58 protein-coding genes and 3 pseudogenes (1 of these 61 running past the window's edge) are annotated in these 57671 nt (G+C 48.9%); 27 read left to right on the top strand and 34 right to left on the bottom strand.

Annotated features, from left to right (window positions below):
• The 5 genes from JW499_RS08750 to dndB form a co-directional block, all read right to left on the bottom strand.
• The coding region (locus tag JW499_RS08750; protein ID WP_205210243.1) for a transposase at window positions 1-351 on the bottom strand (351 nt) is incomplete at its 3' end.
• Between the two features lie 105 nt (window positions 352-456).
• Window positions 457-816, bottom strand: a complete 360-nt coding sequence (gene dndE, locus JW499_RS08755) for a DNA sulfur modification protein DndE (protein ID WP_205210244.1) — start codon at window positions 814-816, stop codon at window positions 457-459.
• Between the two features lie 2 nt (window positions 817-818).
• Window positions 819-2792 carry a DNA sulfur modification protein DndD gene (gene dndD, locus JW499_RS08760; protein ID WP_205210245.1) on the bottom strand — a complete coding sequence of 658 codons (1974 nt, stop codon included), beginning with the start codon at window positions 2790-2792 and terminating at the stop codon, window positions 819-821.
• Complete coding sequence (gene dndC / locus JW499_RS08765) at window positions 2789-4342, bottom strand: DNA phosphorothioation system sulfurtransferase DndC (RefSeq protein ID WP_205210246.1); 1554 nt, start codon at window positions 4340-4342, stop codon at window positions 2789-2791. The genes dndD and dndC overlap by 4 nt, the downstream gene beginning before the upstream one ends.
• On the bottom strand, window positions 4332-5426 hold the full coding sequence (gene dndB / locus JW499_RS08770) for a DNA sulfur modification protein DndB (protein WP_205210247.1): 1095 nt from the start codon (window positions 5424-5426) through the stop codon (window positions 4332-4334). The genes dndC and dndB overlap by 11 nt, the downstream gene beginning before the upstream one ends.
• Window positions 5427-5525: 99 nt before the next feature.
• On the opposite strand from dndB, the gene dndA reads away from it, so the two are divergent.
• Entirely contained in the window at window positions 5526-6653 is a 1128-nt protein-coding gene (gene dndA, locus JW499_RS08775) for a cysteine desulfurase DndA (RefSeq protein WP_205210248.1), read from the top strand.
• 39 nt (window positions 6654-6692) lie between these two features.
• A pseudogene (locus tag JW499_RS08780) lies at window positions 6693-7127 on the top strand (transposase); the annotation flags it as partial.
• Window positions 7128-7349: 222 nt separating this feature from the next.
• Here the strand turns inward: JW499_RS08780 and JW499_RS08785 are convergent.
• The 3 genes and pseudogenes from JW499_RS08785 to JW499_RS23005 all read right to left on the bottom strand — a co-directional run.
• On the bottom strand, window positions 7350-8537 hold the full coding sequence (locus JW499_RS08785) for an FAD-dependent oxidoreductase (RefSeq protein ID WP_205210250.1): 1188 nt from the start codon (window positions 8535-8537) through the stop codon (window positions 7350-7352).
• A gap of 203 nt (window positions 8538-8740) precedes the next feature.
• Entirely contained in the window at window positions 8741-9010 is a 270-nt protein-coding gene (locus tag JW499_RS22415) for a MarC family protein (RefSeq protein WP_269814554.1), read from the bottom strand.
• A gap of 13 nt (window positions 9011-9023) precedes the next feature.
• A pseudogene (locus tag JW499_RS23005) lies at window positions 9024-9374 on the bottom strand (MarC family protein); the annotation flags it as partial.
• Window positions 9375-9642: 268 nt separating this feature from the next.
• Here JW499_RS23005 and JW499_RS08795 point away from each other — a divergent pair.
• From JW499_RS08795 to JW499_RS08845, 11 genes are all read left to right on the top strand, one after another.
• Window positions 9643-10794 carry an iron-containing alcohol dehydrogenase gene (locus JW499_RS08795; RefSeq protein WP_205210252.1) on the top strand — a complete coding sequence of 384 codons (1152 nt, stop codon included), beginning with the start codon at window positions 9643-9645 and terminating at the stop codon, window positions 10792-10794.
• Between the two features lie 321 nt (window positions 10795-11115).
• Complete coding sequence (locus tag JW499_RS08800; protein ID WP_205210253.1) at window positions 11116-12450, top strand: ferredoxin reductase family protein; 1335 nt, start codon at window positions 11116-11118, stop codon at window positions 12448-12450.
• A 304-nt stretch (window positions 12451-12754) separates the two neighbouring features.
• Window positions 12755-14302: an SLC13 family permease gene (locus JW499_RS08805; RefSeq protein WP_205210254.1), complete on the top strand. Its 1548-nt coding sequence runs from the start codon at window positions 12755-12757 to the stop codon at window positions 14300-14302.
• A 137-nt stretch (window positions 14303-14439) separates the two neighbouring features.
• The gene (locus tag JW499_RS08810; RefSeq protein WP_091356061.1) at window positions 14440-14754 is read left to right on the top strand and encodes a hypothetical protein; all 315 of its coding nucleotides are present in this window, start codon (window positions 14440-14442) and stop codon (window positions 14752-14754) included.
• Window positions 14755-14863: 109 nt separating this feature from the next.
• On the top strand, window positions 14864-15460 hold the full coding sequence (locus JW499_RS08815; protein ID WP_205210255.1) for a M15 family metallopeptidase: 597 nt from the start codon (window positions 14864-14866) through the stop codon (window positions 15458-15460).
• 103 nt (window positions 15461-15563) lie between these two features.
• Window positions 15564-16031, top strand: a complete 468-nt coding sequence (locus tag JW499_RS08820) for a hypothetical protein (RefSeq protein ID WP_205210256.1) — start codon at window positions 15564-15566, stop codon at window positions 16029-16031.
• Between the two features lie 79 nt (window positions 16032-16110).
• Window positions 16111-16443, top strand: a complete 333-nt coding sequence (locus JW499_RS08825; RefSeq protein ID WP_205210257.1) for a YnfA family protein — start codon at window positions 16111-16113, stop codon at window positions 16441-16443.
• 28 nt (window positions 16444-16471) lie between these two features.
• On the top strand, window positions 16472-16855 hold the full coding sequence (gene gloA2, locus JW499_RS08830) for an SMU1112c/YaeR family gloxylase I-like metalloprotein (protein ID WP_205210258.1): 384 nt from the start codon (window positions 16472-16474) through the stop codon (window positions 16853-16855).
• A 33-nt stretch (window positions 16856-16888) separates the two neighbouring features.
• Complete coding sequence (locus JW499_RS08835) at window positions 16889-17197, top strand: DUF1272 domain-containing protein (RefSeq protein WP_205210259.1); 309 nt, start codon at window positions 16889-16891, stop codon at window positions 17195-17197.
• A gap of 59 nt (window positions 17198-17256) precedes the next feature.
• A complete protein-coding gene (locus JW499_RS08840; RefSeq protein ID WP_205210260.1) occupies window positions 17257-17808 on the top strand; it encodes a DinB family protein in 552 nt (183 codons plus the stop codon).
• Window positions 17809-17816: 8 nt separating this feature from the next.
• Entirely contained in the window at window positions 17817-18185 is a 369-nt protein-coding gene (locus JW499_RS08845; protein WP_205210261.1) for a DUF2306 domain-containing protein, read from the top strand.
• A gap of 21 nt (window positions 18186-18206) precedes the next feature.
• Here JW499_RS08845 and JW499_RS08850 read toward each other — a convergent pair whose 3' ends face one another.
• The 14 genes and pseudogenes from JW499_RS08850 to JW499_RS08910 all read right to left on the bottom strand — a co-directional run bounded on the left by JW499_RS08850 (window position 18207) and on the right by JW499_RS08910 (window position 30157).
• Window positions 18207-19412: a multidrug effflux MFS transporter gene (locus JW499_RS08850; RefSeq protein WP_205210262.1), complete on the bottom strand. Its 1206-nt coding sequence runs from the start codon at window positions 19410-19412 to the stop codon at window positions 18207-18209.
• Between the two features lie 120 nt (window positions 19413-19532).
• Window positions 19533-20873 carry an aspartate aminotransferase family protein gene (locus tag JW499_RS08855; protein ID WP_205210263.1) on the bottom strand — a complete coding sequence of 447 codons (1341 nt, stop codon included), beginning with the start codon at window positions 20871-20873 and terminating at the stop codon, window positions 19533-19535.
• Between the two features lie 182 nt (window positions 20874-21055).
• Window positions 21056-21766, bottom strand: coding sequence for a helix-turn-helix transcriptional regulator (locus tag JW499_RS08860; protein WP_205210264.1), 711 nt, complete (start codon window positions 21764-21766; stop codon window positions 21056-21058).
• Between the two features lie 159 nt (window positions 21767-21925).
• On the bottom strand, window positions 21926-23401 hold the full coding sequence (locus JW499_RS08865; protein WP_205210265.1) for a tripartite tricarboxylate transporter permease: 1476 nt from the start codon (window positions 23399-23401) through the stop codon (window positions 21926-21928).
• Between the two features lie 14 nt (window positions 23402-23415).
• Window positions 23416-23982, bottom strand: coding sequence for a hypothetical protein (locus tag JW499_RS08870; protein ID WP_232846311.1), 567 nt, complete (start codon window positions 23980-23982; stop codon window positions 23416-23418).
• A gap of 80 nt (window positions 23983-24062) precedes the next feature.
• Window positions 24063-25010, bottom strand: a complete 948-nt coding sequence (locus JW499_RS08875) for a tripartite tricarboxylate transporter substrate binding protein (protein WP_205210266.1) — start codon at window positions 25008-25010, stop codon at window positions 24063-24065.
• A 28-nt stretch (window positions 25011-25038) separates the two neighbouring features.
• Window positions 25039-25521: a universal stress protein gene (locus tag JW499_RS08880; RefSeq protein WP_205210267.1), complete on the bottom strand. Its 483-nt coding sequence runs from the start codon at window positions 25519-25521 to the stop codon at window positions 25039-25041.
• A 518-nt stretch (window positions 25522-26039) separates the two neighbouring features.
• Window positions 26040-26165, bottom strand: a complete 126-nt coding sequence (locus tag JW499_RS23010) for a hypothetical protein (RefSeq protein WP_408627319.1) — start codon at window positions 26163-26165, stop codon at window positions 26040-26042.
• Window positions 26166-26395: 230 nt separating this feature from the next.
• Window positions 26396-26662 (bottom strand): annotated as a pseudogene (locus JW499_RS23015) (tyrosine--tRNA ligase); the annotation flags it as partial.
• A 23-nt stretch (window positions 26663-26685) separates the two neighbouring features.
• Window positions 26686-26781: a hypothetical protein gene (locus tag JW499_RS23020; protein WP_408627320.1), complete on the bottom strand. Its 96-nt coding sequence runs from the start codon at window positions 26779-26781 to the stop codon at window positions 26686-26688.
• Complete coding sequence (locus tag JW499_RS23025; RefSeq protein ID WP_416135404.1) at window positions 26753-27079, bottom strand: tyrosine--tRNA ligase; 327 nt, start codon at window positions 27077-27079, stop codon at window positions 26753-26755. Before JW499_RS23025 ends, JW499_RS23020 begins: the two co-directional genes overlap by 29 nt.
• A complete protein-coding gene (locus JW499_RS23030) occupies window positions 27021-27143 on the bottom strand; it encodes a hypothetical protein (RefSeq protein ID WP_205210269.1) in 123 nt (40 codons plus the stop codon). The genes JW499_RS23025 and JW499_RS23030 overlap by 59 nt, the downstream gene beginning before the upstream one ends.
• 228 nt (window positions 27144-27371) lie before the next feature.
• Entirely contained in the window at window positions 27372-28784 is a 1413-nt protein-coding gene (locus tag JW499_RS08905) for an aldehyde dehydrogenase family protein (RefSeq protein WP_205210270.1), read from the bottom strand.
• A 68-nt stretch (window positions 28785-28852) separates the two neighbouring features.
• Entirely contained in the window at window positions 28853-30157 is a 1305-nt protein-coding gene (locus JW499_RS08910; RefSeq protein WP_205210271.1) for an alginate export family protein, read from the bottom strand.
• A 211-nt stretch (window positions 30158-30368) separates the two neighbouring features.
• Between JW499_RS08910 and JW499_RS08915 the strand changes: the two genes are divergently transcribed.
• The 3 genes from JW499_RS08915 (at window position 30369) to JW499_RS08925 (ending at window position 31998) form a co-directional block, all read left to right on the top strand.
• Complete coding sequence (locus JW499_RS08915) at window positions 30369-30635, top strand: hypothetical protein (RefSeq protein WP_205210272.1); 267 nt, start codon at window positions 30369-30371, stop codon at window positions 30633-30635.
• Window positions 30635-31027, top strand: a complete 393-nt coding sequence (locus JW499_RS08920; protein ID WP_205210273.1) for a helix-turn-helix domain-containing protein — start codon at window positions 30635-30637, stop codon at window positions 31025-31027. Before JW499_RS08915 ends, JW499_RS08920 begins: the two co-directional genes overlap by 1 nt.
• A 254-nt stretch (window positions 31028-31281) precedes the next feature.
• Window positions 31282-31998, top strand: coding sequence for a helix-turn-helix transcriptional regulator (locus JW499_RS08925; RefSeq protein ID WP_205210274.1), 717 nt, complete (start codon window positions 31282-31284; stop codon window positions 31996-31998).
• Between the two features lie 82 nt (window positions 31999-32080).
• On the opposite strand, the gene JW499_RS08930 is transcribed toward JW499_RS08925, so the two are convergent.
• The 3 genes from JW499_RS08930 to JW499_RS08940 form a co-directional block, all read right to left on the bottom strand.
• A complete protein-coding gene (locus JW499_RS08930; RefSeq protein ID WP_205210275.1) occupies window positions 32081-32440 on the bottom strand; it encodes a cupin domain-containing protein in 360 nt (119 codons plus the stop codon).
• Window positions 32441-32511: 71 nt separating this feature from the next.
• Window positions 32512-33792: an NAD(P)/FAD-dependent oxidoreductase gene (locus JW499_RS08935; protein ID WP_205210276.1), complete on the bottom strand. Its 1281-nt coding sequence runs from the start codon at window positions 33790-33792 to the stop codon at window positions 32512-32514.
• A 628-nt stretch (window positions 33793-34420) separates the two neighbouring features.
• Window positions 34421-35245 carry a MoaF C-terminal domain-containing protein gene (locus JW499_RS08940; protein ID WP_205210277.1) on the bottom strand — a complete coding sequence of 275 codons (825 nt, stop codon included), beginning with the start codon at window positions 35243-35245 and terminating at the stop codon, window positions 34421-34423.
• Between the two features lie 875 nt (window positions 35246-36120).
• On the opposite strand from JW499_RS08940, the gene JW499_RS08945 reads away from it, so the two are divergent.
• Complete coding sequence (locus JW499_RS08945; RefSeq protein ID WP_205210278.1) at window positions 36121-37584, top strand: NAD-dependent succinate-semialdehyde dehydrogenase; 1464 nt, start codon at window positions 36121-36123, stop codon at window positions 37582-37584.
• A 90-nt stretch (window positions 37585-37674) separates the two neighbouring features.
• On the opposite strand, the gene hpaR is transcribed toward JW499_RS08945, so the two are convergent.
• The gene (gene hpaR / locus JW499_RS08950; protein ID WP_205210279.1) at window positions 37675-38106 is read right to left on the bottom strand and encodes a homoprotocatechuate degradation operon regulator HpaR; all 432 of its coding nucleotides are present in this window, start codon (window positions 38104-38106) and stop codon (window positions 37675-37677) included.
• An 88-nt stretch (window positions 38107-38194) separates the two neighbouring features.
• Window positions 38195-39037 (bottom strand): DMT family transporter, encoded by an 843-nt coding sequence (locus JW499_RS08955; protein WP_205210280.1) that lies wholly within the window; start codon window positions 39035-39037, stop codon window positions 38195-38197.
• A 177-nt stretch (window positions 39038-39214) separates the two neighbouring features.
• Here JW499_RS08955 and JW499_RS08960 point away from each other — a divergent pair, with 177 nt between their 5' ends.
• The gene (locus JW499_RS08960; RefSeq protein WP_232846312.1) at window positions 39215-39778 is read left to right on the top strand and encodes a hypothetical protein; all 564 of its coding nucleotides are present in this window, start codon (window positions 39215-39217) and stop codon (window positions 39776-39778) included.
• Between the two features lie 65 nt (window positions 39779-39843).
• Window positions 39844-40812: a 23S rRNA (adenine(1618)-N(6))-methyltransferase RlmF gene (gene rlmF, locus JW499_RS08965; RefSeq protein WP_205210281.1), complete on the top strand. Its 969-nt coding sequence runs from the start codon at window positions 39844-39846 to the stop codon at window positions 40810-40812.
• A gap of 451 nt (window positions 40813-41263) precedes the next feature.
• On the opposite strand, the gene JW499_RS08970 is transcribed toward rlmF, so the two are convergent.
• Window positions 41264-42697: an aminotransferase-like domain-containing protein gene (locus JW499_RS08970; protein ID WP_205210282.1), complete on the bottom strand. Its 1434-nt coding sequence runs from the start codon at window positions 42695-42697 to the stop codon at window positions 41264-41266.
• A 164-nt stretch (window positions 42698-42861) separates the two neighbouring features.
• Between JW499_RS08970 and JW499_RS08975 the strand changes: the two genes are divergently transcribed.
• The 4 genes from JW499_RS08975 to JW499_RS08990 all read left to right on the top strand — a co-directional run bounded on the left by JW499_RS08975 (window position 42862) and on the right by JW499_RS08990 (window position 46161).
• Entirely contained in the window at window positions 42862-43119 is a 258-nt protein-coding gene (locus JW499_RS08975) for a DUF1127 domain-containing protein (RefSeq protein WP_205210283.1), read from the top strand.
• 86 nt (window positions 43120-43205) lie between these two features.
• Window positions 43206-43814 carry a CBS domain-containing protein gene (locus JW499_RS08980; RefSeq protein ID WP_205210284.1) on the top strand — a complete coding sequence of 203 codons (609 nt, stop codon included), beginning with the start codon at window positions 43206-43208 and terminating at the stop codon, window positions 43812-43814.
• Window positions 43815-43956: 142 nt separating this feature from the next.
• Window positions 43957-45114: a type III PLP-dependent enzyme gene (locus tag JW499_RS08985; protein WP_205210285.1), complete on the top strand. Its 1158-nt coding sequence runs from the start codon at window positions 43957-43959 to the stop codon at window positions 45112-45114.
• Between the two features lie 141 nt (window positions 45115-45255).
• Window positions 45256-46161 (top strand): sensor domain-containing diguanylate cyclase, encoded by a 906-nt coding sequence (locus JW499_RS08990; RefSeq protein ID WP_205210286.1) that lies wholly within the window; start codon window positions 45256-45258, stop codon window positions 46159-46161.
• A gap of 153 nt (window positions 46162-46314) precedes the next feature.
• Here JW499_RS08990 and JW499_RS08995 read toward each other — a convergent pair whose 3' ends face one another.
• The 6 genes from JW499_RS08995 to JW499_RS09020 all read right to left on the bottom strand — a co-directional run bounded on the left by JW499_RS08995 (window position 46315) and on the right by JW499_RS09020 (window position 53523).
• On the bottom strand, window positions 46315-47754 hold the full coding sequence (locus JW499_RS08995; RefSeq protein ID WP_205210287.1) for an amidase: 1440 nt from the start codon (window positions 47752-47754) through the stop codon (window positions 46315-46317).
• 178 nt (window positions 47755-47932) lie between these two features.
• Complete coding sequence (locus JW499_RS09000; protein ID WP_205210288.1) at window positions 47933-49156, bottom strand: MFS transporter; 1224 nt, start codon at window positions 49154-49156, stop codon at window positions 47933-47935.
• An 11-nt stretch (window positions 49157-49167) separates the two neighbouring features.
• Window positions 49168-50103, bottom strand: a complete 936-nt coding sequence (locus JW499_RS09005) for a SphA family protein (protein ID WP_205210289.1) — start codon at window positions 50101-50103, stop codon at window positions 49168-49170.
• A gap of 93 nt (window positions 50104-50196) precedes the next feature.
• Entirely contained in the window at window positions 50197-51165 is a 969-nt protein-coding gene (locus JW499_RS09010; protein ID WP_205210290.1) for a helix-turn-helix domain-containing protein, read from the bottom strand.
• Window positions 51166-51467: 302 nt separating this feature from the next.
• Entirely contained in the window at window positions 51468-52529 is a 1062-nt protein-coding gene (hisC, locus tag JW499_RS09015; RefSeq protein ID WP_205210291.1) for a histidinol-phosphate transaminase, read from the bottom strand.
• A 559-nt stretch (window positions 52530-53088) separates the two neighbouring features.
• Complete coding sequence (locus tag JW499_RS09020; RefSeq protein ID WP_205210292.1) at window positions 53089-53523, bottom strand: bacteriohemerythrin; 435 nt, start codon at window positions 53521-53523, stop codon at window positions 53089-53091.
• A gap of 371 nt (window positions 53524-53894) precedes the next feature.
• Between JW499_RS09020 and JW499_RS09025 the strand changes: the two genes are divergently transcribed.
• The 4 genes from JW499_RS09025 to JW499_RS09040 all read left to right on the top strand — a co-directional run.
• A complete protein-coding gene (locus JW499_RS09025) occupies window positions 53895-54974 on the top strand; it encodes a hydrogenase small subunit (RefSeq protein ID WP_205210293.1) in 1080 nt (359 codons plus the stop codon).
• Window positions 54974-56782, top strand: a complete 1809-nt coding sequence (locus JW499_RS09030) for a nickel-dependent hydrogenase large subunit (RefSeq protein ID WP_205210294.1) — start codon at window positions 54974-54976, stop codon at window positions 56780-56782. The genes JW499_RS09025 and JW499_RS09030 overlap by 1 nt, the downstream gene beginning before the upstream one ends.
• Before the next feature lie 47 nt (window positions 56783-56829).
• Complete coding sequence (gene cybH, locus JW499_RS09035; protein ID WP_205210295.1) at window positions 56830-57522, top strand: Ni/Fe-hydrogenase, b-type cytochrome subunit; 693 nt, start codon at window positions 56830-56832, stop codon at window positions 57520-57522.
• 82 nt (window positions 57523-57604) lie between these two features.
• On the top strand, window positions 57605-57671 hold the 5' portion of the coding sequence (locus JW499_RS09040) for a HigA family addiction module antitoxin (RefSeq protein WP_205210296.1). 200 nt of this gene lie beyond the right edge of the window; the window shows 67 of its 267 coding nt (coding positions 1-67); its start codon is at window positions 57605-57607; its stop codon lies beyond the right edge, outside the window.

Raw genomic sequence — 57671 nt, forward strand, 5'->3', positions numbered from 1 at the left:
GGTAGTCATGCCCTTGGCGTACAGACTCAGAATCTTGTCGTCCATCGACGTGAAGCGAGTCTGCTGCTTTTTGACTAACTTCGGTTCAAAGCTGCCATCCCGATCCCGTGGCGCATCAATTTCGAATCGCCCATCTTCGGTACGTAAGGTCTTGCTGGAGTAGCCATTGCGGCTGTTATCAGAGGGACGTTTACCATGCCTGTCGTAACCCAGATGCTCATCCAGTTCGGCATTGAGGGCCGTTTCAACAGTGACTTTGGTTAGCATCCGCCGGAAGTCATTGAGATCACTTTCAGTTTTGATGCTTTTAGCCGCTTCGCGAGCGAAGGCTTCGAGTTGTTTCTTGTCCATGTTGCCTATCCTTAGCCATTACTGGCTCTATGATAGGCAGTTACACAATTCTATGTACAGGGTCTATGGAGCCCAAAATTGTCTATCAGGATTCTTGACACCGTTTTACATGTTAAACATTTCTTCGATCGTCTCAATATTTTTGTTTAAGTAAGAAATCCCCCTATGTAGATGAAGCTTGAAATATAGTTTCATATTTTCTTCATTAGCTTCTATGCCATCATTCTGTAATCTTGTTTTCAGTAAAGCCCAATATACTTCATGGTATTCACCAGCAAAAGTCTGCCATGTCATTTCAACACTACTATCAGTCACTATATCTTCATAGGGGGGAATTGAGTTTTCCTTTAAAGATAGGCAATAAGCCCAACGACACAGATGGTTCCATTGTCTAATCCCAGTCTTAACCTTTAATCGAGAAAGTTGACTTCTACCTTTTTCAGAGACGTAAACTGTTTCAATCATTTTTAAAAATAACCTTCGGTAATTATCGACGTCTGTTGGCTTTCGTTATATTGAATGTGGTATTCCTTACCAATATATTCTTTCAAATCATCATGGTATGCTTGGTCGATCTCCTGGTCTGTAGACAGCAAGATAAGTTGGTGACTAGCATTAGGAAAATAATTATTAACAAGCTGCTGCCGGTGCCTGGAATCTAAACGCCCTAATGGTGTATCAATAATAGAAGGTAAAGGGCGCCCTGAAGCTTTAGCAAGCCCCCAAAGAATTGATATAGCAAGTATCTGACGCTCCCCAGCACTGAGGCGGCTAGGAGGGATAACATTCATCTCAGAATCTAGCAATGTTAATTTGAACGTTTCTAGATCAATGGTGATTTTTTTAATTAAATCGCCTTTCCGCAGTAGGCTGATAAAACTCTCTAATATTAACGACTCTAGGTGTTTTATATGCTTTTCAACCATAGCGCGATGGAATCGCGCCAGAATATTTTGAACACTGCCAATATTATTGCCAATACGTTCTTGAAGTTCAGCTTCAAAAATATTGCTATTCGAATTGAGTTTTATATTCGCAAGGCGAATTTCAGCAGTATCAATTTGATTTGTCAATTTGTTGATCTGATCGGTAAAAATACTATGCTTAGCCTTCTCTTGTAACAGCAGCTCTTCATATTCCGCTATCTGTTGCTGATAGCTCTGCAACGTGGCTCCTTCTGGGATTGATGCTATCTGGCGTTCTGCATTTAGTAGCTTTTCTTTGAGTTCTGACGTTTCATTGCAGAGTTTTGTTGTTGCGCTATCCACTTCATCAAAAGCACTGCCAGTTAAGCCATCAAACGCTGACACAGGAATGTTCAAGTAAAAACTATCAGGAATTTTAGCCTGCCGCTGTTCAATATCTGCAGCTAATTTAGCTTTAAGCAAATCTAAAGTTTGCTTTGCAGTACCGGATTGCTGCATGTAGGTTATGAGTTCAGTATCTCTCTGTTGCAGCTTATCCAGAAGTAGCTTTGTTTCAAAACCTTCTTCTTCAGCCATAGCTTGCTGATATGTCTGTTGCAATAAATCGCGCACTAGCCCTAATGGAGCAATTTCTTCAGCACGTTTTCGTAATGAAGATTCTTTTTGTTCTAAATCGCTTTGTATACTGGCTAAGTTATTTTCTAATACTTCTCTCTGGTCATATAAATCACCACCTGCTTGACGGTAGCTGCTTCTGACACCTTTGATGCAAGCATTTAAACTATCAATTTGTGATGATGTGCTACTGATGTCTTGTAGCAACCCCTCATTACGGATTTTAAGCTCAGCCAGTTTATTCTCTTGCTCAGTGACAGCGGCTGCATCATCGTTGTTAGGACGCGCTTTTTCTTTCTTAAGTCCAGCTCGTAACAGGGCACTCAAATCAGTTCCCAGTTTATCCACGATATCTAGACCTAGCAGTGATGTAATACCTGTTCTGATTAGAGCTGCGGAACCTTCAGGGTCGGCCAAAGCTTCTATTTTCTCACCATCAAAGAAGAATAATCCCGAAATACTTAAAGGTAAGAATTCATTGACGTATTCATACCATTGTTCGGTCATAACAGGATCAACTACCTGATTATGGGTCACCTCCATATCTTCTTTGATAGCTTTTCCAGTAGAACGCCAGTAACGTTTTACTTGAAAAGTATTTAGCTCTCCATCGATATAAGTAGAGAATTTTAGCTCTAGTGCGGCTCCCTCTTCTGGTGAAATATGCCTATTGATAGTTTGACCTAAATAATCATGGTACGACAAATTACCTCTGTTCGAGCACCGTGCAAACTTACCATACAGTGTCAACTGTAGCGCATCTAAGAATGTCGTTTTTCCCCCTCCATTGAGGCCGCCAAAAAGTATGATCGGTTTTCTCTCTGACTTTGAATTAAGGTCGATAATATGACGACCTTTGTAGATGCCAAAGTTATGAATAATGAGTTGTTCAAATATCATGATTTGGCTTCTTCAAATAATTCGTCTTGTTCACGATCTGTTGCAAAAATACGGCTATCAAGGCTATCACTATCTAAACTGTCTATCGCATTTTTCCGACGACGAGCATAATCTTCTGCTTGGGATTCAGTGATAAACGCAGCCTTGTTCAGAGCATCACGCATTTCATTAAAAAGTTTTGAGCGACGAACCATCGCCCTGTTTTGATGCTCGATGTGCAATAGCTCACGAGTCAGTTGATATAACACACCTTCATCATCACCTTCTTCTTTGCAAAGATCTTGGAGTAATTTAAGGTCTTCAACTTTAAAGCTCTGACGTTCATCGATTGCTTTTCCAGGATATGGCGAACCAGTGGCCTCTTGATAAATCTTAGGTAATGAATCTTCTATCTCATGTTTTTCTGCGACCCAAATCCGGCGAATTTCTTCTAACTCATCAAGTTCAATCAATCTGAAGTTTTTTGCTTCTTCAGGTGCGAGATCGATAACTGCTTCTTGCGCTTCAAGTAATGCAGCAAGCATATTTTCACGGTGCTGTTGACGATATGGCCCATGCACTAGTTTGTCTTTGTAGAAAGTTAAAGCACCATTCATTCTTCGGAAGTCACGATCTTCACGTTTTTCATTTTTAATGCTTAGCCACTGATTGCGGAAATCCAAGATGGGTAACATCCATTCTTTTTCATCATCATTCTGAATCATGGCTTTCATAGATTTATCTTCATCTACCATGGTACAAACGAAACAGCCAAATCGGCTATCGCCGCAGCTGGGGGTAGACGTATCAACCACTAATGGACATTCGCCATCCTCTGTTGCTCCGCTATACATGCTTAACAAATCAGTATTGCGGTAACCCCAAGGGTTTTTAACTTGGGTAAGATACTGCCATACATCATCATTTTGCCAAGCGGCAATTGGTGTATAGACCCAGGCCCTATCCAGATCTTTATTGCTACTCAATAACTCTCGAGTACTTTTCTCTTGATACTTAGACATATTGGCCGAACGCAGTGAACTTTCAGCTTTACGAGTCCCCAGTACTAATATGGCTTCACCATTTTGTTTGACTACATTGTTGATAAAGTTATTAGAAGGGTTGATCTTTAAACGACTTGTACACCACCGAAACTTCGGTCTTGGGGCCGGATAACCCCGGCCTAACAAATTAACCCAGAACCTATCTTGCAGCTCTGGCGCTAAACGGTGAGGGCGAATTGGGAAACCCTCTTGCTCTGCATCGACAACACTTTTCATCTTGGATAGTGAGTTTTCTACCCATAAGGCAACAATTGGATTTTCTACCAATGTGTCTGTACTAATTACGTGAACAGGCTTATGCCACTGTGAAGACTTTAAACCCAAAAGTGCGTTCCAAACAAGTTGTAAAGTAGCTGTAGAATCTTTACCGCCAGAATAACCAATTACCCATGGGATCTCGTCACTAAGATATAAATCCTGCGTTTGCTTGATAGTTTCCGCGATAGTTTCTTGAAAGCCTTTTTCTTTGAACGCTGTTTTACGCTCTTTGGCATTACTACTTGCCATTCTCGCCTCGTTTAAATGCATCTTCTGCACGCTGCTCATCCGGCGTTAACATAAGACCTAACTCTGTTTTAAATAAATTCGTTGTGAGCAAGACATTAGATGAGGATTTTTGCATGCGTCCACCCAGCATACAGCGACCCTCCCAGGTATGGCTGTTGGAGCGCTTCCAATTAAAGCCTTTAAGTTTTTTGATTGTCGCGCTCTGTTCTTTTTCAGGAAGCTGAACAATCTTATTTCCAAGGTGTCCTAAGGCTTGTAAAACAATGGCTTGACTATGTACGTAGCTCTGCCGAACTTCACCAGAGGTAATTTGCCCCTCTTGAACTTGATTCCATTCCTGGATGCAATTATTAACTTCGTTCCAATATCTAACGCAAATATCAATTGCTTCATCTAAGTCATTTTGTAAACCAGCCAATATAGCCAGGTTTGCTGAGTGAATAGCACTCAATGTGAAAAGCTTTCTAGACCTTGGAGAAAGAGAAGTTTTCTCCATTTCAACAATATCTTTAAAAGCATTTGATTGATTAACAACCTGTTTAGTTATTTGTGCCTTGTCATCCCTGTGGTCATATAAAATGCCTATAGAAGGACTTGTTCTTATAGCGTACCTATTCAGATCAGCGAACATCTGCTGACAACGCTCGAGCCCCCTATCGATAAAAAAAACAACAGAGATTGTTTCATCCCCTAGCTCAGGTCGTTTTTTAAGAGCTTCGTTAATTGCCGCTCGTCGATGTTGGCCATCGTTAATGATGAACTGGGAGCTCATGTCGATTTTTAACCTACCGACTCGGCTCGCATCTCCCCCGTCACCTAGTGGAACAAATTGTACCCGCCCGTCAATGGATGCAGTTAATGAACTGAAAACATAATCCTCTGCATTTTCAGTCAGGTAATTTGCCATTTCAGGCACTCTGGCCTCATTAAGAGTGCGTTGAGCTCTTAGTTCAGGAACCAACTCTTCATCATCGAATATGAATATTTTGGAGATTAGTCGAAGCGGGCACATTGAGACATAATATTCTCGGCCAGCTTGTATACCTCTGATTGCGGGAAATATATATTCGAATGACGCATCCATCTTGTTTGTTCCCCTGCATATATGTTTGTTTGATAACATACAAACATATATGATAACTACTTACACAACCTCTCTCAACACGTATACCGAAATATATCTATGAGCGTTTATTTAGACTGTAATGCAACGACACCACTAGAGCCTCAGGTAATTGATATTATGAGGCAATACACTGAATATGATTTCGCAAATGCAGGCTCTAGAACGCATGAATTTGGCAACATTGCCAAGTCTGCAGTTGAGAAGGCTCGCGAGCAGGTAGGTATGGTAGTAGATACAGACAAGAGTGATGTCATATTCACAAGTGGAGCTACAGAAGCAAACAATTTAGCGATACTTGGTTTAGAGATGTATGCAAATAGCGAAGATCGACGGCATATAATTACTTCTGCCATAGAGCATAAAGCTGTTCTAGAACCTATAGAGGTTCTTGCTAGCAGAGGTTTTGAGATCACTCTATTACAACCTAACGAGAGTGGTGTGATTAGCCCCTACGATCTAGCCAAAACCCTTACTGACAAGACAGTATTAGTTAGCTTAATGCAGGCAAATAACGAAACAGGCGTGATTCAACCCTTGGAGGAGTATGCCTCTGTTCTTGAAGGGCACGAAGCATATTTCCATGTTGATGCAGCGCAAGGCTATGGTAAAGAGATTACGGCTCTTTTAAATAGAAGAATTGATCTGATCAGCTGTTGTGCTCATAAGCTATATGGCCCGAAAGGAATAGGAGCCCTAATTACTCGAAGACGAAAATACAAGCGGCCACCTATTGAGCCTCTAATGTATGGTGGAGGGCAAGAACGAGGATTAAGACCTGGAACTTTACCAGTGCATCAAATAGCAGGTTTTGGTAAAGCAGCAGAACTGGCAATTCAGAATCATACTGAACGTAAAGATGCTTGCCTGAAAATAAAACAAAAAGCTCTACTAGCTTTGGGTAGCCTACCTATTAAGTATCATGGGACTTCCAATGCTTTAGCATCAACCTTAAATTTCTCTATCGATGGAGTAAATTCAGAGGCCGCAATTATTGCATTAAAGGGTATCGCAGCAGTTTCAAATGGGAGTGCTTGTACGTCTTCTTCATACACTCCTAGCCATGTCCTTCAAGCTATGCGGCTGAGTGATAGTGAGATTGAAGGTGCGTTAAGACTCTCTTGGTGCCATATGACAGACTTTATACCATGGGATGACATAGCCAGGGTTTTGGATTCACTGCGCTAAGAAGTAAAGTTCAAACGCACTTTATTTGGTAACCGATTCTTCTTCGGTTATAAGGGTTTCGTGTGTGTTGAAGCCCGTCACGGTTTCATTCGTTCATTGCACGTGACGCCCGCGAATCGGTCAGAGGTGAAGGAGTTTGAAAACGCCATTAATCGGACCGGTTCGGTTGACTGTGTCCTCGCCGATAAAGGGTATGCCTCGAAATCGAATCGAGATTGGTTGAAAGATTGCGGTATCACGGACGGCATTATGATCAAGGTGACCCAGGGGAAACCGCTGGATGACTTAGACAAGCAACTCAACAGGCTGATCAGTAAAGCTCGGTATAAGGTTGAGCGCTGCTTTGGAACGCTCAAACAGCGCTTCGGATTCAGTCGATCACGGTACCGTACTTTGGCAAGGGTTGAATCTGAACTCTACTGGAAAGCGATGTGCTTTAACTTACTCAAAGCAGAGCGGCTGTCACGTGCTTGATATGGCGTTCGTGTCCCCAAAAGGTAGGAAATGGCGTTAAAAACGACGATAAATGGCAGATTTTGAGTCTCTTGGCACATCAATCCGACCACTTTATATCAATTAGTGGCAGCTTTCAGAGATTTACTGAAGTTGTACAGGACCCTTAACACTTAGCGTGCTTTCTGCCTATGCTAAGAAAATACCTGGGCAGGTTAGCAGTCTTTCAATTGCCCACGTGTGTTAATCTGGTTGAAGCTTTCCCTCAACCCGCGTTAGCTTTAACTGAGCCGTATCGGCTATCGCGGTTCGTAAAGGTAAAACCCCCTGCAACTGATCAATTACCCGAGCGGCAGTGAGCCGGTAACCGGTGAGCTTTCCTCCCAGTATCGAGACAAATCGTGGGTTCTTCGGATCATTGACTGAAATAACGGTTTCCCGGGGCCGGTTAAATGGCGAAGAGGAGGCCTGAGGCAAGACCCTCAGCCCTGCCCAGGCGTTCAACACCCTGGCATCATGATCGGGGAAGTAGTGCTGATAAATTGATTGCAGATAATCGATCGATGCCTGGTTGGGAATAAGCTTATCCGGATCGCCTGAGTAGGGCGTTTCGGTAGTGCCAATCAGGGTGCGATCTTTCCAGGGCAGGATAAAAACACCTCTGTGGTCGGTGGCTGATTCGACATAGTAAGCAGCCGTTAAACCGTTATCCGGACACTCTATATGGGTGCCTTCGATACATTCAAAAGGGTAATCGGGCAGGGGAGGCGTAGTCCGGTCGCCCATGCTGATACCCCATGCCCCCATGGCGTTAACGATGGCCAGGCATTTGATATTTTTGACAACGTCACCAACCTGATACCCGACCCTGCAGTGATCCTCGAAGATCTCCGCCGAGGTAAACCTGGCTGGACAGCAAAGCTCGGCACCAAGTTGACAGGCGGAGTGCATCACCGCCCGGGTTAGTGCCGCATCATCGGTCTGGGCATCGGAATAGGAAAACACCGCTTTCAGCCCCCGGGTCTGCAACCCGGGCAGGTTGCTCCAGTCAGAACGGGATAGGCAGGCTGATAAGGGAGCCTTTGAAAAACCGGTTAGCAGATCATAGGTCCATAAACCAAAACGAACACTGAGGGGGTTGCGTGATGAGTTGTGATAGAGGGGGATATAGAAGGTCTGACGATGGATCAGATCGGGTGCCAGTTTCAGTAGCAGTTCCCGTTCCCTGAGGTTTTTGCGCACCAGATGGATCTGTCCACTTTCGATGTAACGCAGTCCTCCATGGATCAGCTTGGTTGAACAGCTCGAGGTACCCGCCGCCAGCGCGGTTTTCTCCAGTAACAGCACCTGGTAACCTGCCGCAGCCGCCGCCTGTGCCACTCCTACACCGTGGATGCCACCTCCGACTATGACCAGTTCAGTCTCTTCCATATGCCCCCCGGTGACCGCCCGCTTTACTTATTGAGTATAGTCGCACCTTCCCTGGTAAAGTCTAACGGTAAGGAGCAAGCATAATTTGAGCCAGGGTTTCAGCAGCGCGGGGCCGCTGCTATCGCAAGATTGTTCCGGAGGGATTGATTACAGACTCAACGCGTCACATCAGGCGGCGCAAGTCATCTTCGTTGGCCTTTTATCTAACCCGCTATTGCACCTCTGATCCCCTCAATCAGCATCTGTACCCCGATCACCGCCAGAATGAGTCCCATCAGACGGGAGATAACCTTGATCGCATTCTGGCCTAAATATAGCGCCAGCCACTGCCCACCTATAAAGGCGATGAAGGTCAGGCAGCACATCGCAGCAAAGGCAATCAATACCCGGGAGATCTCTCCTATCGTGGATTGCGCGGCAAAATTCATCGCGGTGGCAATGGTTCCGGGACCGGCAAGAATCGGGATGCCCAGGGGGGGTTATCGAAATATCCACCGATGAATCGACGCTTTTTTCATTATCACTGCTGCTGGGTGTGTGGATACTGGAGTGCTCTCCCTGCAACATGTGATAACCGATTAATGCGATCATGATACCGCCGGCGATTCTGAAGGCGGGCAGGGTGATACCAAACATAGCGAAGATCTGTCGCCCACCGATGGCAAAAACCGCAACGATCAGAAACGCTACTATGACCGAGCGCAACGCAATTAAACGGCGAGTACGGTTATCAAAATCATCCGTCAGGCCAATAAACAGCGAGGAGTTGGCAACAGGGTTCATAATGGCAAAAAAGGCCATAAAAACGGTTAGAAAATGCACCGTTGTATTGTCCATTCTGATATGTGTCCTTTTAGCAATAGCTACGATTTACCAGAGTGTATGGCAGATTGGATGTTGATTGTAACAATATCGTCGGCAGCAAATAACCACCGGGTGATTTTGTCTTATGTCGGCCGGGTGGAAAATTAATGGTAAATCAATGGCTCAGATCAACATGTGCCGGAGGGTCCTCGGATATAGTGGCCGTCAAAAATAAGAAAGTCACCGGGTCGTCAGTCAGTATCGACAGACCGATTCTTATATTTTTATCGAGGCTAAGATTATGACAACACAAGCGTTTTTTGTACCTAATGTATCGCTGATGGGGGCGGGGTGTTTTAACAGTTTGCCTGAACGTGTCAGGATGCTTGGTGGTAGCAAGCCACTGGTGGTGGCAGATAAGGGGATGACCTCTCTGGGGTATACTGCCCGCCTGACTGAGTTGCTGGGCAGCGAGGGGATCCCGAGTGTCGTTTATGACGATACCGTGCCAAACCCGACCGATGATAACGTTGCTGAGGGGCTTGCCGTTTATCTTGAACAGGGGTGCGATATGCTGATCTCTCTCGGCGGGGGCAGCGCCCATGACTGTTGCAAAGGGATCGGCCTGGTAGCCTCCAGCGGCGGTTCAATCCATGACTATGAAGGGGTGGATCAGGCAAAGGCTCCGCTGCCGCCCTATATTGCGGTGAACACCACTGCGGGAACCGCCAGCGAGATGACCCGCTTTACCATCATCACCAATACCGCCAATCACGTGAAGATGGCGATTGTTGACTGGCGGGTTACTCCGGATGTCGCCATCAATGATCCTGAGCTGATGGTTGATATGCCGCCAGCGCTGACCGCGGCAACCGGAATGGATGCCCTGACCCATGCCGTTGAAGCCTATGTTTCCACAGCGGCTACACCGATTACTGATGCCTGTGCCCTGCAGGCGATCCGTCTGATCGGACAATACCTGCGTAAAGCGGTTGCCCGGGGCGATGATATGGTCGCCCGGGACAAGATGGCTTATGCCGAATACCTGGCGGGGATGGCGTTTAACAATGCCAGCCTGGGGTATGTGCATGCGATGGCTCATCAGTTGGGAGGTTTCTACAACCTGCCGCACGGTGTGTGTAACGCTTTGCTGCTGCCCCATGTCTGCCGGGTCAACATGATCGCCGCGACTGAGCGGTTTGCCGATATTGCCGATGCTCTGGGTGAAGTCACTGAAGGTTTGTCTGAACGTGATGCTGCCTTGCTGGCGATCGATTCGATTGAAACACTGGGCTATGATGTGGGTATTCCGCGTACGCTGTCTGAGCTCGGAGTCAAAGAGGACGATATTGAAACCATGGTGGCAAATGCGCAGAAAGATGTCTGTCGCCTGACCAATCCCCGCACCCTGAAAGATGCAGAAGTTGCCGCGATCTATCGTGCAGCACTATAGGTATTCTGGGCTTTAATCGTTTTTAGTCGCTGACCCGCAAGTCATCCGTCAGCAGCATAAACGCCGGCGCGTAAAGCTCCGGTGTTTTACTTCGCAAATCTTTACACAACATTACATTAGCGGGTCTTTTGCCTGCACAGTGATAGTCGATAAAATAGGTTGTGAGTAGAGCCGTTGTGGTTGATTAAAATAACCCGTTTTTAATGACCTGCCGATAATATGCTGGCCAGCTCACCCGAAAATTCCGGGTGAAAAGGCCGCTGCGTATCTGCCAAATGACAAGCGATGGAATTTTTGATTACACCCTAAAAGGATACCATAATGAAACCGATTAAGACCCTCTTTGCCCTGTTATTGGTGTTACTGACAGGCGTGTGGCTGTTTGCCGATACACTGATTCCGGAGCCGTTCAGTTATTTCGCTTTTCGCGCTGTATTCATACAGTACACGGGTGTCATTGCAATCGGGGTGATGAGTATGGCGATGTTGCTCGCGCTTCGCCTTAAATGGCTGGAACGTTACCTGGACGGTCTGGACAAGAGTTATCGTCTGCACAAATGGTTAGGCATTACAGCGCTGGTGACCTCTGTGGTTCACTGGTGGATGGCACAGGGGAGTAAGTGGATGGTAGGCTGGGGCTGGCTTGAGAAGCCTGTCCGGGGTCCCCGACCTGAGGAAACCCTTGGATTTATTGAGGGGCTGTTGCGTAGCCAGCGGGGCTTTGCTGAGTCGGTGGGGGAGTGGGCGTTTTATGCGGCTGCAGTGCTGATGGTGCTTGCACTGATTAAACGTTTTCCCTATCACCTGTTTGTAAATACCCATCAACTGATCTCTATTGCGTATCTGGTTCTGGCATACCACTCTGTTGTGCTGCTTAAGTTTGAATACTGGTTGCAGCCGGTGGGTATACTGATGGCGGCAATGCTGGCAGGCGGTTCAGTCGCGGCAGTTCTGGCACTGACCGGGCGTATAGGTAAAGGGAGGAAAGTGCAGGGAAGGATTGATCATCTCAGCCACTATGATGGTCTGCGAGTGCTTGAAAGTGAGGTAGTGCTTGACGAAGGCTGGCAGGGGCATGCTGCCGGACAGTTCGCTTTTGTGACCTCAAATCCCCAGGAGGGAGCACATCCCTACACCATTGCTTCGGCCTGGAACCCTGCTGACCCGCGCATCGTTTTTATTACCAAAGCACTGGGAGACCATACCGGACGTTTAAGGGATCAGCTGAAAACCGGTATGCCGGTCACCGTCGAGGGGCCTTATGGCTGTTTCGATTTTACCGATGCGCCACCGCGCCAGATCTGGATTGGTGCAGGCATCGGTATTACCCCCTTTATCGCCCGGATGAAAGAGCTGGCGAAGATACCCGGAGATAAACCGATAGATCTGTTTCATCCGACCGCAGATTTTGATCAGAATGCAATCGACAAACTCACTGCGGATGCGGCAGCAGCCGGAGTGACTCTGCACCTGCTGGTCAGTGGCAAAGAGGGGCGTCTGGACTGTAACCGAATTTGCAGCACAATACCGCAATGGAGTGCTGCAAGCGTCTGGTTCTGCGGGCCTGCGGCGTTTGGTCAGTCACTGCGTAAAGCGTTTATCGCTAAGGGAATGGCCGCCAGACACTTTCATCAGGAGCTGTTTCAGATGCGCTAACCCGGCTAGTTTTCCCCCTGACCGGCGGACAGGGGGAACGCTTACGGCTGCTGCCGGTTGAGCAGGATCAGCGAAGTGATGGATAAACGGTGATATTTTACGCTTCAAGGTTTACTCCCGGCAGACTCTTGATTATCCTGCGCCGCCTGAAGTCACCTCTGGCCCATTAATCTCATTTTGTCCTAAATGATTATTTTTACCGGCAATTACTGAACGCACCTGTTCTTTTCATTAACCCGGCCTAAGCTTACAGACAGTGTAAAAACCTGTTAAATACGTCTGCCACTCAGCGAGATACACCCCGATGACAAACGATGACAAGAGTGTCCATGCTCATGATGAAGATTTTCTATCCCCCGGTGATCGCCGCGATCCTGATTATAAGGATCGTGCAGAACCCGAAGGGGCGCCGGTAACTGGTCTGCGATTGGCTGGCTTGCTAGGCGGACCGGTTGTGGCGGCGATCATTCTGATGATCTCAGCCCCAGCCGGTATGCCGCCGGAGGCCTGGCGTCTGGTAGCGATGGCTTCCTGGATGGTGATCTGGTGGCTGAGTGAGGCGGTGCCTATTCCTGCCACGGCTTTGCTGCCTATCGTGCTGATGCCGTTGCTGGAGATTGATAAGATTAAACCGGTGGCGGCTAATTATGGCCATCCTCTGATCTTCCTGTTTCTCGGTGGGTTTCTGTTGGCGGCGGCGATGCAGCATGTGGGGTTACACCGGCGTATCGCATTGCAAATTGTCAGCCGGGTGGGGACATCGCCTGCCAGAATCATTCTTGGCTTTATGCTGGCAACAGCCTTTCTGTCGATGTGGATCTCTAACACTGCCACCACAATCATGATGTTCGCAGTGGGTCTGTCGGTGATCGACTTTGTTGCTAAGCAGACTGACGATAAGGCTGTGGTGCGTAATTTCGGTGTTGCCCTGATGCTGGCGATCGCTTATAGCGCTTCGATTGGAGGCGTGGGCACATTGATCGGTACACCGCCGAACGCACTGCTGGCGAGCTTTCTGCAAAGCAACTACAACATCGAGATCAGTTTTTTCAACTGGATGCTGCTCGGCGTGCCCGTCGTTGTCATTATGTTGCCGATCACCTGGTTGCTGCTGACGCGGCTGTTGTTCCCCTCTCATCAGATCGCGATTGATGATCCGAGTGTTGTCGTGCAGCGGGAACTGGCTGCGCTGGGAATCATGTCCCGGGGTGAAAAACTGGTTGCGGTTGTGTTCCTGAGCGCGGCTATAGGCTGGATTTTCCGCAAATTTATTGTTGATCTGACGGGCTTACCGCTGGATGACACCATGATTGCACTGCTGGCTGCGCTGGTCTTGTTTGCCGTGCCAATCTCCCGTACGAGAGGGGAGTTTGCACTTGACTGGGAAGCCGCGCGCAACGTGCCCTGGGGCGTACTGTTGCTGTTCGGCGGTGGTCTGGCGCTGGCTGGGGGCTTTAAAGGCACCGGTCTGGCGGAATGGATCGGTAACGCTGTTGCCGGTGTTGATGTCAGTACTCTGGTGCTGATACTGCTGGTGACCGTGGCTATCGTCTATCTGACCGAGATCACCTCAAATACCGCATCAACGGCGACTTTCCTGCCGATACTGGCGGCGGTGGCTGTCGGTCTGGGGTTAGACCCGGTATTGCTCTGTGTCCCGGTGGCGCTGGGGGCTTCGATGGCGTTTATGATGCCGGTTGCCACGCCGCCCAATGCGATAGTGTTCTCCTACGAGTTGATGGAGTTGCGGGATATGGTGCGTGCCGGTTTTCTGCTGAATCTGGTCGCTATCGCCGTCGCTTTCGGGCTCTTCATACTGCTGGCCAATCTGGTTTTTGGCGTCAATATCTGATTCAGTCCCGGCCTGTATTCCCCGCAGGCCGGTGTTTCTCCTCTCTCCGTACTCATCGTCTGCGCTATAGATTTTTTGAACAAATGTTTAAATCCCATCTACACTCAATAAAGTTGAGTCGGTTGAAGGGAAAAAAAATGGACGAGATCTCAGCAGGCGCAGTTCAGTTAAAACCTGAATATATCGTCGGTCTTTCCATTCTGGCAACGGTGGGATTAGTGGCGATGTGGGGGCTGTTCTGGCACTCGGTGGCTAAATCTCAGTCGAATGTGATGGATATTCTCAAGAGTCCGTCATTTTTTAAAACCGTGACGGTCATGGGTGTTATCGCTGCTACTGTGGTGTTGAGCCTGGCAGGCAGACTTGAAGGTAATATTACCGGTGCCATTCTGAGTGGGATTGCGGGCTATGTGTTGGGGCAGCTGTCGGGCAAACATGAAAATGAGAAGTAGGCTGTAATGACCTTTTACTCCCTGGCGGATTGACATCTGCCATAAGGAGCCTCTCAGGTTTATAACGCTGAAGTCAGATTCTATCACTTGAAAAGGAGGAGTCTTTACCATGCGACGATCTGAAATAGTCCGCTTACAGGAACGAGTGGGTACTCTGGGGGATGGCTTCTGGGGGCCGATGAGTATCGCTGCTTGTCAGCAGCACCTGAAGAGTATGATGCCATCTCCCCACCCATTCCCGGTTGAAGGCTCGCCGGAGTTTACCGAGTTCTATGGACCCCATGGTGATAAGGATTACAGCCCTCCCAGTGAGAAAATTACGCTGCCCTTTACGCTCTATTATGGTGATAAGCCGGTGAAATCCCTCTGGGTTCATGCAAAATGTGCCGATAGTCTGTTGCGGGTTTTTCAACGATTGGCAGAGGTCTATCCGGATAAAGCATCCCGGGAAGGCGCGGGTATTCTTTTCTACAATGGGCTTTATAACCCCCGCTTAAAGCGTAACAGTCTGAACTCCTGGTCGATGCACGCCTGGATGAACGCCATCGATATCAATGCTGGTAAAAATGGAAATAAAACCTCATGGCCGGTGAATGCATCAATGCCGATTGAGGTTATGGAGTGTTTTGCTCAGGAGGGCTGGTTGTCTGCCGGGGCGTTCTGGGGGCGCGATGCGATGCATTTTCAGGCGACAGCCCCGCTATAACGAATTGCCTGTTATCCTGTCTCTGGAGAGGGATAGCCTTAATCCGGCTGTTAGTTGATATACTGCAACCTCTGGAAATAATGATGACTGATGGAACGCAAACATGGCAATGATTAAATGTGCAGAGTGTGGCCACACGATATCGGATAAAGCGGAGCTCTGTATCAGTTGTGGGTGCCCCTCAGGTTCCGCCATTGAGGCATCAACAAAACAGACGGGGATGAGTAGCGCATGGTCTGCGGTGACCCGTTCCAGAACACCGATCAATCTGTTTGCTATCGCGATGATGTGCTGTGCATCGATTCTGGGAATGAGTGCGACCCAGATTGACGGTCCTGACTCGCTAAAAGCGTTTACCTATACGCTGCATGTGTTCATGGCGGTGACCGGAATGTTCTTTGTCACCATTCTCTTCTGCCGCAAAGGCGTTTATCATCCGGATGATCTGGCGAAAGCGAAACGTGATGGTCTCAGCGATGAGATGGGCGCGGACCGGCCGGTGATCGCGGCCGTGCTGATTATTATAATGCTGAGCGCTTACGCGGCTTATCAGGCGGTATACGCTGACTGAATACTCCGGGTTTAATCCGGCTTGTTAAAGGGGCGTTGATTGAAGCCTGCTGCATCCTGCCAATGGAATCCCACTGTTTATGTTTGAAATTAAAACCATCACTCTTTTTATGGTCACTGCCGTTGCTGAGATAGCAGGCTGTTATCTGCCATACCTATGGCTTAAACAGGATAAGAGCATCTGGTTGCTGATTCCCGCAGCGATCAGCCTGACGCTGTTTGCCTGGCTGTTATCCCTGCATCCTACCGCCGCCGGGCGGGTTTATGCGGCCTATGGCGGTGTCTATATCTTTGTCGCACTGCTCTGGTTATGGCTGGTGGATGGTATCAGGCCCTCTGCCTGGGATCTGGTCGGGGCGTCGGTGGCACTGATCGGTATGGCGATTATTATGTTTGCACCGAAATCGGTTTAACCGCTTATCAACTACCCCGGGAGATCATATGTTAGCGGGCGTGCACCATGTGGCGATCATCTGTTCAGACTACCCACAGTCGAAACATTTCTATGTTTCCATTCTGGGTTTGGAGGTGATCGCTGAAAATTACCGGGCGGAGAAAGACTCATACAAGCTCGATCTCAGACTGCCTGACGGTGGTCAGATAGAGCTATTTTCTTTCCCTGACCGCCCCGCCAGACCCAGCTATCCGGAAGCTCTGGGGCTGCGTCATCTGGCATTTTCAGTACATTCTATTGACGCAGCAGTGATGCATTTAAAGGCGCATGGGATTACTGCAGAACCTGTTCGTACCGACGAATATACCGGCAAACAGTATACATTTTTCAGTGATCCGGATAATTTACCTCTGGAGCTGTATCAATCCTGATTGTTTACCGATGACGTTGTCCCGAGCGAAAAGATGCTAACGATTCGACCCAATTGTGAATGCTGCGATAAAGATCTGCCAGCGGACTCTACCGAGGCCTGCATCTGCAGCTATGAGTGCACTTTCTGCCGTGATTGTGTGGCAGATAAGCTTAATAATGTCTGCCCCAACTGCGGTGGAGGGTTCAGCCCCAGACCGATTCGCCCAGCCTCAGCGCACCGATCGGGAGTCAGCTTGCACCATCATCCGGCATCCACAGTGCGGGTGCATACCCCCTACAGCCCGGCTGAGATCAGAGCATTTACTGATGCAGTAAAATCGATTAAACCGGAGAATCGTTAATTTACCCGTTTAGGCAACGGTTACTCAACCGGACGACCCTGAACCAAAGGAAAATGATAATGAACATCAGACAGCATTTTATGCTGATGGCGGATTACAACAGGCGTATGAATGGTCAGGTATATGATGCCTGCGCCAGGCTGGATGCGAGTAGTTTAACGGCAGGCTGTGGTGCATTTTTTGGCTCAGTGCTGGGGACGCTGAACCATATTCTGGTGGGGGATCTGCTGTGGCTGTCGCGGTTTGCGCGCCATTCAGATCGATATCATGCGCTGATCAGTTTGGCTGATTTGCCACAGCCAGAACAACTGAATGATACGCTCTTTGCCGATCTTCCATCCCTGAAAAACGCCCGCACCAGAGTTGATAGCGCGATTAAACAGTGGTTATCTGAGGAAACGCTGGACAGCGATTTTAACCGCACTCTGGTCTATGCCAACTCAAAAGGGGTGGTCAGTGAACGGGATTTCGGCGCATTAGTCAGTCACCTGTTTAATCACCAGACCCATCACCGGGGACAGGTTTCTACCCTGCTGAATCAGCACGCTCTCGATGTGGGAGTCACCGATCTGTTGATCGATATACCTGATCTGCTTAAAGACTCTGCATAGGCGAGAAAATGCACACCTATATTCATCTTACTGCGGCATTCTGGGTGTTGCTTGTTGGTCTGGTTCAGTTGTTCCGGAGCAAGGGAACGGCGTTGCATAAAGCGCTGGGATGGTCCTGGATGGCGGCGATGATTATCACCTCCGTATCCTCATTCTGGATCAGCGGATTTATCGACTGGTTTTATGGCTATGGGCCGATTCATCTGCTTTCGCTCTGGGTACTGATCTGTGTGGTTGTGTCTGTCTGTGCTGCCCGACGAGGCAGTATCCGCTACCACCGGTCCTTTGCCGTCGGGGCTTATCTGGGCACGGTTGGCGCCGCATTGGGGGCCGTCTTAATGCCGGGGCGTTTACTGCATGAGCTGTTTTTCGGTTAAATCTCTCTGCGCTTAAGCGGACTAGTGGTGCTGCTCTCCCTGGCTGCCTTTGATCGCAAAAAACGATGCCATCAGTGCCAGGCTCAGCAGCACCGTTGGCAGCATATAGATACTGACAGCGATCAGCAGGGGGGTTATCTGGGCCACCAGTGAACCGATGGTCAGTTGCATGAATCCCAGCATACCGGTGGCCGTGGCGACTGCGCCAGTGGTTGATGACACGGCTGCCGCCTGGGCGTTAGGCTGGATCAGCCCACGGCCGAAGGTAAAGATAGCCATCGGCAGAAACAGCGCAGTAAAGCTGAGGGGGAACAGGTTAAACAGCGCTAACATCAGCACCGCACCGCCAGCCGATAGTGCACAGCCAAACAGCATCATCTTTCGGGTGCCGATGGTGGAAGAAATTTTTCCCGCCACCAGACTTCCTAACCAGAATCCACCGGCAACCATCAGAAACCAGTTACCGTAATCAGCTGAGTTGCCCTGCAGTATGGCATCGACGATAAAGGGTGAACTGTTCATAAAGACAAAAAAGCCGCAAGCGGCCATGGTGGCCGACAGCGAGCAGAAGATATAGCTGCGGGACGCGAGTACGGTTTTATAGCGACTAAAGCTACTTAGCAGAGTGCCGCTGCCGCGTTGATGCCCGGCGGTTTCCGGTAAGCGCAACAGCGCCCCCAGCCAGACAACGCTGCCCAGCAGCATTGAAACCCAGAAAACAGATTGCCAGCCGACCGCCAGGTTAAGATAGCCACCGATAGTGGGTGCTACTGCCTGAGCGGTTGCGATGCCCATGGTGATATAGCCCAGCATGCCTGCGGCTTTATCTTTGCCATGCTGATCGAGAATAATACTGCGGGCCAGCAGCATGCCGGTACAGCCGCCAGCGGCCTGAAGGATACGGGCCAGCAGCAGATGCCAGGCTTCGAAGGCCATAACGCCGATGATGCAACCGAATATATGCAGCAGGAACCCCCAGAAAAACACCGGACGGCGGCCATAACGATCGGCTAAAGGGCCGCTGATCAGTTGTCCGATCGCCAGTGTCAGCAGGTAAAAGGTATAACCGAGCTGAATGGTAAAGGGGGTGGTGTTGAACTGTTCAGCCAGCTCCGGCATGACCGGGGCATAGAGATTAAGCGCCACCGGACTGGCAATCGCCATACCTGCTAGCAGGGCGATAGGGGTTTTTATCTGGACAGTTTGGGCATTACTGGATGTCGGCATATTCTGTAACTAAAAAATACTTAATAAGTTAACAGAATACAGGAAGAGTGACGAGACCGCCAGAATAACCAGCGGTCCCGAAGGGAAGTTCTAATGACAGTAAGTCATTGCAGATAGTGATTAACGGTCTACTTCGCTGAAGCCCTGCAACAGCGCAGCAACCATTTTATCAACTTCCTCTGTGCCGATCGTCAGCGGTGGAGAGATGATAATTTTGGTGCCCACCGGACGGGCAATAACGCCTTCACGCAGGGCGACAGCGGCAATCTGATTGGCAAAGCCTCCCATCGGATCGATCGGGGTACGGGTTTTTTTGTCGCTGACCAGGTCGATAGCCACCATCAGACCTTTACCGCGTACTTCGCCTACGGATGGGAAGTCGCTGAGTGCATTTTTCAGCTTGGCTTTCAGGTCTTCACCCTGAACAGCGGCATTGCCTGGCAGATCTTCATCCTGAACAATCTTCAGAGAGGCCAGCGCAGCGGCGCAGGCGACCGGGTGACCGGAGTAGGTGTAACCGTGCATCACTGCGCCACTGAAGTTTTCACAGCTCTCGATACCTTTAGCAACCCGTTCGTTGATAACGGTGGCACCCAGTGGGATATAGCCGGAGTTAATGCCTTTAGCAAAACACTGAATATCAGCGGCTACGCCCCATCCGCGAACACCAAACATGCTACCGGAACGACCGAAACCGGTCACAACTTCATCGGCAATCAGCAGAACACCGTATTTATCGCAGACTTCACGAATCAGCGGCCAGTAGTTCGCCGGGGGAACGATAACGCCACCAGCACCCTGGACAGGCTCAGCAATAAAGGCGGCAACGGTTTCAGGCCCCTGGAAGATAATCTCAGCTTCGAGTTGCTTAGCACATAGCTGACCAAGCTCTTCAGGATCTTCACAGTTCCACGGGTTACGGTACAGCCATGGCGCATCGATATGAACACAACCTGGCAGGACGGGCTCATAGTTAGTACGGAATACGGTGTTACCATTGACGGAGGCACCACCGAAGTGAACACCGTGGTAGCCTTGTTTCAGCGAGATGAATTTATAGCGTTGTGCCTGGCCGATGGCTTTCCAGTACTGCCGGGAAACCTTGAGTGCGGTTTCGACCGCATCAGAGCCACCGGAGCTGTACATGACCCGCGCCATACCTTCAGGCTTAGTCATCTCAATGATCAGATCGGACAGTTCTTTGACACGGGGATGGGTGACACCGTCAAAGATCTGGAAATATTCCAGTTCATCCAGCTGAGCTTTAATTGCGTCTTTTACTTCAGTCCGGTTATGTCCGACGTTAACGTTCCATAAGCCGCCAACACCGTCAACCAGCCACTGACCTTCGCGATTCTGAACATAGTTGCCGTCACCTTTGACGATTTCAAGCGTGCTGTGCGAACCTGGAACGCCCGGATGTACCATCGGGTTCCATAACGTTTTTGATTTTCCACTCATAACATAACTCCGGATGCTTCTTTTATTAATTCCGTAGCGATACAGGTGAGTGCTGACAATTCCAGCAATGCTACGGGGTTGAGTTAAGTATGAATGGATCAGTTGAACAGGGTATCAACCAGAAGGTTGATAAAGGAGTAATTTGTGGCTGGTCAGCTCATCCCTGAGACTGAAGATTCTGATCAGTGCTGGTTATACAGTTGAGAGGTTATTTCAGCTTTACTGTTAACACCGGTTTTGCAAAAGATATGCTGCAGATGGGTTTTTACCGTTGCCAGACTGCAGTCAAGATTTGCAGCGATGGTTTTGTTAGAGAGTCCCTGTCTGACCAGTTCGACAACCATGCGCTCTTTAGGGGTGAGCTGAAACTGCTCACAAAAGCTTTTAAAGTGACTATGTTTTGGTGCATCCAGGCTTTGTTCCAGTGAAAACTGCATAAACTGATGTAATTGCCGGGCTTTCCGAATATCTTCACTGCGCATCTCAGGTTGTTGTTTTGAGGTGAACAGGGAAAATCCTGCAATCAGTTTGTTATCGACCCGTAAAAAAATCTCAACAATATCCTGTACACCCCAGGGCGAGATAAAGTCCCGGTAGTAAGGGTGGTTATAACGCTCCTGGCTGTTCACCAGATCGTTCATTTTGACCACAGTGGCGTCAGTTTGCTCAACAAACTGGGTCGGGTGCAGGGGATCCACCCTATAGAAGGTATCCATATACTGCCGGTGCATTGCCGGCTGAAGCTGCCATGTTTTATAGCAGATAGGTTTTCTCTGATTGTCGACCAGATAGGTGACAGCCTTGGAGACATTAAGAACCCCGGTCAGGAGCGACAGGCATTCATCCTGAAAACTGTACAGACCAGCAGGGTAAATATTATTGTTTGTTTGCATTACCGGATCTCCTGATTTCAAACCAAGAGAACCAGAATACGTCAATTTGTTACCAAAAAACAACTTAATACATTAAGTTGTTTTTTTGGTTTTTTGGTGATTTGCTACTGTACTGATTTGTTGAGTATCTGATTAATAGGTGGTTTATCATTGATTAATCTAACGTTTTGTTTTCAGGGTGCTCCACAAATAGACCGCAATGGACAGGACAATCATTGAGAACAGTGTCAGGCTGATAGGGCGACTGATAAAAATACTCAGATCACCATCTGCCACCCCCATTGCCTGACGGAAACGTGTCAGGAATACAGGTCCCAGAACCAGACCGAGAATGATCGGCACTGCGGGGATGTCATTTTTACGCAGAATATAGCCGAACACGGCAAAGCCCAGCGCTATCAACGCATCAGAGAACTGATAGTTCTGGCTGTAGCTGCCGACAAACCCCAGCACCAGTATGAAAGCGCCGATAAAACGTCCCCGTATACGGGTGAGGTTAACGATCCACTTAGTTGCGAACGTCAGGTAGACAAAGACTACGATATTCATCAGAAACAATGAGATATAAAGGCCCGAGATAAACTCGGGACGCTCGGCAAACAGAGCAGGGCCTGGTACATAGTTGTGTACCATGAATACAGCCAAAAGCATTGCCATCAGCGCATCTGCTGGGATACCAAATGCCAGCAGCGGAATCATCACGGATGCCGTTACCGCATTGTTGGATGTTTCTGATGCGATAATACCTTCCGGAGCACCATTGCCAAACAGTTCAGGTGTCCGGGAAAACTTTTGCGCCAGGGTATAGGAGAAAAATTGCGAGCCAAACTCACCGACGCCAGGCAACAGCCCCATGACAACCCCTAAAGCAGCAGAGCGAAATACTGTGACTTTGTGTTTCATGAGCACAAAAAAGCCGCCGAACAGACCCTCTCCCTCGAGTTTGGTGACGCTGGAATCGTTGCCGCGGGCAGAGAGCAGGACAAATGCCTGAGACATGGCAAACAACCCGATAACTGCAGGTACCAGTGGAATACCGTTGAGTAGCCACTCCTGATGGAAGGTGTAGACCTGAGTGCTGAATGAGCGGTCGATGCCAATTGTGCCGAGAAAAATACCCAGCCCCAGCATCATCGCCGCTTCGACAACATGCCTGCGGTGAGCCAGTACAACAAAGATCATCCCCAGCGCCGAGAGCATGGCGAATTCGGCAGAGCCGAAGAGGCGGGCAACCTGAGACAGAACCGGAGCCAGCAGGACCAGTGATAACACACTGATAATGCCGCCGACAAAGGATGAAGTGTAAGCGATAGAGAGGGCTTTCTTTCCCTCGCCTTTTAACGTCATTGGATAGCCGTCATAGGTGGTTAACACCGCGACCGGGGTTCCCGGCGTATTCATCAGGATGGCAGGGATTGCGCCGCCATACCAGGCCCCTCCGTATACCCCAAGCAGCAGCGATACGCCGGCCAGTGGTTCCATCGAAAAGCTCAGTGGCAACAGGATTGCAATGACACCGGCAGGCTCAAGGCCGGGTATCGAGCCAATAGTGACGCCGATGAGAGCGCCGATAACAATAGCCAGCATCACATTGAGTGTGCCAACCTCATTCAAACCTAATAGCAGGGTTTCCATAGCAGAATTACGTCTTAAAGGTATTGGTTAGCAAAGTCAGCCCAGCTTTCCGGGAACAGGCTGTATAGCCAGACATCAGGAAGCCAGAGGCTAACGCCAACACGGAAAATCAGCACCATCACGGTCAGGGTAGCCAGGGTTGCCAGGAACCAGGTTCGGTCCAGCAGCCTGCACATCCACAACAGAGTAGTGATGAACAAAAGAGTTGATGGTACAAAGCCAAGCACTGACAGAGTGTTGATATAGAGAAAAAACAGAGCCGCCGAGATCAGCGCTGTACGGTAACTGCTCAGAGTATCAAACACTGATTCAGTAATATTCCACCGCTTGAGGAAACCGGCTTTTAATGACTCGATTACTCTGACGCTGGTGAATATCGTTAATAGCAATAGCCCCACAGATGAACCGAACATCGGCTGTAAAAACCAGCCGCGATTTGTATGGATCAAGGGTGCCTGAAAAGGCAGTAAACACAGTAATATCAGGGTCAGAGCAAGGATAAACCAGTAAATACCGTAGTTTTTTTCCTGAGTCAGCTCATCTGTATCAATCTCTGTGGTGTTTTTTACCTGACTGCTCATGAGTTGTACCATTATTATTATGGGTTAACAGGACGGAATACTGCAGCAGACAGATGTGTCTGCTGCAGAGACTGGAAATATTACTCTTTCATGTACTCCAGCAACGATTTAGACGCTTCGTAGTCGCTTGCAACGACCTCTTCTGCGAATTTACCGCCAAGCCAGTAGATACCAGCACCGGTGGTGTTACTTATCTCTTTAACCCGATCGCTGGAAAGGGCTTTTTCAGCAATCTCACCGATACGCTGCTTAACCTCTTCAGGTGTACCTTTCTTCACGAACAGGCCATTCCAGGTCGTCTGGCTTATACCGGTTTGTTCGTTTAATGTCGGGACGTCAGGCGCAATACTCAGGCGGCTACGGGTCAGTGATGCCAGCAGCTTAACTTCGCCGGATTGAAGACATGAAAGAATCAGCTGTGTCGTGGTGTTAATGACATCAGCATCGCCATTTGCAAGGGTAGAGCAGTCAAGCAAATCGAAAGCCGCATTAGAGGAAAATTTTATACCCTCCTGGGCAGCAGCTTTAAAGGTGACCGCTGTTGGCAGTGCCTGATAGCCAAAGTGCCCCAGAGATACATCGTGAGTCTGGGAGTATTCGGCCAGCTCTTCAATGTTGTTGTACCTGGAGTCAGCCTTTGTGGCCAGCACAAATGGATAATCCAGGAAGATGCCGACAGGTTCAAAGGTATCTTTGTCATAAGGTGCATTACCTGACAGCAGATGTGTCGTCAGAATGTCAATCACAAAAGAACCGATGGTAAGACCATCTGCACGGGCACGGGCGACCTCAGAAGCCCCCACAATACCGGCACCGCCAGGTTTGTTTACGACAGTCGCAGGCTTGCCGGTTTCTTTGGCCATATCTTCCGCAATCATGCGGGTCAGGATATCTTCAAGATCACCAGGAGGCCATGGCACTACGAACTTTACCGGGCGATTAGGATAGTCGGAGGCATCAGCAACTGAACCCATAAATGGAGCGGTCGCAAGCGCAGCGAGAGTACATATCTTTATTATCTTCTTCATGGGCATTCCTCAGGGCTTTATCTTAGTTTTATTTGGTGTTTTTTTTCAATGGAACAATCAATACAGGTATTTCACTGTGATGAATGACTTTCTGAGCGGTTGAGCCCAGAAATACTCTGGACATAGAAGAGACTTCATGATCGCCCATTACAATCATACTGGCATTCAGCCGTGCGGCTGTTTTCAGAATGACCTGATCAGGTTTTCCGGGGGATACCTGAATAGTGGGCTGATAGGGGAGTTCGAAGTCCTCTTCGAGTTCACTTTTCAGAAATTCTTCAATACGCATGCCTATGCGTATTTTGAAACTCTCAATAAGTTGGTTCTTATGTTTGAGCGAGGCGTTTACCGGCAAAAAGTCATCGATAAAATCATCCATTGGCTCAATAGCATGCAGGAAGACTATCTGCGCGTTGTTATTGATTGCTTGCTTGACTGCCATGCGAAACGCGGGCCGGCTGCCTTCACTGATATCACTGGCGTACAGAATTGTGTTGATTTCAGGTAGCATGATTAAATCTTCCCGTTGAATTCTTCTTATCTCTTATTACAGAGGAAAACGTTGCCACTGAGTATCAACCATATGGTTGATCGGCTTATTGAGCTGCTGTTCAAAAAAGCTTGCATCGCAGGCTTGTAAAATGTGCCGCATAATGAAGCACTACGCGTTAACTCGTTTAACAGGATATTTTTTTCTGAAAATATTCCGTGTTCTTAGTATAAGCATAGGATTGATCTATTTGATCAGGTTTTCGCCCCAGGCGACTATCGACCAAAGGGTTGATCTTAGTTTTTGAGGTCAGAGAAATAAAAAAAGAGCTTACCGGGGTAAGCTCTGAAAAACCTTCATGAGAGAAGAGGTGCTCCCCAATACGGTTAACAAGGCGGGTGCTCAGAGCCTCTGTCAGTATTGGCAAAAGTCTGCTATGCCAGTGCAACAGACATCCTTATTAGGCCAGTTTTGTTATCTGACGGGTATCGACCAAAGGGTTGAGCCGGGCAGTGCTTCAGTGGTGAACAGAACGCTTTTTAGCTTTGCTTGATACAGCCCATCGAAAACTGATTTTTCCCCCGGCGCAGCAGCAAAAAACGCTCATGAAGTGCCAGGTCAGCGTTCATCTTCTGGTCCGGATTATTCACCACTGAACCGTTCAGTTGGACTGCGCCAGATGAGACAAAATCCCGTGCCTGACGACGGGAGGTCTCCCCCCTGAACTGACCAGCAGATCGGTCCGGGTCATTGTCTCAGTGACTCCGCAGGTGGGCAGACCATCCTGTTCAAACTTTTGAAACTCTTCCCTGGTGAGTGTATCGACTGAACCGCTGAACAGCGCTTCAGAGATTCGCCGGGCCTGCTCAAGTGAGCGCTCGTCGTGAACCAGGCGGGTCATCTGTTCCGCAAGAATGCGCTGTGCCTGCGGCTTTGATTCACTCGACTGGTCGTTTTGCTCAATCTTTTCAATCACTGTGAGGGGTAAAAAAGTGAAGTACCGCAGGAACCGATAGACATCTGCGTCTGCGAAGTTGATCCAGAATTGGTAAAAGCTGTAGGGTGAGGTTTTTTACGGGGCCAGCCAGACAGCACCGGATTCCGTTTTGCCAAATTTGGTGCCGTCGGCTTTGGTGATCAGTGGCAGGTTCAACCCGAACACCTGAGCACCATTGAGTCGTCAGGTCAGGTCGATACCGGCGTGCTCCACTGATCATTACCGCCGATCTGCAGCGAGCACGCATAGCTGCGGTTAAGCTCGGCAAAATCGTAAGACTGCAGTAAACTGTAGGAAAACTCGGTATGAGGAGATACCCTGGTCCGGGAGTTCAATACGCTGACGCACCGATTCCTTGTTGATCATGGCATTCACTGAGAAATGTTTGCCGATATCATGCAGAAAGCTCATGATGTCCATACAGCTCATCCAGTCACGATTATTCGCGATCATGGCTGATTCGGCGCCGAAGTCGAAGTCGATAAAGTGGGAGAGCTGATCACTGATGCTCTTAATCCATCGATCAATCGTTTCTATCGCATTCAGACTTCGTTCTGTGGCTTTGAAACGGGGATCGCCAATCATCGGTTGCCCCACCAATCAGAGCGATAGGCCGGTGTCCCGCCTGCTGAAACCGCTTGAGCATTAGTAAGGGAGCGAGATGACCAATATGCAGGCTGTCGGGTCAAAACCGCAGTAGAGGGTTCTGGGTTGCTGAAGGTGTTTCTGAAGTGCCTGAGTTTCTCCACTGTTCTGAGCGATAAGACCGCGACCTTGAAGATCATCGATCAGATTGATACTTGCCATAGCGTACTTGTTTTTAGTGACATAAAAAAAGGGGCGATAAGCGCCCCTTTTTCAATATGTGAGAGGCTTATTTATTGATATTGATAACCTGCATGCGGGTATATTCCAACATCCCTTCTTCACCGAATTCGACGCCGAAGCCAGACATTTTACAACCACCGAAAGGTGCATGAGGAAGTACTTCTGCATGTCCGTTGATCCAGGCGGTGCCGCATTCAAGCTGGCTGGCGATCTGTGCAGCTTTCTCAATATCTGCGGACCATACCGATCCACCCAGGCCAACATTGGCAGAGTTCGCCCGGGCAAGAGCATCTTCAATATCGGTATAGCGGATTACCGGTAGCACCGGACCAAACTGCTCTTCATCAACGAGACGGACACCGTCCGTAATATCGGCAACAATGGTTGGCGGATAGAAATAACCATTGCCTTCCAGTGGTTCACCGCCGCAGAGAATGCGTGCACCATTGGCTTTTGCATCGTCTACCAGCTCGCTGACAATTCTGAACTGGTTGGCGTTTTGTATCGGGCCGAATGTGGTTCCTGCTTCAAGACCGTTACCAACAATCTGTGCCTGAGCAATCTCAGCCAGCTTGTTACACAGTGCGTCATAGATGTCGTCGTGGACATAGAGGCGCTTCAGCGCCGCACAGGTCTGTCCCATATTCAGGAACGCAGTCTGGAAGATCCCTTCGGCAATGGCATCAACATCGGCATCCGGCAGGACGATGGCGGCATCGTTGCCACCCAGCTCCAGCGTCAGACGTTTAAGATTGGCTGCGGCACTGCTCATAATCCGCTGTCCGGTAGGGGTCGATCCGGTAAAGACAATTTTGCTGATCCCCGGGTGGCTGCTGATCGCGCCGCCGATTTCGGCCTGACCGGTTACCACGTTAACCACGCCTGCAGGCAGGACTTCGTTGATCAGCTCAACCAGTCGCAGGGTGTTCAATGGGGTGTATTCTGATGGTTTGCACACCACAGTATTGCCGGTGCGCAGTGCTGGCATGATGTGCCAGATTGCGATCATCAGCGGCCAGTTCCACGGAGTGATAGAGGCAACCACCCCCAGCGGCTTATGATGCGCTTCAATCCGTTTGTGCTCGCTGTCCTCGATGATTTTTACAGGAATTTGGAGATCGGCATTGTAGCGGGTCCAGGCGACCGCTCCGCCCACTTCTGCCTGAGCCAGAAACATCGGTTTACCCTGCTCGGTTACGATGATCTCAGCCAGTTCATCGGCATTGGCTTCAATCAGATCAGCTATCTTATGCATCAGTGACTGACGCTCTGTATCGGAGGTGTGTTGCCAGGTTTTAAAGGCGGTAGTGGCTGCGGCAACAGCCTGATCAAGTTGCTCTGCCGAGGCGAGTGGAGCGACAGCAGCTACGGTCTCTGTTGCCGGGTTAATAACATCAAAGCTTCCGGCTGCTCCGGCTACTTTTTCGCCATTGATGGTTAATGAAAATGAGGTCAGCATCTTGAATCTCCTGAAGACAAATGAGCCCTGCATAGACAGGGCCTTATTATAGTTATGGATTTAGCTTTTTAGAAAGGTACAATGGCCAGCACCTGGAAATAGGTATTGGTATTGGTATTACCCTGGGGGTTATTAGCAGACTCTGGAGTATAGAGACCGACAAGGGGGCTGATAATTAAGTGGTCATTAACCACCCATTCTGCCCAAATATCAATTTCATCTGCATCGTTGTCGCCGCTACCTGCCGCAGTATCTTCATACTTGAAGTACATTGCTCCAACGGTGAGTGTTTCAGCTGGGTGTGCCGTTACAGAAAAGTAATGAATATCTGAATCCGTTGCAAATGGGCCTGCATAGCTTGCGGCAACTTCTCCCTGGAACCAGGTGCCGTATCCACGATTGAAGCCGTAAAATAAAGGATCATACCCTGTATCGTAGCTGGTTAAGCGGTAGTTAACGCTTGGTGACCATGGAATATCGGCAAAGGTCCAGCCTGCTTCAGCGTACCATGCATTGGTATCGTTACCGGTCACGCCATTTTCCTGAGATGCATATTCGGAGGACAGAAACAGATTTTCAACACCGGCATTACCCTGGTAACGAATGCTTGTTGTTGTTTGACCATCGCGACCTTCGTGGCCATTAAATGCGGCTTCGTTAGCATTAACACCGAGTCCTTTCACGTGTAGCAGACCGAAAGTACCGTGTTCAGCAGTGTATTCCAGGTTGGCACCTGCAAGCTCCATGCTTGATTGTCCTGGATTGTCTGATTTAAGCCAGAACAGGTCTGCGCGAGGGCCGGTTTCAGAGCCTGCTCTTAATACGACGGTGTTATCGAATGCGCGTCGACCGCCCAGCCAGTATGCACCACCATTATCCAGGCTAGTGCCATAATCATCAAAACCTTCTCCTAAATTCAAGGCGTCGCCATTGATGATAAAACCATCCCCAAAAGAAATATTCTGACGACCTAAGGAGATCTCAAATATATCTGTTCGGAAACCTGCATACAGGTCCTCAATTTCAGTATGGCGTTCTTTACCTGTGGTAAAACCGGCGGCATCACCATCCCCCCAGGTGCCTGTACTCATAGCGTTGATGGCACCAAAAAGTGATCTTCCATTATCAACATCAAAACTTCCAGAAAAACCATATTTAGCATAGGCTTCTGTCCATGCAGGCGACTCTTTAGTTTGTGATCCGATTGGATAATTTTCTTCACTACTAAAATATCCGGCAATTATTTCAATATCCAGATTGAGCTCTTTACCATCATCTTTAACCAGATTGTAGGCAGAGGCAGAACCCGAAGCTAGCGCAATCGCTGAGCCCAGGGCTACAGTAGAAAGCTTTTGTTTAAAGTGTTGTGTCATCGACATGATCCTCCGGGGAATTCTTGGTATTTTTTTTATGGCAGAGGTGGTTACTGAAGGGGTAGATAACCACATATGCTGCAGCTTTATTCGACCTGTTATTTGGTTTAAAAGTAATCAACCATATGGTTGATAAGTGGGGTTGATATTCCTGTTCGTGTTCTGACAGGTTGCTGAAAGGGTTATTAATGCAGGGGGGGCGGGTGAGTGTATGACACAACGTAAGAGTCTATTTCCCAATGAGTTTTTGCGTACAGCCCTGGATCTGATCCCGTTGAGTGAGTCAGTTTTTTCTGAAAGAACCGGATATCTATCACCGGGAGGCAGTGGTACAACTTATTGCTATGGTAAAAAGGCTCGGCTTGGTCTGGTGCGATTCCGTCATACGGATGACCGGGTGGGGACATCCGGATTCACAGATGTCACCGCATATTCTGAAACTGGCTATTTATTATCAGGAGTTTATGGTGCCGGATAATGACCGTTGTGGCGGATATGTTTTTTCACCATTACGGCCGTATTATCGTCGTGTTATCTATGTTGCGTGAGGAGGATATGGGTAACTATAGCGGTGATGAGTTAGCACTATTGTGCAAATTACAACCGTTTATCGAATACAGTCTGAATGTTGTCTATCTGACGCAGCGTCAGCAAGAGCGCACCTCCACTACTGAAAAGGACGGACTAGCTGAGCGTGAGTTGGATGTCATTGAGTTGTTGCTAAGCGGTGCCAGTAATAAAGCGATTGCGGTTGATCTTTGCCCTGGACTGGCAACGGTCAAGACTCACCTGCATCACATATATCAGAAAGTTTCTGTGCAGTCCCGCAGCGAACTTGTTGCTAACGTTCTGTTGAATCTTCAGGGATAGAGTTTCAAGGCGAGTGTGATCTTTTTCCAGAGCTGGATGATGTGTACGTCACGCTGAGACATTATCGTCTATACTTTCGATTGTAGGATTAAAAATTCATAGGCTGTTTCATCTGCGGGCGAGGCGCAAAGCGGACTAGGGGGGGATGGCACGTAGCAGCCAACACATTTTCTTGCCAACTCGTACAACATGGTGTAGAAATATTAATATATTAAGTAATTTATAATAAAAACATATTCTGATGAGGTGCTGTGATGAGAGCCGGACTTAACACAACGCAATCCAGCCTATCGTCTCTCCAGGATGAGAGTCTCAAACTTTTTACCGATCTATTTGGTATTCAAAAGGCGGCCGCCTATATGGTTGATAGCGGCTCGAAAATGTTTTCATTCAAGAACTGTGCTTTACAACCAGCTTTGCAGCGGGAATATCTTGAGTATTTCTACCGCTTAGATCCATTCCATCCCAGCAATGTTGAGGATAAGGATACCTCTGTTCTGCGAGCGAGTGATGCAATTGCGTTGCATAGGCGAAAGGACAACCCTTACTACTCTGAGTTTCTGAGTCGCTGGGGGATTGATGATACGATAGAAATATACCTTCATTCTGAAGGGCGTATTGTCGCCGGTTTATCACTTTTTCTGGATGAGGGGGATAGTGAGCTGTTGAGTGCAGATATGAAACGGATCGAGAGTTTACAAAAATTCTTACAGTTCTCTATAGAGAGCTATCTTGATTCACCTCAGCGGCGTAACTTTGAAGCGGTTTGTGACGAATACCATTTGACTGCCAAAGAGCGCGTAGTGCTGGAGCAGGTTATTCAGGGCTTGCCCCATAAAAGTATTGCAAATTGTTTATGCTGCAGCTTATCTACAGTAAAAACACACCTTCAGAATATCTTTGAGAAAATGTCGGTGCGCAGCAAGGCAGAAATAATTTCATTGCTTTACAGTCAACAGAGCTATCATTGATGATCTGAAAAGAACCCCGCCCTCTTATTCAGGGGCGGGGTTCTTTAAGGCTAAACGAATCAGAAAATTAAGGCTAAACGATTCAGAAAATTGCCAGATAATGTTTTATCATCTCATCTGACTCAATAATCCAGTCCAGATTTTCACCTTTTTCTATATACCAACCCTCACCCGGGCCAAACGTCTTGCGTTCACCACTGATGTTATCAACCAGTGTCACACGCCCTTTAACCAAAGTAGCGTGTTCGGCAAAAGTGTGATCAACCTGGAACTTGCCTTGTGTGCAGGCAAAAATACCCAGGATCTGCGGATCGCCTTCCTGACCCACCAGTGCCGCGCCACTCGCCTGAGGGGCTCCTTCGAGTACTTTGGCCCCAAGATTAGCTACACTGCCAAACGGAGTAAGTTCAGTAGTATTTACTTTATCATTCAATATCAGCATCGTTGTTTCCTCTTTTGCACAATTGTTCAATGAATGGCGCACGGATCTGGCGCAATCCACCAGTGGGTAGTTCAGTGAAACTTCGCTTCAAGCTGGTGCCAGCATTTTCCTGCGGTCACCCAGAGGGCGTTGAGCGGACGCGCAGCGAATATGTTTGGATGTTTAATTCTGGACAAAATATCGAAGTTGCCCGGTTCGCCGCAGGCTGCGCCAGCCAGTGATTTGGCCACCAGGTGAGAGGGCCCAACTCCGAAGCCCGCGTAAGCCTGAGCGAAGTAGATATTCGGATGGTCCTGTAGCTGGCCGACTTGCGGGAACAGGTTTGTGCCCAATGCCATACGGCCACTCCAGCTGTAGTCCACCTTGACATCGCCCAGTTGCGGAAATACTTTGCGAAGATTCTTGCGCAGGTGGCTCTCCAGATCCCTGGGTAGGTACTCCATAAAGTGGGTGGCTCCGCCAAACAACAGTCGGTTATCCTTACTGAGACGGTAATAGTCAATGACTGGGCGATTATCACAGATCGCTGCCCTGGCGGGCATAAATTGTTGAATCACATCTTCAGTGAGAGGCTCTGTGGCGATGCTGAATGCGTTTGTTGTGACGAACCGTTTGTCAAGAACAGTATCAAGACCCTCAAGGTAGGCATTACATGCATAAATCAGCTTGTTCGCGGTGACCTTGCCGCCCGGCGTATGCACAATGACTTTGTTACCTTTTTCGATATGCGTTACGGGGGTCGACTGAAATATATGAGCCCCCAGGGCTTGAGCAGCCTGAGCCTCGCCAAGCACCAGGTTTAGTGGGTGAAGGTAGCCAGACCCCTTGTCCAGCAATCCGCCGATATAACGATTACTGCGAACAACCTGATTCAGCTCCGTGCCTTTTAATAGCTGCGTCTCGAACGGGTATTGCTGCTGCTTCAGGAACGCTTGCAAACCTGCCAATGAATCCAGTCGTTTCTGATCGTAAGCCACGGTGCAGTAGCCCCAGTTGAAATCGCACTGAATATCGTATTGATCAATGCGGTTTTTCAGCGTTTGAATGGCCTCAAGCCCCATGCCGTAGAGCTGTGCAAACTGTTGGTCTGTCAGTTGCTTTTTGATCAGTTCCGGGTCATGGCCTATTCCGCAGATTGCCTGACCACCATTTCGGCCAGAGCCGCCCCAACCGATCTCACGGGCTTCCAATAAAATTACATCGACACCGCGTTCAGCAAGCTCAAGAGCTGTATTGACTCCGGTAAAGCCGCCGCCAATGACACAGACTTCTGCTGTTTGATCGGAGGTTAACGCACTCACGTCCAGGGAATATTGTGTGCTCGCTGTATAGTAGGAGTTGATATCGTTCATTACGTCACCTGAAAAGACGGAAAAGTCACCCAATCCGTATTGTACTGTTTAGTCTGGCTTCTATACTGAGCGCAGGCTCTGTCTCCGGGTATCGACCACATGGACGAGTTTTCGCGAAGCTGTGGCTGCGTTTTCAGAGTCTGCTAGTGAAAATGGTGTCAAGGGAGAGAAATTCTGGTATCGGCTGTGTCGTGGTCAGGTAGTAAGGGTTTTCAATTACAAACAGTCTGAACTCACCATAGTATTTAGAGTGATGAGCCTTCCATGATGTTGCTTTTGGTTAAATCTTCCGCAATGTTAGAGCTGTACATTTTGTTGCTTGGGCGGCTGTTTAAGTCAGACTGTGATTGGGTCGCTACCCAGTTTATAACGTCGTGCCTGCCAGATCAGCAGAATAGGGGCCAGAGGGTGAGGGCTTTGAACGTATATCTACGAATTGATCACTGCTTTACGAACAGGATAAACGCCTATGAGAGTATCAATCGCCACAGCTTATTCCTCCCATGCTTACCAGAGGTATATTTTAAAAACGACTGATCTCTGCGTGGTTTTTGATTTGACATCAATAACCAGAACACATTCAGCCGTTTTGTTTCGGACTTCATGAAAAATTTGGGTTAGCTAGCAGCTATTTTTGAAGACAAGGGTATGCAGTTGCATTCAGCTTCAATGCCTTTGCACCAACTTTAAAATTGCTCAGTTCATTCGTATCCTCACCCTTATAGCCAACAATCTTTCCACATGTACGCATTGCCTGGAAATCGACCAGTAATACTCCAACTGTTGGAATAATCTTCTCCTCCCAGACAAACAGATATAAATCTTCAGCAACTTTTCGGTAAGAGCAATAGTCAGTGTCACATAAACCAACTTCGTTACCTTTTAAGCAGTTCCAGGTATATGCATTCTGTCGTAGATAAATATGTTCATACACTTCATCATCTGTATAAGAATACTCAACTCGCCAGTTCAGTAACTCATCAGTTTCCGGATGAATTGCCTGGTCATCTGCAGTAAATTCTCTATCTACAGTGGCACGTGCAAAGTCTACTTTAACGGCACGAAGATTTTCGCCAGATAACGCCCGGTACAAAATCGGACGTTCGATTTCTTCACGGCTTGGCATTACTGATATCACTGCAGTCGCGACACCTTTATTCAGATCTAACGCAAGAGATACAGTCGTTCCAGCTTCTGATTTTTTCTCGAAGTCAATAAAGTAAATACCAGAGCGTGGATTAACAGCAGTGTAACTTTCTGTGTAAGTTTTTTCATCCCCCTTAATTGTCCATTTCAATTCACTTTCAGTAATAAAGTCATGCTTTATCACCCAGCCATTTTCAAAATTGAAATTGAAACTCTTTCCTGCTAGATCGTTTACGTTATCAAGGTTGTTGGCCCCAAAACCGTGAGACAATTCATCTACTGAAATCCAATTCGCCTTTTCACTCATATTTATCACTCCGATCTTTAATTGGTAATGCATTATTCACTGAACCTGATGGCAATATATATCGACCGTGTGGCCGATGCCGGCTACGTCGACATCAAGAAGAGAGAGGCGTTAAATACAGCGAAATCGAATAGTATATTGCAGAACAATCGGGTTGCATCAGCGATTGGAAAAGCAAACTGTAAACAAAATCAGGAGAGGCTTTGCGAATCAGAGCGAGTATTCACGCTAAGGTCGAGCCCAGGTTCCGGCTGATCAAGTGTTGATCTGGTTTACTAAAGTCCGTTCTCCCGGTTTGGTGAAAGATGATTTTTAGCTTGTCATGCTGTTCGCTTGATCAAGTCTATTCCTAATTAACCATGATCGTCAGTTACGCCTGTATCGTATGAATACAGTCAGATACAGAAGTGATGATGGCTAAGAACAGGGTTCAGTTCCAGAAAGGCATAGCCTTTTTGAGTTCGTCTGTGTTTACGGTAAAGAGGAACAGTGAGCAGGTGGTATTAGTATGGCGATGCCCACGGTTTCTGTGTGATGACAGCGTTAATAACACATACTGCCGTCTGAAAAGTCGCCCAAGAGTGCTGCAATATAATCGATGCCGACATCGAGCTACACTGACGCCAATACCCTGCCTTGTCAGCACTGAAGTTGCCGCTTACCAAGTGGTTTTGAGCGCTTCATCTGGTTATTACAATGTATACTACCCCTCTGATAAGGTGTCTATATGCCGGACCGCAAGCAGAGGTTCACGCATTATGAAATGCACAAAAAAATGCCAGTCTGGAAAAATACTTAACTTGTTAACTAATTATCAATAAAGTATAGTTCACCATATACGGGTATAACCCCACGACAACGTAAAAGAGATCGCTATGAAATTAGAACTGAAAGATTCCTCGTTGCTGAAGACTCAGGCGTTTATAGATGGGCAGTGGACTGATGGTGATGAGGGTATCACGTTTGCTGTGTTGAACCCGGCCACTGGCGATGTAGTGGCCGAAGTGGCCAGTGTCGGACAAGCAGAAACAGCCCGGGCGATTGCTTCAGCCGATATTGCGATGACCGAGTGGAAAGCCCGTCCTGCAGGACAGCGTTCGGAGATACTGGAGCGCTGGCATGCTCTGATTATCGAAAATATTGATGATCTGGCAGCGATCATGACTATCGAGCAGGGCAAGCCGGTTTTCGAATCTAAAGGCGAGGTACTGTATGGAGCTTCCTATCTGAAATGGTTTGCCGAAGAGGGCAAGCGGGTTTACGGCGATGTTCTGCCTTCCGCTAATGACCGGCGCAGTATTGTGATTAAGCAGCCGGTCGGTGTGGTAGCCGCTATTACGCCGTGGAACTTCCCCAATGCGATGATCACCCGTAAGGCCGCACCGGCACTGGCAGCCGGTTGTGCCATCGTCCTGAAACCGGCGGCTGAAACCCCGCTGTCTGCACTGGCTCTGGCAGAACTGGCAAACCGTGCAGGACTGCCTGCGGGTCTGTTCAGTGTGCTGCCGAGTGCGCAGTCTTCGAAGGTGGGGGGGGAGATGACCTCTAACCCGACGGTTAAGAAGCTAACGTTTACCGGTTCTACTCCGGTGGGCAAACTGCTGATGAAGCAGTGTGCTGATACGGTTAAACGCACCTCTATGGAACTGGGTGGCAATGCACCGGTCATTATCTTCGATGATGCAGATCTGGATCTGGCGGTCCAGGGTGCGCTGGCATCGAAATACCGTAATTCCGGACAGACCTGTATCTGTGCCAACCGGCTGCTGGTGCAGGAGGGGATCTATGATGCCTTCGTGGAAAAGTTTGCCGCAGCGGTTAAGGAGTTCCGTCTGGGGTATGGTTTTGATGCGGATACGACTCATGGTCCTGTTGTGTCTAAGAAAGCGTTGGGTGATATCGATGCGATCGTCAAGAATGCGGTCGAGCAGGGGGCTAATGTTGTTACCGGTGGTCAGCCTTCAGCACTGGGTAACTGTTTCTACGAGCCAACCGTACTGACCAACGTAAATGACGCGATGAGTATCTTCTCTGAAGAGATCTTTGGCCCGGTGGCACCGGTGTTTAAGTTCAGCACCGAGGATCAGGCGATTGCGATGGCCAACGATACTGAGTTCGGTCTGGCGGCCTATCTGTATACCGAGAATGTTGGTCGTATCTGGCGGGTGTCAGAGGGAATCGAGTATGGCATGGTGGGCGTCAATGAAACAGCGATCAGTTCCGAAGTGATCCCTTTCGGCGGGGTGAAAGAATCGGGTCAGGGGCGCGAAGGTTCTAAATATGGTCTGGATGACTATCTGGAAACCAAGTATATCTGTATCGGTGGTTTGCAGCGTTGATAGCGCAAGTCTGCCCGTAGGACACTGATTCGGTTGAGGGGGGGCTATGGCGCCACTTTTTTAGCTGAATCAGTTTTATCCCCTCAGGCTTCAGTCCGACATCCCATCGAGTTCAGTGAGTTCCCTGAGCAAGCGGGTCAGTTGCTCGAGTTTCTCCTCTCCATACTGTTCAGTAAAGGCCCGGTAGCGGGAATCAACATCCGGACTAAGACGCTGGAACAGATTCAGAGCCTTGTCTGTGAGACTTAGCAGCGTGCGTCGCTGATCCTCTTCTGATTTTTTCCGTTTGATATAGCCCTGTTGCTCAAGGCGTTTGATAATGCCTGTCAGGCTTGGGCTGAGAATACAGCAATGGTCGGCCAGCTGTTTTGATTCAAGCTCCTCATAGGCTTTGAGTGCTCTGAGAACACGCCACTGCTGTTCAGTAATATTGTTTTCCTGAAGCAGTGGGCGAAAATATGCCATTGTTGCTTCCCGGGCTTTGAGTAGTTGCAGTGGCAGAGAGTCTTCGAATTTACGCATATGAGATTCTTAATATCTAAAGTATTTGTCTTATTCTTACGATTCAGCAGTGCTGATGCAAATGTTTTTTTAGCTGCAAGACACAACCCTATTTTTTCCAGCGGATATAGCCATGAATGAGCAGGGTAATGATAACCAGTGCACCGCCCTGAAGCGCCGCCAGGCTGGGCTCTTCACCGATAAATAACCACACGAGAAGTGGTCCGCAAGCTGTTTCCAGCAACATCAGCATACCCACTTCTGCCGCTGAAATACGCGTAGGACCTAAGGTAATCAGGATAAAAGCGGTGGGTATAACGATAACACACAATAACAGCATCCAGCCCCAATCGGCACCCGTCAGTGCCAGCGGTGAGGCAAAGAACAGGCTGGTCAGGCTCACTAGCAGACCTGAAGTGATCAGTGCAGGGGTCATATTCCGATGCTTTTCGGCGCGGTCGTTAACAAACTTAGCCGCGAGTGCGATGCCACAAAAGAGAGCCATCAGATCACCCTGTAGATTTGGACTGGACCAGGAGTCTTTCATGACCCAGCCGATGCCCAGCATAGAGATCACTATAGCGATCCAGGTAATGGGGGCTGAGCGCTCACCAATAAACAGCCGCGCGATAATCGCCGCAAACAGAGGCTGGGCACTGATGATAACCAGGACATTGGCCACCGAGGTGTGATGAACCGCGGTGACAAAGAGTATTGAACAGATGCTGTAAAACGCTGCTGAGCGGATGCTGGCCCAGTCGCGATTCAAGAGCGGCTTCCCCGGGTATCGGTAGCGACACCAGAGAGCGACCATCAGAGCCAGCAGCAGTCCGCGCCAGAACAGCAGACTAAATGGTTCAGCCTGAATCAGCCTGATCAGCAGGGCATCAAAGCTTAGTACCAGCACGCCCAGAGAGGTGAGCAGGAGTCCTTTCAGGTATTCAGTATTCATCAGAGTCCTTCACCAGGTTAGTGTTGTTTTGTTTATGTCTGGCACCGATAGGGTCAGGCATTGTAACGATATTATTGTTAAAGGTCAGTGTTACTGATGGAGAAAACAGTACGGAAGTACCATAGAGCTTCCGCTTCAGCCTCCTAAACTTGATAGAGAATAATCAGGAGAGTTGTGATGAAAAAAATGACTACAGGATGGGTGCTGTTTATTGCCCTGTGTGTTCCCATGGCACCGACCGTCGCAGCGGGTTTGAGCGAGGGATCCAGGCAGATCTATCTGCTGCAGAAAGATGGTACTGAGCAGTCTATTGGCGAACTGGTGTTCAGTGCTACCCCGACCGGGGCGTTCAGTTATAAGATGACTCTGGACCACCATCTGTTTAAAGATTACTTTCTCTCCATGAAAGAGATGAAGTGCCTGGAAGGGCCGGAGCTCTGGTGTTTTATTCCTTATCCATATGAACAGCCCAGAACGGTCACTGCGGATGATCTCAGATGGCTGGAGCATGACCTGCTATTTATGTTTAAGAAGCCAGAAGCCTTTGGTGCCAATTTCTGGAACGGCATCTACTACAAAATGGAGTTAACCGATGAAGGTATTCGCGGTACTGCAAAGGCACTGGATCTCAATCTGCTGGCTTCGCCTCCCAATGATCTCTCTCAGCCGCCGGTTGGTGAGTATGATATAGACACGGCTGATCTGGAGAAACGCTGGTTGCCTTTTATCGAGATACGCTGACCGCTCTTTTTTGATCTGATATTAAGATACAATGCCCGGAATTCAACGCAGAGTGATTTCGGGTCATGGTTAAAGCGCAGCATCCAGAGGGCAAACAGACGGCCCGGTTCCATCCTGACAACCCCCATCAGGGCCGCTATGATTTTGCCCGGCTTTGTCAGGTTTGCGCAGAGCTCAATCCCTATGTCTCAGTTAACCGGTTTGGCAGCCAGACAATCGATTTTCATGACGCTGATGCGGTTAAGACGCTGAATAAAGCGTTGCTGATGCAGTGTTATGGCATCAGCTTCTGGGATATTCCCGCAGGTTATCTGTGTCCACCCATTCCCGGGCGCGCTGATTATATCCATCATCTTTCAGATCTGTTGGCGACCGATAATGCGGGGGTTGTGCCAAAGGGCCGCAAAATAACCGGACTGGATATCGGTGTAGGCGCTAACGGTATCTATCCCATTATTGGTTGTCGCACCTTTGGCTGGCAGTTTGTCGGTACTGATATTGATCCGATAGCCTTGAATACAGTAAACCTGATGGTTCAGACAAATCCTACCCTGCGGGGGCAGATAGAGTGTCGCTTACAAACAGACTCCCGGAATATCTTCAGACAGGTGATCAAACCGGCGGATCGTTTTGATTTTACCCTTTGCAATCCGCCCTTCCATAGCTCTCCTCAGGCGGCAGAAGCTGGCAACCGGCGCAAACTGCGCAACCTCGGTAAACCCGCCAGCAGTGCAAAACTCAATTTTGGCGGGCAGAGTAATGAGTTGTGGTGTGACGGAGGTGAACTGGCTTTTCTGAAGCGCATGATTACTCAGAGCCGGGAATATTCACAGCAGTGTTATCTGTTCAGTGCCCTGGTTTCCAAACACGAAAATATTATCCAGCTTAAGCGGGTATTAAAAAATAGCGGTGCGCGACGGGTGAGGGTGGTTAATATGTCGCAGGGGATGAAGGTCAGCCGGCTGCTGATCTGGACGTTTCTGTCTGAAGCTGAGCAATTTTCCTGGCGCGAGTTACACTGGGGCGATAAATAGACTATCGCCCTCAGCGGTATGGATATTGGTTGCAGCGATCAGATTCGCGGTTGAAATTTACAGGTTTCAGTTGCAGGTAATAACCCTAGTGCTGTTGCTGTTGAAGTAGTTTTGCCGTGTTTTCTAACTCCTCCATATAATTAAGCAGATCCTCCGTAAGAATATCCGGATGTGCGTTAAGAAGGTGTCTGAGAGTTTCTAAGGGCGCAGGTGAACCCTGTTGTAAATTGTTGGTTATTGCTAGTAGCAGAGAGGTGAGCACCTCGAGACTTTTTACGCGTGACTCCAGGTTATATCCATCCACATTCAATCCCCCTTGGATTGCCATAAAAAACGACAACTACCTTCCCGGTAAGCTGTCTCCTGACGTATGAGTAAAGTCTAGTCAAAAATCCCAGAGTTTGTGGCGTAAATCATGAGATGTTTTCACGTGCAATTTAACTGGAGTAGTCTACTCATGAGGCAGCAGTGTCTGCGCCATCAGCTCTTTGCTGAGTTGCCCTAACGTCACGATCGCTTTTTCCAGTGCCGGATTTGAACTGTTAACGCAACAGATCCGCATAAAGTTGCGGTATTTACCTGAGGCGGAGAACAACGTTCCCGGGGCGATACTGATGCCCCGTGCTTTTGCGCGGGTGTTCAGTTCATTGGAGTCAACCTGCTCAGGCAGTTCAACCCAGAGGAGGTAACCTCCCTGAGGGTAACTGATACGGGTGCCTTCCGGCATCTCCCGCTTTAACCAGCCGATCACCGCATCGCGGTCACGTTGATAATCCCGGCGAACCCGGCGCAGATGTTTTTCGTAATACCCCTGCGCGATGAACTCGGCCACCGCCATCTGGGTCAGCTTAGGGGTAGACAGACTGGAGAGGTATTTAACCATCATTATATGTTCCCGATAGCGTCCGGGGGCGATCCAGCCGACCCGTATGCCGGGTGCGATCGACTTGGAAAACGAGGAACAGAGGATCACCCGTCCCTGAGTATCAAAGGATTTAATGGTTCTCGGCCGGGGCAGAGTGTAACTGAGGTCACCGTACACATCATCCTCAATCAGCGGCACATCATAGCGGTTCAGCAGTTCCAGCAGGCGGATTTTATTCTGGTCCGGCATTGAATAGCCCAGTGGGTTATTGTTGGTCGGCGTCAGCAGGCAGGCTTTTATTGGCCATTGCTCAAACGCCATTTCCAGTGCCTCAAGGGAGATACCGGTTTCAGGATGTGTGGGAATTTCCAGCGCTTTTACGCCGTTGATTTTAATCGCCTGAACCGAACCAAAGAAGCTGGGCGAATCAACCACCACAATATCGCCCGGTTCTGTCACCGCTCTCAGACTGCAGGACAGCGCTTCCTGGCAACCTGAGGTGATAATGATCTCATCCGGGTGGATCCGGCAACCGGAGTCCACCATCACCCGGGCGATCTGATGACGCAGCAGGTCAGAGCCAGCGGCATGCTCATAATCAAGCACATTGCGGTTGGCACTGCGGCTGAGTTCCGCCATGAGTCTTGTTAAGGGTTTCAGGGTGGCGGCATGAGTGTCAGGCAGCGCCAGGCTTAGCTTAGTGGTTTCCTGGCTGCCGTACTCATTGATCATATGTTGTAGTTTCTGCCATTGCGCAACCACCAGGGGTTGCGATGCCGGACTGCTGGTGGCTGGCAGTTCGGGTGGAGCCTGACGTAGTAAAACGTAATAACCCGATTTGGGGCGGGACTCAATAACGCCGTCATCAATGAGCAGTCCATAGGCTTCCTGCACGGTAGAGATACTGACGCCATGTTCCTGACTTAATCCCCTGACAGAGGGCAGTTTGTCTCCCTCGTGGTAATAACCGAGATCGATACGGTCTTTCAGGGTTGTGGCAACTTGTTCATACAGTTTCATCAGAATGGTCTCATACAGTGTAAAAAGCAGTACAGATTATTGCGATTAAACCAATACAGATAAGGAGTTTTTTGATCTGTATTGTATTTAAAAAATTATTATTGAATCTGTAATGGTATCAGAAATATCCATAAACTGAAGCTCTAAATATGGAGGGCTTTACTATGTTTAAAATTCTTCTCCGGTTAAAGCAATACCGGCAAACCTATTACAGCAGGAGCCTCCTCAGGCAACTGGATGACCGGGCGCTCAGTGATATCGGCGTAACCCGCTCGGAAGCCATGAGGGAAGCGCGCAGACCTTTCTGGGATTGTAAAACCGATGAGTTGCAAGACGATAATCCGTCTGTGCTGGTCGCTTACAGCGTTGTATCACTGACGTTGGTCGCCGGGTTGGGGCTGACCTTTTATCTGAGTTTTTAATGGCTTAACGATTAATATACTGGCAGGGCAGCGTAAAACAGAACTATGCTGTAGGGACACCATAAAAATAACAACCGGAGGTGCCCGTGTTCCAGGAATTTTATCCTTTACGTTTACAGGACAATTGCGAAGTTGAGCATCTGCTCAGCCCTGAAGTCAGTCAGGAGCCGATCAGTCTTCGCAGTCCTGCCAGTGAAGTTATGACCGATTTCAGCCAGACCGAGCCGATTACCGTAACCGAGGGCGTCTCCGTAGATGATGCGCTTGAACGGATGAAAAGCCAGCATGTGCGAATGCTGTTTGTTATCACGCTGGCAGGCCGGTTTGTGGGGGTCATCAGTGCCCAGGATATCGCGGGTAGCAAAGTGATTGTTTATATGCAAAACCACGGAGTTACACGGGATGAGGTGGCCGTAGGCCATATTATGCTGCACAAACAATACCTGCGCTCACTGACCTTTGATCAGATTCGTCACGCCCGAATCGGCGATATCATGCTGACGCTGAAAAACTCGGGGGATCAGCATCTGCTGGTGGTTGATGAAACCGAAATGGGAATCAGGCGAGTCCGGGGTATCATCTCTGCCAGCGATATCTCCCGTAAACTCAAGGTTGGATTTGAGATTATGTATGAAGCAAAGTCCTTCGCGGAGATAGAAAAAATTATAACGCAGGGTGGAGAAATGGTGGTTTGATTATAAGTGTAAAATTTATTTTCAGAAGCCGCTAAATTCACTTTACAGCAGAGACGTTTAAACTATACTGCGCGTTTTCTAATGGAGCTAACCCTCCTCTTGTCCGCCGGAGACACCGGCAGGAGTACAGGTATAAAAAGTGATGAAACTTCCGGATCATATCTCTGCTGAAAAATGGGCTCGCCTGAAAGCAGCGGCCGATCAGTATCAGACTCCATTCCAGTTAATCGATCTGCAAACCGTTGCAGAGAAGTATCAGGAACTGAAGAACGGATTTGATTTTGCCTCGATCTACTATGCGGTAAAAGCTAATCCACATCCACAGATAGTGGGTCTGTTGGCGGGACTGGGTTCAAGCTTTGATATCGCTTCTATTTATGAACTGGATCAGGTGTTGTCGCACGGTGTCACACCTGACCGGATCAGTTATGGAAACACGATTAAAAAGCGTGAAGATATTCGCTATTTTTACGATAAAGGTGTGCGTCTGTTTGCCACAGACTCAGAAGCTGACCTTGAAAATATTGCCCAATACGCACCGGGTGCGCGGATCTATATCCGTATTCAGACCGAGGGTGCCGAGGGGGCTGACTGGCCGTTGTCCCGTAAGTTTGGCTGCAACCCGGATATGGCACTGGACCTGGCTATTCTGGCGAAGAAACTGGGATTAGAGCCTTATGGCATCTCTTTCCATGTCGGCTCACAGCAGCGTCTGATCGATGTCTGGGATGCGGCTATCGCGAAGGTGAAGGTGATCTTCGAACGGCTGCGTAGCGAGTGTGATATTGAACTGCGTATGATCAATATGGGCGGTGGATTTCCGGCGCAATATCTGACTAAAGCAAACGATTTCTCCGTTTATTGTGAAGAGATCACCCGTTATCTGATGGAAGATTTCGGTGATAACCCGCCGCAGATTATTCTGGAGCCGGGTCGTTCCCTGGTGGGTGACAGTGGCTTGCTGGTCAGCGAGGTTGTGCTGATCTCCCGTAAATCTCATACCGCACTGAACCGTTGGGTTTACACCGATGTAGGATTGTTTAATGGCCTTATCGAGACTCTGGGTGAAGCGATCAAGTTTCCTCTGGAAACTGAACGCGACGGTGAGTGCGAAGAGGTAGTACTGGCGGGGCCAACCTGTGACAGCATGGATATTATGTATGAAAACTATAAGTATGAGCTGCCGCTTTCCTTAGAGATTGGTGACCGGCTCTACTGGTTTTCTACCGGGGCGTATACAACCAGTTACAGCTCGGTTGAATTTAACGGTTTTCCTCCATTGAAGTGCTACTGCATCTGATCTTTGAATTTTTAAACCCGCTTCGGCGGGTTTTTTTATGTTCAATTGATTTATCTACACAGAATGAGAACCGACCCTTCAGCTAGGTCTCCCGCATGTGTTATAAGTGAGGCTTAACACCTTTCTGTCATGGAGTTGCGAATGAAAAATGCCAACCTTCTTCAAACCCGAATTGACGCTTTGCTCAACGTCCTCTCTGAAGATGTGCTGATCCTGAGCCAGCAGGGCACGATCATTTTCTCTTCGCATAACGATTCAGCCATCCCCTGGGGAGGCGCGGATGAACTGACGGGTAAACAGCTGACGGACATCTTCCCCGGGGCGATCGCTTCGCAGCTTCAGGGGATGATTGATAAGTCTCTGGGACTGAATCAACTGATGGTTAAAGAGGTGCTATTTGACCCGACCGAGTTCATCTATCTGCAACAGCAGGGTATGGTGGAATCCTGCTGGGTTGAGATTCGTATGGCTCCTTCATCCGGTGATGAGCCTAGTGTGGTCTGCCGGATAGAAGATATCAGTCGGCGGAAAATGGCTCAGCGGGAATCCTCTCAGATACAAAGAGATCTGCTTACCGGTATGTACAACCGTCGGGCGCTGATGCCTGTGCTGGCTCAGTCAATTGCTCAGGCGATCCGTTATGACTGGGTCTGTAGCCTGATGCTAATTGATGTGGACAGCCTGCGGTTGATTAATGATCAGCGGGGCTGGGATGTGGGAGACCAGATTCTGAAACGCCTGGCAGAATCGCTCAACAGTCTCAAACGGACTGCTGACTTTCTCGCCCGGGTTGGCGAAGATGGCTTCGCTATACTGCTGCCAGAAACCAATGCGGAGCAGGGGATTCTGGCCGCCGAGCGGGTACACAATATGGTGTCAGATCTGTCCGCACCCAATTCGGGAACTGATATCGCTTTTACTGTAAGCATTGGTGTCGCCACGCTGACGGGTGAGGACGATAGCGCTGAATCGATGTTTAACCGGGCAGAGAGTAGCCTGCAATTATGCAAGCAGCAGGGGGGAAACCAGATCAGTGGCAGTGAGTGATCCTGTTAGCATTCACAGAGGAGGGTGACAGAGTCAGGTGAAGAAGGCCGCGTACCTGCTTTATGTTGTTTATCAATGGTTTATATGTTCAGTTAATAGCCCTTCGGGAACCCGAGGGGCTATGATGATGCATTCTGATTGATGAATGACTACTTAGCGCATACAAGCATTTATCGGAGGGACTTTTTGATTCCAGGGTTGAAGCTGTTCCAGCTGTCGGGCGAGCTTAAAGAGAGTCGCCTCATCTCCAAAACGAGCAACAAAGTGTGAACCTATTGGCAGATCATTCTTACTCCAGTACAGCGGCACGGACATAGCAGGCTGCCCTGTGCCATTAAATACGGCAGTATAGGGCGAGTAACTATGGGACAGCTCGATAAATTGTTCTAGTGACATCGATTCATCCAGTACGTGCAACTCGCCTAGCTGAGGAGGTTCTCTGACCACTGTCGGCGTCAGCAGCAGGTCGAACTTTTGTAGGAAAGCAGCCATCTGACGGCCTAAGGTATGCATATGTTCAATGGATCTGACGTACTGCACCGCGCTGATCATTCCCTTTTCCCGAACGATAATGCGTGTCGCTGGTTCCAGCTCTTCATTCTGTACCGGCGCGCCGCGCATATCGCCAAGCATCTCAACATAATTTTTAGTGTTCGGCGCAATAATGTTGAATGCGGCTTCAAAAAAGTTCAGCAGATCGACTGGAAACTTAACCACTTCAACATGATGGCCCAGATGACTGCAGAGCTTTGCTGTGTGTTGCACGCTTTCCAGAGCCGCAGGTGACACTGTCCATGGACCCGCGTCCTCGATTAGCGCTATTCGCAGAGGTTTAAGAGGGTCATTCAATGACGCTGCAAACGGCTTATTATCAGCAGGACTTGCGTAAGGCGCGCCCAGATCTGCACCTGAGACAATATCAAGCAGAGTAGCGCTGTCGCGAACCGAAAGGGTGATTGCATGGGCGGTTCCCATGCCACCCCAGCCTTCTCCCACCAGTGGGCCGCTGGGCACTCTGCCGCGGGATGGTTTGAGACCAAAAACTCCACAACAGGATGCGGGCACCCGCAGCGAACCTCCGCCATCATTGCCATGGGCGAAGGGAACCACCCGCGATGCAACAATTGCCGCTGCACCACCACTGGAACCGCCTGCGCTGTGCTGAAGATTCCATGGATTATGGGTTGCACCGAAGCGGGTCGATTCTGTCGTGTAAGAGGTACCAAACTCGGGCGCCGTGCTGGTACCGATAAAGCGAATCCCTGATGCTCTTAAGCGGGTTACAACTGAGTCATCAAGTTGCGGACGGGCTTCACCCAGAGCGACAGAGCCGTTTGTCATCCGTGCTTCTTTGACGGGTGCGAACAGGTCTTTGATCAGTGTTGGTATACCTGCAAATATGCCGGATGCCGGTTCGCTATTTCGGGCACTCTGATATAGCTTTTCAGCAACGGCATTAAGCGCTGGGTTAACCTGCTCCAGGCGCTCAATACTGGCTTCTAATAACTCATCTTTTTTGACTTCACCTAGTTTAATCAGATCGGCTAACGCCGTTGCATCACTCTCATCCATGAGTTTATGGATATCTTTCATACTGTTCACCTGTAAGCTGGTTATTTAACGCTTTATCGATTTTGTTTGGTACCCCGTGAGATGTCAGCGCAGAAACGCGGCATACTGAATTCAATCCGACTAAGCTGAGTCATAGAAAGCAGTATGCCGGGCTCGACTTATATGGGGTTAAGCATCGCGAGCGGGTGTTACCACTGTGCTAAGCGGTCCGCTTATCTGCCAGATCTGTGCTTGAGCTTCCCCTGAAAAAACTAAAGATGAGCCAGATGGCTGCAACGACGGCGCTGGCCATTGCCAGGCTTACAATGGCACCCGGCAGATCGACACCAAAGGAGATGATGATGCCAACAATGATTGGGCTGATGAACTGTCCCAGATAGAGGCATGAAGTAAATCCGCCGATACCGCGTCCACGTACTGACGCGGGTAACGCATTCATTATGGTGGCCATAATATTGGGCACCATCATCCCGGCACCAATGCCGTGAATGGTTACCGCAATCATCACTTTGTTATAGGAGTTAGCGTGGGCCAGGAACCATAGACCCGCTGCAATTAAAGCCATCAGCAATGCATTGCAGCCAGCAATACCAAATGAGCCCCGGAAAACCGGCCACAGCAGAGAACCTGCCAGGGTGGCCAGTAGGCTAAGCCCTGCCGCAAGACCAATTTTAGTGGTTGACACCACGCCGATGGAAACCAGCAGAGAGGGGGCCTGGATAGGTACAATAAAGTTGAGCACCATACCAAACATGATCATGCTATACCCTACGATCAGTGGCACGGTAGCTATCCGTGAGGTAGTGTCTGTAATCTGTTGAACCTCATGGTGTTTTGGCTCCCAAAGTACCCGCATAAAGAATGGGATCAGCAGCAATGGCAGTAAGTAGAGATAGAAGGGTAACCGCCAGGATTGTTCGCCTAGCACCCCGCCAATAACAAAGAAAGCGGATCCCACTAAGCCGATGCAGACCACCTGCATATTGACGAATTTGAGTCGTTCCTCTGCATGCCAGTAATCGGCAATCAGCGCTGTACAACAGGTCATAATGGCCGCTTCAGCACAGCCAAACAGTAATCGGGAGATCACAACGCCGTCCAGACCGTTCAGGAACGCTGGCAGTACTCCCAGGATGGCATACAACAGCGTTGCAATAATCAGCAGGTTTTTCCGACCGGTGCGGTCAGAAAGCCAACCAGCCAGGGGGGCGCATATAGCGATTGCCAGTGCCGGACCTGTGATTGCGAGGGGCAGCAACATCTCCGCCTGAGGGTGAGTGGGGCCGAATTCCATGCCCATTTTTGGTAGCATAGGGGCGACCATCACCGACCCCATAATGGTCAGGCTGCTGCCCAGCGCGATCAGTATGCCTTCGCGTCTTCCGGAAGCTGTGCGGATAGCTTTTTGGTTTTGATTATCCATGTTTCTCACCCTCAGAAGCTCATTGCGACACGTAACGCCAGGTTGTAGCCTTCAGCGCGATTTTCTGCATTAAACTCTTTGTAAGCATGAAGCCAGACGGCAGGTTTTCCGGGTGAGAAATAGCTTAATGCCGGGCCCAGTGCGGTCACTGTGCCCTTATTACCATCGACCACACCGGGGCCTTCATCATCAGTTAACTGACGGTAGAAATATCCGCCCAGCCCAACAGTCCATGGTCCTGTATGTTTACCGACACCAAATTCATGCCGATATTCAACACCATTGGTGTAGTGAGTGTCTGGATTCTCCGAGCTGATATCGAGTTGGAAACTTGAGGATACCTCATAGCCGGCATCGGATATGTATGACACACCGTAGTTAGGGGAGATAACCCAATGGTTCAGTCCTGGAGAGACCAGTCTGTTTTTATCGTAGTCACCGGTTGGCAACTGAATCTGAAGCTGGGTATTCATAGCCAGGTTTGGCGCTAAATTCCATTGCAGAATCAACGGAATGATCTGCATATCTCCCTGTCTGAACAGATCTGCGTTATCCTCAAAGACCACGCCGACACCGGGAACTGAGACCGATAGGTCAGCATTCATTTTGAGAAATGGCAGGATAGCGGAATAACCATATTTGGCACCCAGTATCTCCTCATCGGTCATGTTCAGGTAGACGGCAGAGATCGAAAATACATCAAGAGAAAAGTCCTGGCCTGTTATTTTATCTCCGTGGCTATCAACGACTTTATCTGTGCTGTAATAGGCTGCCCGGGTAGCGAACGTTCCAGAGGGAGTGGCGGGAGGCATAAAGCCAGTGCCGAATTCGAAAACCCCCATTGGTGTGGTTGGGGCTCCATTTTCACTGGCGTGACCGGGAAGTGATGCGATGGCGAAGGCTATGCAGCTGCTATAGCATAACCCTGATAGAACTGAATTTTTCATAAGTCACTCTCGTTAAAATATGTGATTGTTATCGTTATTCACATATTCACAATACAGTGACTTAATACGATGGGTTATCCAGAATTGGCAAAATTATATATTTTTTCTAAGTGTTTCAGAAGGTAACTCTTTAAAGAGTGTTTTATACTCAGAGGCAAAACGGCTCAGATGTAAAAAGCCCCATTTAGTCGCAATATCCTGAACACAGCTATTACTGTTGTTATTTAAAAGATCTCTATGGGCTGCATTAAGGCGGATAAGTCTTAAAAATGTCACGGGGTTAATACCCAGCGTATTTTGAAAACAGTATTGTAATTTACGCCTGCTGGTGCCGATTACATTGCATAATTCAATGATTGAGGGAGGCGTATCAAGATTGGAAAGCACGTAATCCCGTGCTTTGTCGACGACTTTTTTTCGTGTGACCGGGCCTAAATACTGAGCCTGCTCGCTGTCGATAATATCAATCAGGTGCTGAAATAGCGCGTCTTTTACTTTATTTTGGATGGCTTTTTGCTGAACCAAAGTACCAATGTGGCTTTCAGATAAAATTATTCTTAAATCATTTATAAGTTCAGCGTTAGAGTTTAATTTAGTAATGTAATGTCCGTCAGAATTATTATCAAGATAAAACTCTATGTTCTGTTTTTTTGCAATATTTATGATGGAATCTTTATTTACTGTTATGCTGATAACATCTAAATTTTCAGGGGTTAATAATTCTGGTAAACAGTTTCCCTTGGCTATTAATATACTGTCAGAGGATGATGCATTACCATCACAATAGAAGTTATCCGGTAGCGGGTTATAGGGCATATTGAAGCTTAACGAGCCATCCCACGCTTTACCCGTCTTGACGAGAGATCTGTTTGAACGATCACGTACCAGTTGTATCTCTTTTAAATTTAATTCTGTAATGTGGCCATTGAACTGCCCGGCTGATACCTGATCGTAGCAGACCTGCCAGCCACTCATGCCGTTGGCATGCTGTTCAATGTTGAATGTTTCAAAACTACGATACAGCGTTTCATCAGTATAGACTGGCGAACTCTCTATTTGCATACACCCTCCTACATCTACAGCTAATTGGTCAACAATCCACCAATTTCATCACTATGTAAAGGCGTTAGCCCGATTATTGCCAAAATTGGATAGTCAGAAATGTTCTATAGAAGACACTTTTATTGCATATTCAATGCAGAGCGACGGAACTTTGGGCGGGCCTGGAGGGGAGCTATCAGGCTCTGAGCTGGCGAGGTACTCACTGTCGTGATATGTGGCTGGTTGAATAAAAAAACAGCCGATGCCGGCTGTTCTTTCTTCGATCTGAACGCAACGATATTCCGGTCGGGAATATTGCTGAATCAGATTTGCGGATGTTGCTTCAGGGTTTCAATCAGGGTCTGCATCTCTGCAGCTGTGCCGATAGTGATGCGCAGAAAGTTCTCGATACCTGGCTTGCTGAAGTGTCTCACCAGCAGGTTGTTGCTGCGCAGAAACTGCATCAGCTCTGCACCACTGATCGATTGATGGCTGGTAAAGACAAAGTTGGTTTTAGACGGGATAACCCTGAACCCCAGCTGTTCCAACTGAGCGGTTGTCCAGTCCCGGCAATCAATGATCTTCTGGTTGGTTTCATTGAAGTATTCAACATCTTCAAGGGCGGCGACCGCGCCTGCAATCGCCAGACTATCCAGTGGATAGGAGTTAAATGAGTTTTTAACCCGCTCCAGTCCGGCAATCAGGTCCTCATGTCCCAGTGCAAAACCGATGCGCAGGCCTGCCAGGCTACGTGATTTAGAGAAGGTTTGAATCACCAGCACATTGTCATAGTTGTGGATCAGCTCGACCGCTGAGGTGCCACCGAAATCGATATAGGCTTCATCAACGATCACCAGTGAGTCGCGGTTTTTTTGCAACAGTGTTTCGATTTCGTCCAGTGCTGTCTGCCGCCCGGTAGGCGCATTTGGGTTGGCGAAGATGATACCGCCATTAGGCTGATCGTAATCGGTAAAATTAATTTCGAAATCTTCGGTCAGTGGGATCTGGCGATATTCAATATTGTACAGATTGCAGTAAACATCGTAGAAACTGTAAGTCGTTTCCGGTAACAGCAGCGGTTTATCCTGTCGGAAAAATGCCATAAACGCCAGCGCCAGAACCTCATCAGAGCCGTTGCCGACAAAGATATTGCTGTATTGCAGTTGAAAATGATCCGCCAGCGACTGCTTCAGCGCTGTGGCATCCGGGTCACAATAAAGGCGCAAACGATCTTTGGGATAGTTGTTAATCGCCTCAGCAACTCTGGGAGAGGGAGGATAGGGGTTTTCATTGGTGTTAAGTTTAATCAGGTTATCAACCTTTGGCTGCTCGCCCGGAACATAGGGGGTCAGTTGGCTGATGGCCGGGCTCCAGTATTTACTCATGATGGATCGCGTGTCGCTATATAAGGAGTTTGCAGAAAGTGCGCTGCGGGGATGGAACAGTTCTTCCCGGGCGGCACTGTTGGGCTTAGCATATCAAATAGCGACGCATTCTCGCTATACCGTTTCAGTCTGCTGCAAAAAATAGAGCATAAAAAAACTGCCCGGAGGGAAGGGGGCCTCCGAACAGTTTCGATCTTGCGTATTACGTTGATGTATTTATATAGAGGGTGGTGTGCTGATAAAGTTCAGCCAAAAAATTATTTTTTTAACAGGGTTGTTTCGGCTAACGCTGAAGGGCTGGATTGCAGCGGATAAAAAACTGCCCGGAGGGAAGGGGATCCCCCGGGCAGTTCCGGTCTTGCGTATTACGTTGATGTATAAATTTAGAGACGTCTGTTCAGGTAAAGTTCATAAAAAAATGAAAATTTTCAAAATTTTTTTCAAATAATTACTAATATATTGATTATTAATGAATTTTCTTGTTTTGAATGGCGTGTCATCAACTCCCTGAGTTGAGCTTTTCCCCCGGCTTCCTCATGCTGAAGCACATCGTGAAGGGTTAAGCGACAGAGTGATTGTAACGGCCGACAAACATCGCGGTTACCGTGTCCATGGTTGATATATGGTTGATCAGCCAGTCACACAGGGTAGTGTTGAGATAGTCTTCCAGCCGTTCGATATGCTGATCTTTCTGCCACTGTAACAGTACCTGAGTCAGCTCCTCCAATACCCGTTCATGCTCATCCTTATGACAGCTATAAGCAGGAAAGCCTGCCCGAAGCATCTCTGCTTCTTCCCGGGCAAAATGGCTCTGACTATGCGCATACATATCTGTTAACAGGGGTTCTATCTGCTGTTCTGATGCTTTATCGCCTGCCCGGGCCTGTCGAAGAAGCCGGTAGAGTGTATTTATCTGTTCAGCTGCTGCTGCGTGGTCGTGGTTCATGAAGTCGAGTCCCACTGTGGGGATCTGCTCAGGTTTTAACAGTGTCATCGGGTTATCCCTCAATTATGGTGGGTTTCGATAATACGCGAAGCGGGTGATGGCTCCTTGTCCGATATCAAGAATCACTCTATCGGGAGAGGGTTAGCTTTTCAGTTTTGTAGTCTCAGGCAGAGTGGTAAGTAATTAACCGCTTTGCTGAACTCTTGGATAGATAATTACCCTGAGAAGGCTGGCTGATGGGCTATAACCCCGATACTGCAACGTTTTGGGAAGTTGGAACATTATTTGCTGAAAGCTGGAGGATAAATAATAACTAGAGAAGGTACGAACGGTTCTCCTGCGACCAGGCAACTATTCCAAGTGCAGACTGAGCCACACCGGACCTTCCTTAAGCGAGCCTGCTGACGGAGAGAACCGCAATGCCCCAATCAATTGAAACCTTCTATGAAGTGATGCGACGTCAGGGGATTACGCGTCGTAGTTTTCTGAAGTACTGCAGTCTGACTGCAGCGGCACTGGGTCTGGGGCCAGCGTTTGCGCCCAGAATTGCCCATGCGATGGAAACGAAGGAGCGAACCCCGGTTATCTGGGTACACGGTCTGGAGTGTACCTGTTGTTCTGAGTCCTTTATCCGTTCAGCGCATCCGTTGGTTAAAGATGTGGTGTTGTCGATGATCTCTCTCGACTACGATGACACGCTGATGGCGGCCGCCGGTCATCATGCAGAAGCCGCACTGGAAGAAACCATTCAGAAGTATAAAGGTAAATATATTCTTGCGGTGGAGGGCAATCCACCACTCAACGAGGATGGTATGTTCTGTATCGTCGGTGGCAAGCCATTTCTCGATCAGCTTAAGCATGCCGCTAAAGATGCCGCTGCCGTAATCGCCTGGGGCTCCTGCGCTTCCTGGGGCTGTGTTCAGGCTGCCCGGCCCAATCCAACACAGGCGGTACCGATCCATAAAGTGATTACCGATAAACCCATTATCAAAGTACCGGGTTGTCCGCCGATTGCAGAGGTGATGACCGGTGTTATCACCTATATGCTGACCTTTGGCCGTCTGCCTGAACTGGATCGTCAGGGACGTCCGAAGATGTTCTACAGTCAGCGGATCCATGATAAATGCTATCGCCGTCCTCACTTTGACGCGGGTCAGTTTGTTGAGCAGTGGGACGATGAAAGTGCCCGCAAAGGCTACTGTCTCTATAAGGTGGGCTGTAAGGGGCCGACCACCTATAACGCCTGTTCTACGGTTCGCTGGAACGAAGGCACCTCATTCCCGATTCAGGCCGGACATGGCTGTATCGGTTGTTCTGAAGATGGCTTCTGGGATAAGGGCTCATTCTATGACCGGCTCAGCAACATTCCGCAGTTTGGGATTGAGAAAAATGCCGATGAGATCGGTATGGCTGTTGCGGGAGGCGTGGGTGCTGCAGTAGCCGCTCATGCAGCGGTTAGCGCTATTAAGCGGGCTCAGCACAAAGGAGATCAGGAATAATGAATACCCCGATGAATGAGAAAGATCTTGATAACTCCGGTCGTCGTATTGTGGTTGATCCGGTTACCCGGATTGAAGGGCATATGCGTTGTGAAGTGAACGTTGATGAAAATAATGTTATTCGTAACGCTGTCTCTACAGGGACTATGTGGCGTGGTCTGGAAGTGATTCTGAAAGGGCGTGATCCCAGGGATGCCTGGGCGTTTGTAGAGCGGATCTGTGGCGTCTGCACCGGCACCCATGCACTGACCTCGGTGCGCGCAGTGGAGGACGCGTTGGGAATTCAGATCCCTCTGAACGCTCACCTGATTCGTCATCTGATGGATAAGACTCTGCAGGTGCATGATCATATTGTGCACTTCTATCACCTGCACGCTCTTGACTGGGTTAATCCGGTTAATGCGCTCAAGGCTGATCCAGTGGGCACGTCTGAACTGCAGAAGATGGTATCGCCGCATCACCCAAAATCAAGTCCGGGTTATTTTAAAGATGTACAGACCCGTCTTAAGAAGTTTGTGGAAACCGGTCAGCTGGGGCTGTTCTCCAATGGTTACTGGGATAATCCGGCTTATAAATTGCCGCCGGAAGCCGATCTGATGGCGGTGGCTCACTATCTGGAAGCCCTCGATCTGCAGAAAGATATTGTTAAGATTCACACCATCTTCGGCGGTAAAAACCCCCATCCTAACTTTATGGTGGGGGGCGTTGCCTGTGCGATCAATATCGATGGTGTGGGTGCGTCTGGGGCACCGGTGAATATGACCTCCCTCAACTTTGTGTTGCAGCGGATTCAGGAAGCTCAGGCGTTTACCAAGAATGTTTATCTGCCCGATGTGCTGGCGGTTGCCGGAATCTATAAAGACTGGCTGCATGGTGGCGGTCTGGCATCTCAGAATGTTCTTTCCTACGGTACCTACCAGAAAGTGCCCTATGATAAATCCTCCGAGCTGCTTCCGGCGGGCGCCATTGTTAATGGTAACTGGAACGAAGTGCACGAAGTGGATGTGCGCGATCCGGAGCAGATTAAAGAGTTTGTTGATCACTCCTGGTACACCTACGAGGGGGGTAAGAAGGGGCTGCATCCATGGGATGGCGAAACAGCACCTAAATTTGAGCTGGGGCCTAATACGGTGGGCACCCGTACCAATATTAAAGAGATCGATGAATCGGCGAAATACTCCTGGATCAAAGCGCCGCGCTGGAAGGGTCATGCGATGGAGGTGGGGCCGCTGGCGCGTTACATCGTCGCCTATGTTTCCGGTAAAGAGTATGTGCAGGAGCAGGTTAACCGTTCACTGTCGGCGTTCAATCAGAACACCGGTCTCGATCTGGGGCTGAAACAGTTCCTGCCATCCACTCTGGGGCGTACTCTGGCGCGGGCGTTGGAGTGCGAGCTCTGCGTCGATACCATGCTGGATGACTGGCATCAACTGGTGGGCAATATCAAAAACGGGGACAGCTCTACTGCGAATGTGGAGAAGTGGGACCCGGCCAGCTGGCCGAAGGAAGCGATGGGGGTCGGTACCAATGAAGCCCCCCGTGGTGCTCTGGGTCACTGGATTAAGATCAAAGATGGCAAGATCGAAAACTATCAGGCGATCGTTCCGACCACCTGGAACGGTTCTCCGCGTGATGCGGAGGGCAATATCGGTGCATTTGAAGCTGCCCTGATGAATACGCCGATGGAGCGTCCCGATGAGCCGGTCGAGATACTGCGCACCCTGCACAGCTTTGACCCCTGTCTGGCCTGTTCTACCCATGTGATGTCAGCAGATGGGCAGGAACTGACTAAGGTAAAAATCCGCTAAAAACCCGATGCCCGTGGTCTGCGCTGCGGGCGTGCTGGAGGTATGCTATGGAAACAATAAAACAGAGAAAGCAGACGGCGGTGTATGTGTATGAGGCGCCGCTACGCTTATGGCACTGGGTTACCGTTTTTTCGATTATCACACTTTGTATTACCGGCTATTTTATCGGTTCACCGTTGCCGACAATGCCGGGGGAGGCCAGTGATCATTTTCTGATGGGGTATATCCGCTTTGCTCACTTCACGGCGGGCTATATCGTTGCCGTTGGCTTCCTGGGACGGATCTACTGGGCATTTGTTGGCAACAGTCATGCCCGGGAGCTGTTTCTGGTGCCGATATTCAGTGGTAAATGGTGGAAAGAGGTAGGGCACGAGATACGCTGGTATCTGTTTCTGGAGAAAACGCCGAAGAAATATATTGGCCATAATCCGTTGGGGCAGCTGTCGATGTTCTGCTTCTTCGTCGTGGGGATCAGCTTTATGATCATCACCGGCTTTGCGCTCTATGCCGAGGGGCTGGGGCGGGGCAGCTGGGCGGATACCCTGTTTGGCTGGGTAGTTCCGCTGATGGGGCAGAGCCAGGATCTGCATACCTGGCATCATCTGGGGATGTGGTATCTGATAATCTTCGTCATGATGCACGTTTATGTCGCCATTCGTGAGGATATTATGTCCCGTCAGAGTCTGATATCCACCATGATTGGTGGTTGGCGAATGTTTAAGGATGATAAGCCGGACTGAGTCTGGCAGATAACTTCGATGGTGTGTTTGCCGGGGCTATGCTCCGGCATTTTTATCCCGGCTCGCGATGTCGGAGGTCTTGATGCAACGTTTACGTTTTCATGGGCGCCGTCCGGAGCATCCGGGTGGTTTTCTTGAACGCTGTTACC

Origin of the sequence: Amphritea pacifica (assembly GCF_016924145.1) — a bacterium.
GTDB lineage: Bacteria > Pseudomonadota > Gammaproteobacteria > Pseudomonadales > Balneatricaceae > Amphritea > Amphritea pacifica.

Excerpts from the sequence above, each read along its gene's own strand:
- JW499_RS08795 (WP_205210252.1), top strand. The coding sequence starts at position 9,643 with ATGACAACACAAGCGTTTTTTGTACCTAATGTATCGCTGATGGGGGCG.
- JW499_RS08970 (WP_205210282.1), bottom strand. The coding sequence starts at position 42,697 with ATGAAACTGTATGAACAAGTTGCCACAACCCTGAAAGACCGTATCGAT.
- JW499_RS08805 (WP_205210254.1), top strand. The coding sequence starts at position 12,755 with ATGACAAACGATGACAAGAGTGTCCATGCTCATGATGAAGATTTTCTA.
- dndA (WP_205210248.1), top strand. The coding sequence starts at position 5,526 with ATGAGCGTTTATTTAGACTGTAATGCAACGACACCACTAGAGCCTCAG.
- JW499_RS08840 (WP_205210260.1), top strand. The coding sequence starts at position 17,257 with ATGAACATCAGACAGCATTTTATGCTGATGGCGGATTACAACAGGCGT.
- dndC (WP_205210246.1), bottom strand. The coding sequence starts at position 4,342 with ATGGCAAGTAGTAATGCCAAAGAGCGTAAAACAGCGTTCAAAGAAAAA.
- JW499_RS08835 (WP_205210259.1), top strand. The coding sequence starts at position 16,889 with ATGCTAACGATTCGACCCAATTGTGAATGCTGCGATAAAGATCTGCCA.
- JW499_RS08975 (WP_205210283.1), top strand. The coding sequence starts at position 42,862 with ATGTTTAAAATTCTTCTCCGGTTAAAGCAATACCGGCAAACCTATTAC.
- JW499_RS08935 (WP_205210276.1), bottom strand. The coding sequence starts at position 33,792 with ATGAACGATATCAACTCCTACTATACAGCGAGCACACAATATTCCCTG.
- JW499_RS08855 (WP_205210263.1), bottom strand. The coding sequence starts at position 20,873 with ATGAGTGGAAAATCAAAAACGTTATGGAACCCGATGGTACATCCGGGC.
- JW499_RS08955 (WP_205210280.1), bottom strand. The coding sequence starts at position 39,037 with ATGAATACTGAATACCTGAAAGGACTCCTGCTCACCTCTCTGGGCGTG.
- JW499_RS08940 (WP_205210277.1), bottom strand. The coding sequence starts at position 35,245 with ATGAGTGAAAAGGCGAATTGGATTTCAGTAGATGAATTGTCTCACGGT.
- JW499_RS09020 (WP_205210292.1), bottom strand. The coding sequence starts at position 53,523 with ATGACACTGTTAAAACCTGAGCAGATCCCCACAGTGGGACTCGACTTC.
- JW499_RS08990 (WP_205210286.1), top strand. The coding sequence starts at position 45,256 with ATGAAAAATGCCAACCTTCTTCAAACCCGAATTGACGCTTTGCTCAAC.
- JW499_RS09030 (WP_205210294.1), top strand. The coding sequence starts at position 54,974 with ATGAATACCCCGATGAATGAGAAAGATCTTGATAACTCCGGTCGTCGT.
- JW499_RS08880 (WP_205210267.1), bottom strand. The coding sequence starts at position 25,521 with ATGCTACCTGAAATCAACACAATTCTGTACGCCAGTGATATCAGTGAA.
- rlmF (WP_205210281.1), top strand. The coding sequence starts at position 39,844 with ATGGTTAAAGCGCAGCATCCAGAGGGCAAACAGACGGCCCGGTTCCAT.
- JW499_RS08905 (WP_205210270.1), bottom strand. The coding sequence starts at position 28,784 with ATGCTGACCTCATTTTCATTAACCATCAATGGCGAAAAAGTAGCCGGA.
- JW499_RS09025 (WP_205210293.1), top strand. The coding sequence starts at position 53,895 with ATGCCCCAATCAATTGAAACCTTCTATGAAGTGATGCGACGTCAGGGG.
- JW499_RS08860 (WP_205210264.1), bottom strand. The coding sequence starts at position 21,766 with ATGCAAACAAACAATAATATTTACCCTGCTGGTCTGTACAGTTTTCAG.
- JW499_RS08800 (WP_205210253.1), top strand. The coding sequence starts at position 11,116 with ATGAAACCGATTAAGACCCTCTTTGCCCTGTTATTGGTGTTACTGACA.
- JW499_RS08825 (WP_205210257.1), top strand. The coding sequence starts at position 16,111 with ATGTTTGAAATTAAAACCATCACTCTTTTTATGGTCACTGCCGTTGCT.
- JW499_RS08945 (WP_205210278.1), top strand. The coding sequence starts at position 36,121 with ATGAAATTAGAACTGAAAGATTCCTCGTTGCTGAAGACTCAGGCGTTT.
- JW499_RS08785 (WP_205210250.1), bottom strand. The coding sequence starts at position 8,537 with ATGGAAGAGACTGAACTGGTCATAGTCGGAGGTGGCATCCACGGTGTA.
- JW499_RS09000 (WP_205210288.1), bottom strand. The coding sequence starts at position 49,156 with ATGGATAATCAAAACCAAAAAGCTATCCGCACAGCTTCCGGAAGACGC.
- JW499_RS08810 (WP_091356061.1), top strand. The coding sequence starts at position 14,440 with ATGGACGAGATCTCAGCAGGCGCAGTTCAGTTAAAACCTGAATATATC.
- JW499_RS08920 (WP_205210273.1), top strand. The coding sequence starts at position 30,635 with ATGACCGTTGTGGCGGATATGTTTTTTCACCATTACGGCCGTATTATC.
- JW499_RS08925 (WP_205210274.1), top strand. The coding sequence starts at position 31,282 with ATGAGAGCCGGACTTAACACAACGCAATCCAGCCTATCGTCTCTCCAG.
- hpaR (WP_205210279.1), bottom strand. The coding sequence starts at position 38,106 with ATGCGTAAATTCGAAGACTCTCTGCCACTGCAACTACTCAAAGCCCGG.
- JW499_RS09005 (WP_205210289.1), bottom strand. The coding sequence starts at position 50,103 with ATGAAAAATTCAGTTCTATCAGGGTTATGCTATAGCAGCTGCATAGCC.
- JW499_RS08820 (WP_205210256.1), top strand. The coding sequence starts at position 15,564 with ATGGCAATGATTAAATGTGCAGAGTGTGGCCACACGATATCGGATAAA.
- cybH (WP_205210295.1), top strand. The coding sequence starts at position 56,830 with ATGGAAACAATAAAACAGAGAAAGCAGACGGCGGTGTATGTGTATGAG.
- JW499_RS08910 (WP_205210271.1), bottom strand. The coding sequence starts at position 30,157 with ATGACACAACACTTTAAACAAAAGCTTTCTACTGTAGCCCTGGGCTCA.
- dndE (WP_205210244.1), bottom strand. The coding sequence starts at position 816 with ATGATTGAAACAGTTTACGTCTCTGAAAAAGGTAGAAGTCAACTTTCT.
- dndD (WP_205210245.1), bottom strand. The coding sequence starts at position 2,792 with ATGATATTTGAACAACTCATTATTCATAACTTTGGCATCTACAAAGGT.
- JW499_RS08995 (WP_205210287.1), bottom strand. The coding sequence starts at position 47,754 with ATGAAAGATATCCATAAACTCATGGATGAGAGTGATGCAACGGCGTTA.
- JW499_RS08915 (WP_205210272.1), top strand. The coding sequence starts at position 30,369 with ATGACACAACGTAAGAGTCTATTTCCCAATGAGTTTTTGCGTACAGCC.
- JW499_RS08845 (WP_205210261.1), top strand. The coding sequence starts at position 17,817 with ATGCACACCTATATTCATCTTACTGCGGCATTCTGGGTGTTGCTTGTT.
- JW499_RS08960 (WP_232846312.1), top strand. The coding sequence starts at position 39,215 with ATGAAAAAAATGACTACAGGATGGGTGCTGTTTATTGCCCTGTGTGTT.
- JW499_RS08865 (WP_205210265.1), bottom strand. The coding sequence starts at position 23,401 with ATGGAAACCCTGCTATTAGGTTTGAATGAGGTTGGCACACTCAATGTG.
- JW499_RS09010 (WP_205210290.1), bottom strand. The coding sequence starts at position 51,165 with ATGCAAATAGAGAGTTCGCCAGTCTATACTGATGAAACGCTGTATCGT.
- JW499_RS08815 (WP_205210255.1), top strand. The coding sequence starts at position 14,864 with ATGCGACGATCTGAAATAGTCCGCTTACAGGAACGAGTGGGTACTCTG.
- JW499_RS08850 (WP_205210262.1), bottom strand. The coding sequence starts at position 19,412 with ATGCCGACATCCAGTAATGCCCAAACTGTCCAGATAAAAACCCCTATC.
- hisC (WP_205210291.1), bottom strand. The coding sequence starts at position 52,529 with ATGAGTAAATACTGGAGCCCGGCCATCAGCCAACTGACCCCCTATGTT.
- JW499_RS23030 (WP_205210269.1), bottom strand. The coding sequence starts at position 27,143 with ATGCTCAAGCGGTTTCAGCAGGCGGGACACCGGCCTATCGCTCTGATT.
- dndB (WP_205210247.1), bottom strand. The coding sequence starts at position 5,426 with ATGGATGCGTCATTCGAATATATATTTCCCGCAATCAGAGGTATACAA.
- gloA2 (WP_205210258.1), top strand. The coding sequence starts at position 16,472 with ATGTTAGCGGGCGTGCACCATGTGGCGATCATCTGTTCAGACTACCCA.
- JW499_RS08985 (WP_205210285.1), top strand. The coding sequence starts at position 43,957 with ATGAAACTTCCGGATCATATCTCTGCTGAAAAATGGGCTCGCCTGAAA.
- JW499_RS08870 (WP_232846311.1), bottom strand. The coding sequence starts at position 23,982 with ATGAGCAGTCAGGTAAAAAACACCACAGAGATTGATACAGATGAGCTG.
- JW499_RS08930 (WP_205210275.1), bottom strand. The coding sequence starts at position 32,440 with ATGCTGATATTGAATGATAAAGTAAATACTACTGAACTTACTCCGTTT.
- JW499_RS08875 (WP_205210266.1), bottom strand. The coding sequence starts at position 25,010 with ATGAAGAAGATAATAAAGATATGTACTCTCGCTGCGCTTGCGACCGCT.